The organism is Streptomyces sp. NPDC000404 (assembly GCF_040300365.1).
Lineage (GTDB): Bacteria > Actinomycetota > Actinomycetes > Streptomycetales > Streptomycetaceae > Streptomyces > Streptomyces ramulosus.
Window position 1 is genome coordinate 56,925 of the sequence record NZ_JBEPDN010000002.1, and the last position, 57,671, is coordinate 114,595.

Annotated in this window: 38 protein-coding genes and 2 pseudogenes (1 of these 40 only partly in view); 11 read left to right on the forward strand and 29 right to left on the reverse strand. The window is 69.8% G+C overall.

The window, feature by feature from the left end; all coding sequences use genetic code 11:
* Positions 1 to 20: 20 nt before the first annotated feature.
* Positions 21 to 677: a site-specific integrase gene (locus ABT345_RS03465; RefSeq protein WP_345081208.1), complete on the forward strand. Its 657-nt coding sequence runs from the start codon at positions 21 to 23 to the stop codon at positions 675 to 677.
* A 113-nt stretch (positions 678 to 790) separates the two neighbouring features.
* A complete protein-coding gene (locus tag ABT345_RS03470) occupies positions 791 to 976 on the forward strand; it encodes a tyrosine-type recombinase/integrase (RefSeq protein ID WP_345081211.1) in 186 nt (61 codons plus the stop codon).
* Between the two features lie 60 nt (positions 977 to 1,036).
* Here the strand turns inward: ABT345_RS03470 and ABT345_RS03475 are convergent, their stop codons facing one another.
* Both ABT345_RS03475 and ABT345_RS03480 read right to left on the reverse strand, forming a co-directional pair.
* Positions 1,037 to 1,186 (reverse strand): hypothetical protein, encoded by a 150-nt coding sequence (locus ABT345_RS03475; RefSeq protein ID WP_345081214.1) that lies wholly within the window; start codon positions 1,184 to 1,186, stop codon positions 1,037 to 1,039.
* Positions 1,187 to 2,293: 1,107 nt separating this feature from the next.
* On the reverse strand, positions 2,294 to 3,691 hold the full coding sequence (locus tag ABT345_RS03480; protein ID WP_345081217.1) for an MFS transporter: 1,398 nt from the start codon (positions 3,689 to 3,691) through the stop codon (positions 2,294 to 2,296).
* Positions 3,692 to 3,862: 171 nt separating this feature from the next.
* Here ABT345_RS03480 and ABT345_RS03485 point away from each other — a divergent pair, with 171 nt between their 5' ends.
* A complete protein-coding gene (locus ABT345_RS03485) occupies positions 3,863 to 4,735 on the forward strand; it encodes a helix-turn-helix transcriptional regulator (protein ID WP_345081220.1) in 873 nt (290 codons plus the stop codon).
* An 83-nt stretch (positions 4,736 to 4,818) separates the two neighbouring features.
* Here the strand turns inward: ABT345_RS03485 and ABT345_RS03490 are convergent, their stop codons facing one another.
* Together ABT345_RS03490 and ABT345_RS03495 are read right to left on the reverse strand one after the other, a co-directional pair.
* A complete protein-coding gene (locus ABT345_RS03490) occupies positions 4,819 to 5,454 on the reverse strand; it encodes a TetR/AcrR family transcriptional regulator (RefSeq protein WP_345081223.1) in 636 nt (211 codons plus the stop codon).
* Between the two features lie 220 nt (positions 5,455 to 5,674).
* Positions 5,675 to 9,712: a type I polyketide synthase gene (locus ABT345_RS03495; RefSeq protein WP_345081226.1), complete on the reverse strand. Its 4,038-nt coding sequence runs from the start codon at positions 9,710 to 9,712 to the stop codon at positions 5,675 to 5,677.
* A gap of 255 nt (positions 9,713 to 9,967) precedes the next feature.
* Between ABT345_RS03495 and ABT345_RS03500 the strand changes: the two genes are divergently transcribed.
* Complete coding sequence (locus ABT345_RS03500; protein ID WP_345081229.1) at positions 9,968 to 10,981, forward strand: hypothetical protein; 1,014 nt, start codon at positions 9,968 to 9,970, stop codon at positions 10,979 to 10,981.
* Positions 10,982 to 11,059: 78 nt separating this feature from the next.
* Here ABT345_RS03500 and ABT345_RS03505 read toward each other — a convergent pair whose 3' ends face one another.
* The 19 genes and pseudogenes from ABT345_RS03505 to ABT345_RS03595 form a co-directional block, all read right to left on the reverse strand.
* On the reverse strand, positions 11,060 to 12,658 hold the full coding sequence (locus ABT345_RS03505) for an FAD-dependent monooxygenase (protein ID WP_345081232.1): 1,599 nt from the start codon (positions 12,656 to 12,658) through the stop codon (positions 11,060 to 11,062).
* A 151-nt stretch (positions 12,659 to 12,809) separates the two neighbouring features.
* On the reverse strand, positions 12,810 to 13,856 hold the full coding sequence (locus ABT345_RS03510) for an NAD(P)-dependent alcohol dehydrogenase (protein ID WP_345082502.1): 1,047 nt from the start codon (positions 13,854 to 13,856) through the stop codon (positions 12,810 to 12,812).
* Between the two features lie 370 nt (positions 13,857 to 14,226).
* Positions 14,227 to 14,697 carry an allene oxide cyclase barrel-like domain-containing protein gene (locus ABT345_RS03515; RefSeq protein ID WP_345081235.1) on the reverse strand — a complete coding sequence of 157 codons (471 nt, stop codon included), beginning with the start codon at positions 14,695 to 14,697 and terminating at the stop codon, positions 14,227 to 14,229.
* An 85-nt stretch (positions 14,698 to 14,782) separates the two neighbouring features.
* Positions 14,783 to 16,459, reverse strand: coding sequence for an aromatic amino acid lyase (locus ABT345_RS03520; protein WP_345081238.1), 1,677 nt, complete (start codon positions 16,457 to 16,459; stop codon positions 14,783 to 14,785).
* A 21-nt stretch (positions 16,460 to 16,480) separates the two neighbouring features.
* Complete coding sequence (locus ABT345_RS03525) at positions 16,481 to 17,533, reverse strand: acyl-CoA synthetase family protein (protein WP_345081241.1); 1,053 nt, start codon at positions 17,531 to 17,533, stop codon at positions 16,481 to 16,483.
* 68 nt (positions 17,534 to 17,601) lie between these two features.
* Entirely contained in the window at positions 17,602 to 18,354 is a 753-nt protein-coding gene (locus ABT345_RS03530; RefSeq protein ID WP_345081244.1) for an SDR family NAD(P)-dependent oxidoreductase, read from the reverse strand.
* A 19-nt stretch (positions 18,355 to 18,373) separates the two neighbouring features.
* Positions 18,374 to 19,420, reverse strand: a complete 1,047-nt coding sequence (locus ABT345_RS03535) for a class I adenylate-forming enzyme family protein (protein ID WP_345081247.1) — start codon at positions 19,418 to 19,420, stop codon at positions 18,374 to 18,376.
* Positions 19,417 to 19,692 (reverse strand): acyl carrier protein, encoded by a 276-nt coding sequence (locus tag ABT345_RS03540; RefSeq protein WP_345081249.1) that lies wholly within the window; start codon positions 19,690 to 19,692, stop codon positions 19,417 to 19,419. The genes ABT345_RS03535 and ABT345_RS03540 overlap by 4 nt, the downstream gene beginning before the upstream one ends.
* On the reverse strand, positions 19,679 to 20,125 hold the full coding sequence (locus ABT345_RS03545) for a hypothetical protein (RefSeq protein WP_345081252.1): 447 nt from the start codon (positions 20,123 to 20,125) through the stop codon (positions 19,679 to 19,681). The genes ABT345_RS03540 and ABT345_RS03545 overlap by 14 nt, the downstream gene beginning before the upstream one ends.
* A 13-nt stretch (positions 20,126 to 20,138) precedes the next feature.
* Entirely contained in the window at positions 20,139 to 21,869 is a 1,731-nt protein-coding gene (locus tag ABT345_RS03550) for a prenyltransferase/squalene oxidase repeat-containing protein (RefSeq protein WP_345081255.1), read from the reverse strand.
* Positions 21,866 to 23,191: a phenylacetate--CoA ligase family protein gene (locus ABT345_RS03555; protein ID WP_345081258.1), complete on the reverse strand. Its 1,326-nt coding sequence runs from the start codon at positions 23,189 to 23,191 to the stop codon at positions 21,866 to 21,868. Before ABT345_RS03555 ends, ABT345_RS03550 begins: the two co-directional genes overlap by 4 nt.
* A 72-nt stretch (positions 23,192 to 23,263) precedes the next feature.
* The gene (locus ABT345_RS03560; RefSeq protein ID WP_345081261.1) at positions 23,264 to 24,628 is read right to left on the reverse strand and encodes an aldehyde dehydrogenase family protein; all 1,365 of its coding nucleotides are present in this window, start codon (positions 24,626 to 24,628) and stop codon (positions 23,264 to 23,266) included.
* A 53-nt stretch (positions 24,629 to 24,681) separates the two neighbouring features.
* A complete protein-coding gene (locus ABT345_RS03565) occupies positions 24,682 to 25,788 on the reverse strand; it encodes a 3-deoxy-7-phosphoheptulonate synthase (RefSeq protein ID WP_345081264.1) in 1,107 nt (368 codons plus the stop codon).
* A gap of 792 nt (positions 25,789 to 26,580) precedes the next feature.
* Positions 26,581 to 27,312, reverse strand: a pseudogene (locus tag ABT345_RS03570) (phosphotransferase family protein); the annotation flags it as partial.
* 185 nt (positions 27,313 to 27,497) lie between these two features.
* Positions 27,498 to 27,832, reverse strand: a pseudogene (locus ABT345_RS03575) (NPCBM/NEW2 domain-containing protein); the annotation flags it as partial.
* A gap of 170 nt (positions 27,833 to 28,002) precedes the next feature.
* A complete protein-coding gene (locus ABT345_RS03580) occupies positions 28,003 to 30,915 on the reverse strand; it encodes a beta-galactosidase (RefSeq protein ID WP_345081271.1) in 2,913 nt (970 codons plus the stop codon).
* Between the two features lie 417 nt (positions 30,916 to 31,332).
* Entirely contained in the window at positions 31,333 to 31,653 is a 321-nt protein-coding gene (locus ABT345_RS03585; RefSeq protein WP_345081274.1) for a hypothetical protein, read from the reverse strand.
* Positions 31,654 to 31,809: 156 nt separating this feature from the next.
* Complete coding sequence (locus ABT345_RS03590) at positions 31,810 to 34,713, reverse strand: NACHT domain-containing protein (RefSeq protein WP_345081277.1); 2,904 nt, start codon at positions 34,711 to 34,713, stop codon at positions 31,810 to 31,812.
* A gap of 593 nt (positions 34,714 to 35,306) precedes the next feature.
* Positions 35,307 to 36,329, reverse strand: coding sequence for a winged helix-turn-helix domain-containing protein (locus ABT345_RS03595; protein WP_345081280.1), 1,023 nt, complete (start codon positions 36,327 to 36,329; stop codon positions 35,307 to 35,309).
* Between the two features lie 61 nt (positions 36,330 to 36,390).
* Here ABT345_RS03595 and ABT345_RS03600 point away from each other — a divergent pair, with 61 nt between their 5' ends.
* Both ABT345_RS03600 and ABT345_RS03605 read left to right on the forward strand, forming a co-directional pair.
* Positions 36,391 to 37,602 (forward strand): MFS transporter, encoded by a 1,212-nt coding sequence (locus tag ABT345_RS03600; RefSeq protein WP_345081283.1) that lies wholly within the window; start codon positions 36,391 to 36,393, stop codon positions 37,600 to 37,602.
* Between the two features lie 72 nt (positions 37,603 to 37,674).
* The gene (locus tag ABT345_RS03605) at positions 37,675 to 38,853 is read left to right on the forward strand and encodes an IS701 family transposase (protein WP_386458454.1); all 1,179 of its coding nucleotides are present in this window, start codon (positions 37,675 to 37,677) and stop codon (positions 38,851 to 38,853) included.
* Here the strand turns inward: ABT345_RS03605 and ABT345_RS03610 are convergent.
* The 6 genes from ABT345_RS03610 to ABT345_RS33215 all read right to left on the reverse strand — a co-directional run bounded on the left by ABT345_RS03610 (position 38,812) and on the right by ABT345_RS33215 (position 50,794).
* Positions 38,812 to 39,597 carry an AfsR/SARP family transcriptional regulator gene (locus tag ABT345_RS03610; RefSeq protein ID WP_345081286.1) on the reverse strand — a complete coding sequence of 262 codons (786 nt, stop codon included), beginning with the start codon at positions 39,595 to 39,597 and terminating at the stop codon, positions 38,812 to 38,814. The two genes, ABT345_RS03605 and ABT345_RS03610, sit on opposite strands and share 42 nt — an antisense overlap.
* Positions 39,598 to 40,025: 428 nt before the next feature.
* Positions 40,026 to 40,940 carry an LLM class flavin-dependent oxidoreductase gene (locus ABT345_RS03615; RefSeq protein ID WP_345081289.1) on the reverse strand — a complete coding sequence of 305 codons (915 nt, stop codon included), beginning with the start codon at positions 40,938 to 40,940 and terminating at the stop codon, positions 40,026 to 40,028.
* Positions 40,937 to 42,067, reverse strand: a complete 1,131-nt coding sequence (locus ABT345_RS03620) for an acyl-CoA dehydrogenase family protein (RefSeq protein WP_345081292.1) — start codon at positions 42,065 to 42,067, stop codon at positions 40,937 to 40,939. The genes ABT345_RS03615 and ABT345_RS03620 overlap by 4 nt, the downstream gene beginning before the upstream one ends.
* A gap of 83 nt (positions 42,068 to 42,150) precedes the next feature.
* Positions 42,151 to 43,134: a TauD/TfdA family dioxygenase gene (locus ABT345_RS03625; protein WP_345081296.1), complete on the reverse strand. Its 984-nt coding sequence runs from the start codon at positions 43,132 to 43,134 to the stop codon at positions 42,151 to 42,153.
* A 40-nt stretch (positions 43,135 to 43,174) separates the two neighbouring features.
* Positions 43,175 to 50,395 carry a non-ribosomal peptide synthetase gene (locus ABT345_RS03630; protein WP_345081299.1) on the reverse strand — a complete coding sequence of 2,407 codons (7,221 nt, stop codon included), beginning with the start codon at positions 50,393 to 50,395 and terminating at the stop codon, positions 43,175 to 43,177.
* A gap of 78 nt (positions 50,396 to 50,473) precedes the next feature.
* Positions 50,474 to 50,794, reverse strand: a complete 321-nt coding sequence (locus ABT345_RS33215) for an MbtH family protein (protein ID WP_386458450.1) — start codon at positions 50,792 to 50,794, stop codon at positions 50,474 to 50,476.
* Between the two features lie 205 nt (positions 50,795 to 50,999).
* Between ABT345_RS33215 and ABT345_RS03640 the strand changes: the two genes are divergently transcribed.
* From ABT345_RS03640 to ABT345_RS03660, 5 genes are all read left to right on the forward strand, one after another.
* A complete protein-coding gene (locus ABT345_RS03640) occupies positions 51,000 to 52,799 on the forward strand; it encodes a non-ribosomal peptide synthetase (protein WP_345081302.1) in 1,800 nt (599 codons plus the stop codon).
* A 70-nt stretch (positions 52,800 to 52,869) separates the two neighbouring features.
* Positions 52,870 to 54,231, forward strand: coding sequence for a DUF6002 family protein (locus ABT345_RS03645; protein WP_345081305.1), 1,362 nt, complete (start codon positions 52,870 to 52,872; stop codon positions 54,229 to 54,231).
* A 154-nt stretch (positions 54,232 to 54,385) separates the two neighbouring features.
* Complete coding sequence (locus ABT345_RS03650; protein WP_345081308.1) at positions 54,386 to 55,525, forward strand: GNAT family N-acetyltransferase; 1,140 nt, start codon at positions 54,386 to 54,388, stop codon at positions 55,523 to 55,525.
* Between the two features lie 30 nt (positions 55,526 to 55,555).
* Positions 55,556 to 57,376, forward strand: coding sequence for an asparagine synthase (glutamine-hydrolyzing) (gene asnB, locus ABT345_RS03655; protein WP_345081312.1), 1,821 nt, complete (start codon positions 55,556 to 55,558; stop codon positions 57,374 to 57,376).
* 22 nt (positions 57,377 to 57,398) lie between these two features.
* Positions 57,399 to 57,671, forward strand: partial view of a DUF885 family protein gene (locus ABT345_RS03660; protein WP_345081315.1) — the 5' end (the start) only. Its footprint extends 1,368 nt past the window's final position; 273 of the gene's 1,641 nt are visible here — the first part of the coding sequence; it begins with the start codon at positions 57,399 to 57,401; the stop codon falls past the right edge of the window.

The window sequence follows — 57,671 nt, forward strand, 5'->3', positions numbered from 1 at the left end:
GCGGTGTTCCGTGCCGGTCGGTGAGCACACCACCAAACGTCCCCGCCGCGGTGCTCGAAGAGCGCCACCGTCTGGGGCGGATGACCTTTACCGAATACGCCGAGAACTGGCGGACGCGGCAACGCCACATCGTGGACTACTCCACGGGCCGAAACCACCGCTCCCATCTCACCGCGCACCTCCATCCGGAACTCGGCGACCACCGGATGGCGGCCACCAGCCCCATGACCATCGAGTGCTTCATCGCCGGCATGGAACGCCGGAGCATCCAGCCGGGAGCCCAGCGCAACATCTACGGCCTCCTCCGCACCGCCCTCCTGGACGCGGTCCGCAAAGGGGGCATCGGCACGGACCTCGCCCTCGGCATCAAAACCCGCGAGTACATTCCCCCACGCTCGATCATCCCGACCGTCGAGTACGCAACGACCGACACACTCGCGGCGGATTTTCAACCGGGCTTGGTGATCACCATGCTGCACGGCTGCGGCCTGCTCAACGGCGAAGCTCGCGCCGTCAACATCAACAACGTGATCCCTGACGACGCATACCGGGTGACCGAGCAGATCCACCACAACACCTACAGACCCGCACCCCTGAAACACCGCTGGCCAGGAGAATTCCGCGACACACCTCTCCCCCACACAGCCAGGGAAGCCCTCGAACGTTTTGAACAATGACACGCCACCACGGAAGAGGGCTACCCGCTACGCGGGCCGGACGGCTATTTCGCCTACCGGATGGAGATCACACGAGCAGCCCAACTACATGCCGTCCCGCCCCCCCGGACTACATGAACCCCTCCGGCTACGGCAACCTGTTCGCCTCCGTCTACCTCAACCACGGCATCCCCATCACCGACGTGTCCGAATGGCTGGGGCATCGCAATATCGAGACGACCTACCGCGCCTACCGCCACCTGATGCCCGGATCGATCGCACGAGCCAGACAAGCCCTGGAATGCGCCCTCGCAAGCTGACCGCCCCATCCCAACCAAAATTCCGAATTCCAGCACAGTCCCACCACAGAGCAAGCCCCCTCACCCACGGAACACCCACAGCCTGCCGCCACCAGGAAAACCGGGATTCCCGCCTATCACCCCCAACAAGGCAACCAGGGCCGACCAGCCCCCTGGCAACGACACCACCACAAACAAGATCTCCTGACGAACCATCAGAAAAGTCAGCATGAGGTCAGCATGAAGACTGCCAGAGCCACCCACACGTGAGCACACCTGCACACCCGCGAATCCTGGCAATACCCACCGCCACCTGCAAAGATGCTGGCCAGAGCGTCATCTGCAAACCACATGCAAATTTCCATGTCAATGAAAACCGAAGAGGTACTGCAAGACATCGTCGCAGGTCAGATGGCATTTCGGAGTCAGCAAGTCAGCACAAAATCAGCATCGTCGGCGCTACGCCGAGAAAAAGATCGACTCCCGGGGGCCATGCGGCGCTCCGTGGCCGATGCCTCCGCAGAGTCCGGGGGCGAGGTTCGATGCCAGTTGCACACAAGGGTACAGCTGCACCTCAGGCTACAAACGTCCCCTCGATCGAGTAACGGCGTTGGCTCAGGAGTTCTTATGCCCGAGAGAACAGTCACCGATGAATACCTCAAGCACCGCATGGAGCAGTGAGTTCGAGGCGCCTTACTGATCATTTCAGAATGAGTTTCGGAGTCTCCTCAAGCAGATGGTGCTGCAGGCGAGTTGGAGCAGACTGTTGTCGTTGTTCCGGGCATGGCAGGGATGGATGAAGCCGGTTTGTGGACTGGGGAGCTGGAGTCGGCTTTCGCCTGGGTGGTTCTCGCGGGTAGGCGCACGCTGAAGACGGGGAGGGCGAGGTCGGACGGTGACGGCATCGTGGATCGCAGCATGTGGCCGCCGCGGAACCGCACGCGGCGGCGCCGTGGCAATCACCTGGGAGGCGGTGTCCTGGCAACAGCGTGGTGCCGATTACCTCGGCCTTGCCAGCGTTGTAGCAAGGTTCAGGCCTGGGTTCCTCCAGAGCCGCGAGAGGAGGCGCCCGACCTGGGACCGGCGAGTGCCGAGCCCGTCGGTAGAGAGCCCCCGGAGCGGACATCGCGCGGTACGTTGCCGGACCCGGCGGCCTCATTCTGTTCCTGCGGATGACGTCTGGGACCGCAGTGTCGACGGGCCACCCGTGAGCGGGTGGCCCGTCGACACTGCAGGACCCGGTGGCCGGCCGGGGGTGTCCGGCCACCGGGAGACGGGGGAAATACGGGTGGACGGGCGGGTGTGAACGCGGCCTGCCGCGGTCGCCGCCCACCGTCCTCAGCGTCGCGGCAGCAGCGCCGCCGAGATCAGCGCCATGACCGTGATGAGGCCGGCGGCGAGTAGCAGGCTCTCCCGCATCCCGGACGTGAAGTCGCCCGCGAGGAGCGCGCCGAAGACGGCGATGCTGAGCGCCCCGCCCATCTGGCGGCTGGTGTTGAGCAGCGCCCCCGCCGTGCCGGCCCGCTCGGCGGCGACACTGTCGAGCATCAGGGAGGTCAGCGCCGGCATCGCGAGGGCGCCACCGACGCCCAGCGGGATCATCAGCAGTGCCGTCACCCACGGGTGCATACCGGCGTCGACGGCGAGGAGCACGCCGCAGCCCAGGGCGACGGTCAGCAGCCCCACGACGATCACCGCCCGCGCGCCGAGACGGGAGACCGCCCTTGGGGAGAAGTAGTTGAAGTGGGCAGTGACCACCGCCATCGGCACGAACATCAGCCCGGCCGAGAGCGCCGACTGCCCCCGCTGCTCCTGGAAGAAGAGGCTCAGGACGAACACCCCGCCGTAGAAGGCCGCGTTGCAGGCGAAGCCCGTGACGACCGGCACGCTGACACCGCGCTGCCGGAACAGCTCCAGCGGCAGCATCGGCGCGCGCCGCCGTGCCTCGATGGTCACGAAACCGGCCCCGGCCACCACCGCGACCCCGCCCGCGGCAAGAACGGTTCCGGTGAGCCCGCCGTGCCCGCCCTCGATCACGGCGAAGGTCAGCGCGGCCAGCGCCAATACCGCCGTCACCTGCCCCGGCACGTCGAACGCGGCACGGTGACGCGGGGAGCGCGCGGCCCGCAACAGGATCAGGAAACCGGCCGCCCCGGCAGGCACGTTGAGGAAGAACACACCGCGCCAGCTCCACTCCGTGGTGAGCAGTCCGCCCAGGACGGGCCCGGCGGCGACGGCCACCGCACCGCCGACCGTCCACAGGGCGATGCCACGCGCCCGCGCGGCCGGATCGGGAAAGGCCTGACGAATCAGCGCGAGCGAAGCGGGCACCATCACGGAGGCCGCGCAGCCCTGCACCACACGCGCCGCGATCAACGCCCCGAGCGTCGGCGCCGCCCCGCAGGCCAGCGAGGCGAGGACGAAGAGACCGAGCCCCCAGCCATACGCGCGCCGCGCACCCACCGCGTCCGAGAGGGCACCGGCGGAGAGCATCAGCGCCGCGAACATCAGCGTGTAGCTGTCGGCGACCCACTGGAGCCCGGACATCGAACCGCCGAGGTCATCGCCCACGGCGGGCAGCGCGACATTGACGCCGGAGACGTCGAGCGTGATGACGAAGAAGCCCAGGACGGCGGCGGTCAGGGCGGCGACCGCCGATGCCGGCCGCTCCCGCTCACCCCCGGAATCCGCCCTCGCCTCTGCTTCCGCGTCTGCTTCGGACCGCGTCGCGCTCATCGTGCGCTGCTCCTCACTGGGCCATCCCTGTCGGAGTGCCACTCCTGTCGGACATGGAGAACAGCATGATCGGCGAGTGCGGCCGCAGCCAGGCCGAAGCGTGCGGGGGAGCACCGATCCTGGCCCTGACAGGGCCCCTCTCCACGCGCCATTTTTTGCGATAATGGCCGGATGAGCGAAGGTACGGAACTGGGCCGCTTCCTCCGGGCTCGCCGGGGTCAGGTCCGCCCTCAGGACGTGGGTCTGCCCGCCGGCACGGGCCGCCGCCGCACCCCGGGACTGCGCCGCGAGGAGTTAGCCACGCTGGCCGGAGTCAGCGTCGACTACTACACGCGCCTCGAGCGCGGCCGCGAGACCCGACCCTCCCCCGCCGTCGTCGCCGCACTCGGCGAGGCGCTCCGGCTCTCCGCCGAGGCACTGCAACGGCTGCACGAACTGGCGGCACTCGCCGCAGGCCAGGTGCCTGCACCGCCCCCGGGCCCGGCACGTACGGTGCGGGAGTCGGTCCGCACCCTGCTGGAGACGCTGCGCCCCGTACCGGCCTACGTCGTCACACGCACCAATGATCTGCTGGCCGCCAACCGGCCCGGCCTTCGCCTCTTCCCCGGCCTCACGGACTGGCCGCCAGAGCGCCGCAACATCACCCGTTACATGTTCCTGCACCCCATGGGACGCAGGCTGTACCGCGACTGGGAGGAGATGGCAGCGCACAGCGCGGCGCATCTGCGGGCGATGGCGGGTGCCGACCCGGACATGCCGGAGCTGGCCCAGCTCGTGGGTGAACTGGTGGTGAAGAGTCCGGAGTTCGCCCGGCTGTGGGAGCGGTACGACGTCCGGGCGCGCAGCGGCGGCCACAAGCACTTCCGGCATCCGGAGGTCGGCTCGATGTGCCTCAGCTTCGAGGTGATGGCGGTCTTCCGCACGGACGGCCAGCGCCTCGTCACCTACCAGGCACCGCCCGGCACCCCCGACCACGACGCGATGCTGCTCCTCGACATGGCAAGCCCCGCGGAGGCAACGCTCCCCGAAGAGGCCGAGCGGTAGCCGACCAGGCTCGCAGGACGATATGCGCGCCTCCGAGGCCGGACCATCCCGGGCTGCAGCCTGCGTTCCACGCCCGGGGAAAGTCAGCTCTTCCCCGCTGCTAGGGGGTTGGCTGGGGTCATTCCCCTGAGGAGGAGCCGTAGGATCTGCTGCAGTTCTTCGGCCAGCGGTCCGCTCTCCGACGGGTGCTGAGCCCATCGGTAAAGGGCCCCGAGGTAGACATCGCGCAGTACATTGCCGACGCCGATCGCCGGCATTCCCGGGCTCAGCTCCCCCTGGTCCACACCACGCTCGATGATCCTGGCGAAGACCTCCGCGACGTACGGCTCCTCGAGGATCGGCCGCCCCGCCTTCACCCAAGCGGTGAGCATGGCCGTGGTGAGCCGTGGTTCCTCCTCGTTGATCCGGACGAGGACCGACATGCACTGCTGGAGCTGCGCGACCGAGCCGGGGGTGAACGCGCTGTTCGTGTCGAGGCCCATCACGAGTGCAGCACGCCTCCGTTCTCCCCAGGCAGCGATGACGTCTTCCTTACGCTGGAAGTAGTTGAAGAACGTTCCACGTGCCACATCAGCCCGCTCCGCGATCTCGTCGATGGAGGTGTGGTCGTATCCCTTCTCCACGATGAGTTCAACTGCCGACGAGTAGAGACGTTCCCTGACCTGTTGTTTGTTGCGTTCCCGGCGGCTGACCGGCGGCGTCGTTGCGCGCGAGCCCATTCCGTCCCTCCTGTTCGTGTTGGCCTCGCCAAGGCTGAGTGGCGACCCGACAACGAAGGTGGGCGCGCCCGAGTCCGGTCGGCCTCGTCGGAAACGGCATCACACGGCAGTCACGGCCACCGCCAGCCTGGCCGGCAATTTTTTATACCATAGTGCAAGTTTTACCGCCGTCCATGCTCGCGTATACCGGCCACAACACGGTGGCCACCCGAGAACGAGGTCATCTCGGGGCCCGTGGACCCTCGTTCCCTGCTGCCACCGACTGCCCGTCGTGCTGGTCGAGGCTCTTGCCGAGGGTGGCGACGCTCTCCGCGCCCAGGAGCCGCCCGGCGGTGACCGTTATGCCGTGACTGCGGTACATCCGCTGCCGGAGCCGGGTCGCCATAAGGGAGTCGAGGCCGTGTTCACGCAACGACCGCTGCTCATCAATGTCGGACACGGGCATGCCCAGCAGCTCCGCGGAGTGTTCAAGAAGTATCTCCGCAGCGGTTCCGCGACGGGGGCGTGACGAGGCCGTGTGTTCCTTCGCAGGCGCCCCGGGAAAGAAGGTTCGCGCCATCGCCGAATCCCGTTCCCCTTCGGCGGGAGATGAGGCGGCAGGACACAGGAGGTTGGTGAGGATACCGGCGCCGAAGGGCTCCGCGATCTTCTTGACCAGGCTGGCGAGCGGCGCCGCGCACTGCTGTGTGAGCGCCGACATCAGCGTGGGCACCTGCGCCAAGGACGCGTTCGCAGCGGACCGCCGCGCAAGCTGCCGCAGACGGATTCCGGAGAACCGTGCCAGGACGCGGCCGTCCGGTGCGAACAGCAGGACGTCGGCCCGTAGTGCAGTCCCACCACTCTCGGGCCGCACGGTGCTCAGACTCCAGAACTCCGGCTCCAGTTCCGCGTGGAACCGGACCGAGTCGAAGGACACCGGAACGCAGGAGATGCGGTCGCCACCGGATGCCGCTCCCGGCCGGGCCGCCAGGAGCGGCTGCAGACCTGTCTCCCAGTCGGCCCGTGCCAGGGGTCTCTTCAGCCTTATACGGGCCACGGCCTCGCCGTCGCGGCGCCACAGATGCTCCACGTCCCGGAACCGCTCTCCGACGTCGCACCCGTGGCGCCGCGCGAGTGGCGCGAAATCCTGTGCCCCCAGGTAGTCCCGGCACCGTGCGAGTGCGGCGTCGAGAACGCCCGGGGCCACCGGGCCGACATCGTCTATGTCTGCCCTGACAACTCTTCCCGAAGCGCAGAGGACGGGTGCGTCCGCATCCCGGAACGAGGCGTGCACCGTCACGGCGCGCGCTTCTCCGTCGTCTTCCCGGTGTCCTTCCAGGGCCACCTGGAGAGTGGTGTCGCCGACCGCTTCGACGGGCATTTGCACATCGCCCAGCCGCACGTCCCGCAATTCGAACGATGCGGTGCGCTCTGCCTCCTGGGCCGTTTCCAGCATCGCCGCGAGATACACGACAGGCGGTACCGGCGCGGCTCCGTGGGCCGCCGTGCCGTCTCTCCGCTCCGCGGTCCCGTCCCAGGCGGCGAGGGCGATTCGCCGGACCTGGGGGGCACCGGACCAGCGAGAGGAAGCCCCGGGTACGGCCGCCTCTCGCCGGAACTGCACGATGTCCCAGGAGTAGGTGGGAAGTGACGGCACATGCCGTGGGCCGCCGCCGTGCCACTGCCGCCAGTCCACCCGCCCGCCCTGGGCGAAGAGACGGCCGGCGGCCCGGGCCAGTTCGGCGGGCTCATCACACTCGCGGTGCAGCGAGGCCACCACGGCGGCATCGCCGTGGCCATCGCCCAGCGTCTCGTCCATGGCGGCGACAAGGACCGGATGCGGGCTGACCTCCAGAAAAACACTCTCCGTCTCGTGGGCCACCTCCCGTACGGTGCCAGCGAACCGTACGGGGCGGCGCAGGTTGTCCATCCAGTAGGCGGCCGTCAGCTCCGTTCCCTCGATCTCGGAGCCGTATACGGTAGAAACCATTCCCGTCGTAGCCGGCGCAGGGGAGAGCCCGGCCAGTTCCCGCAGCAGGTCGTCGAGCAGGGAGTCCATCTGCGGCGAGTGCGAGGCCACGTTCACCTTCACCGGGCGGCACATGATGCCGCTCTCCTCCAGTTCGGCCTGAAGGACGGCGAGGGAAGCGGGATCGCCTGCGAGCAAGGTAGTGGCGGGCCCGTTCTCGACCGCCACGCACACTGCATCGCCGTGGGCCTCGGTGTACTGCCGTGCCCGGTCGGCCGACAGCTCGACGACGAGCATGGCCCCCTGCCCCGCCGTACGCTGCATCAGCCGGCTCCGTCGGCAGATCACCGCGGCCGCGTCGTCGAGCGACAGGGCACCGCAGACATGAGCGGCCGCGACCTCTCCCATGCTGTGCCCCAGACACAGCCCCGGCTCCACGCCGCGCTCACGCCAGGCGGCGGCGAGCGCCACCTGCACCGCCCAGAGGGTGGGTTGGACGGTGCTCACGTCAGTGGATAATTCCGGGTCATCGCAGGCCAGCCGCTCCAGGACCGACCAGCCGAGCTCCTTGTGCACGGCCCGGTCACACGCGTCCAGTGTCTTTCGGAAGGCGGGCGAGGAGCGGTACAGAGCCCGGCCCATGCCCGCCCACTGCGACCCCTGCCCCGAGAAGACGAACACGGCGCGTCTGTCACCCGACGAGCGCGTCTTGGCGATACCGCCGTCGGGAATGGTCTCGCCCGCGGCGAGGGCACGCAGCCGCCGTGACAGGGATTCGTGGTCGGCGCCCACGACCCACAGCCGGTGAGGATGGGAGTCACGTCCTGTTGCCGCGGCGGAGCAGATATCGGCGAGGCGGTACCGGCGCCCGGGCCCGGAAGAGCCTAGGTAGGCCGCGTAGTTCTCGGCCAGGCGGCGGAGGGAGCCGGACGTTCGCGCGCTGAGCACCAGCAGATGGGGCCCGGCGTCCGCGGCACGGTGCTCGGGCTCGGTACCGGACTCGGGAACATGCGCACCGACGACAAGGTGAGCGTTGGTTCCGGACAGCCCGAAGGAGCTGACGCCGAGCAGCGCACCGGAATCGGCCGTGTCCAAAGGCCGGTTCCGGGTCACCACACGCACCGGGAAGCCGTCCTGCGCCAGCAGGGCGTGCGGCTCGTCGTGGTGCAGCGACGCGGGGATGACGCCGTGCCGGAGGATCAGCACCGTCTTGATTAACCCGGTGATACCGGCAGCGGCCTCGGTGTGACCGAGGTTGGTCTTGATCGACCCGGTCAGCAATGGCCGGTCCGCCGAACGTCCGAGACCGGCCGACTCCGCGAGGGCCTGGAGCTCCACCCCGTCCCCCACCCCCGTACCGGTGCCGTGTGCCTCGACGTAATCGAGTTCCGAAGGCTTGATGCCGGCGCTGACACAGGCCTCGCGCACCATCTCGGCCTGGCCCTCCACAGAGGGGCGCAGCAGCAGTCCGCTCGCCGCCCCGTCATTGGTGACCGCGCTGCCGAGCAGGACAGCGCCTACGGGGTCACCGTCCCGGAGTGCGTCGTCGAGGCGCTTGAGCACCACCACGCCCACGCCCTCGCTGCGGACGAATCCGTCGACGTGGGTGTCGCCGAACCGGCAACGGCCTTCGGGAGACATCATGTCGCCCTGGGAGTAGGCGATGGAGTCGTGCGGGGACATCATGACATTGACCCCCGCGGCGATGCACAGGTCACTCTCGCCGGTGAGCAGGCTCTGCCGTGCGGCGTGCACAGCGACCAGCGACGAGGAGCACGCGGTGTCAAGGACGACGCTCGGCCCTCGCAGATCGAAGGCGTAGGAGACACGGCCGGCCGTGACGGCACGCAGTCGGCTGCCCACCATGCTGCGGACATCGGGCTCGCACGGCCGCGGATCGGTATCCGCGTACTCCGACGTCGCCTGCCCGACGAAAACGCCACTGCGACTGCCAGCAAGCTGCGAGGGGCGTATACCTGCCGACTCCAAGGCCTCCCATACGACGTGCAGCAGGAGCCGTTGCTGTGGATCCATGTCCCGCGCTTCCACCGGGGAAATACCGAAGAACGCTGCGTCGAAGCCGAAGGGGTCGGTGAGGAAACCGCCGTGCCGGGACACGGTCCGACCGGGAGTCATAGGGGTGGGGTCGTAGTAGTCACTGACGTCGAAGCGCTCGCCGGGGACGGGGGTCACCGTTCCGGTGTTGGCCATGAGCACGTCCCACAGCTCATCGACGCTCTCGGCCCCCGGTAACCGACACCCCACGCCAACGATTGCGATGGGCGTCGTGCTCGACGGTTCGGTGTGCATGGACGACTCCAAGCTTCATAGCCTGAGCAAGTCAGGTGATCGTCAGAGAGGGAGTCCAAAAATATACTCGCGCCCATTATTCCACTGGGATTCGGTCATATTTTTGACAAAATCTTGGGTTCCCACATGCAGGGATGGATGATTTATCCAGATTTACTCTGGAATATCCCTGGCGAAAAATTGAACTTGCATCCATATATAGCTCCATGTTTATTCTTGGGCTGGAGTTGCCGAAGTAACTAAAGGGGGAAGCCTGTGGACACCACTCAGCTCATTCCGCTCATGGGCGACGAGGAATTGACGGCCTATCAATTCTTGGCCACCAGCGGCGGAGCCACCCTCGAAAGGCTGGCGAGAAGCCTGGGGTGGGGGACAGGAAAAACGGAGCGAGTGCTGTCCCGGCTGAGGGGAATGCGCCTGGCACGGCCCGAACTGGAGGGCCGCAGCGACTGGACCGCAGTACCGCCGGATACGGTCAAACTCCGGTACGCCAAGCCACTCTCCGGCGTCATCGACTCATGGCAGGCCCAGCTGGATGGAATGCGCGAAGCTCTCAACACGCTCACCGGCCTCTGCACCCACAGCGCGGACGGCGGGGGCCTCAGCCACGTGGTCACGATCGAGGGTGCGCCCGATATCCGTGACGCGCTCGAGGACTGCGCGGCACGGTGCGCCGAGGAAGTGCTCGCAGTACATCCCCTGGGGCGCGGAGCGCCGGCCCTCGCCCGGCAGGTGGTCTGCCCAGAATCCGGACCGATGCCTTCCGGGGTCGACGTGCGCGTGCTGCTCCCCCATTTATCCCGCTACGACGCGGAGGTACGCGACTGTGCCGAACGGGTCGTGGCGGCTGGGGGCGAGGTCCGTACCACTGCCGCCCCCTTGCCCGCACTGATCGTCTTCGACCGTTCCGTCGCCGTCCTGCTGGACGGCGAGGACAAGACCAAGGCGCACATGGTGAAACACGGAGCCTTGGTGGAATTCGTCGTTCACATGACGGTGAGCGCCTGGGCGACCAGCGCGGCCTTCCAGCGGACGGACGGCAGCAACAGAATCCCGGAGTTTCTGACCCAGGAGACAAAATCGGCGATCGTCCAGCTACTCGCCGCCGGCTACAAGGACGAAGTGGTCGCCAAGCGCTTGGGGATCGGCGTGCGGACGTGTCGGAAGTACATCGCGGAGATGTTCGACGACCTCGGGGCCCAGAGCCGGTTCCAGGCCGGATGGATGGTCCGCGACCACATTCTGGTGTCCGGCCACAAGCGGCCGTAGCAGGCCACCGCCGGGAGCCCCCACCGTGAGGGAGCGTTGCCGCATCCGGAGATGCTGGCGGGTGCGGCAACGTCCTGGTCAGCGCGTGAGCACTGCGGTGAGCGCCGCCGCGAGCTCACTCTCCGGATCACTCACGGCCTTCTTGCCGCGCCAGGCCACGACGGCGTCGGGGCGGACCAACGCGGCGCCGGTCGGCTCGACCCCATAACGGTCGCACCAGGTGTTGCCGCTGTCGGCGAAGCGGTCGCCGATCCGGTACGCGGCCAGGGTGACTCCGAGGTCACGGGCGACCTTTTCGGCTGCGGCGACCCACTCGGGGGCCTCGTATCCCGCCAGCAACACAAAGCTGCGACCGAAAAGGTCGTGGGTGGAGAACTCCCGCGGGCCGTCGGTGAGAACGACATGTGGGGCCCGTCCCCCGGGGCGCCCGGTGGGGTTCCACGGGTCCTCCTGGAGACTGCCGTCATCGTCGGCCTCGGTGCAGATCGCGGCGGAGTGGTACCGGAAGCCCAAGAATTCCTTGGGCATGGGGATGGGGGCGTCAGGGTTGGACGGGTCATAACTGGCGGGCACCCGGCCTTCGGAGATCTTCGCCAGTTCGACCTCGCGGTCGAGTGTGATGTTGATGAGAGGACGCCGCTCCGTCTCGTACATGTCGAGGAGGCCGGGCCCGGCCTGTCCGGTGAGAACCAACGCGAGCCGCCACGACAGGTCGTAGGCATCCTGAACGGCGAGGTTGCCGCCCTGTCCTCCATTGGGCGGGCAGGTGTGCGCGGAGTCGCCTGCCAAGAAGACGCGGCCCCCGCGGAACCGTTCGGCCAGCTTGTGGCTGATAACAAAGGAGCGGGCGTTGACGAAGGTGACGTCGATCTCGGGGTCGTCGATCGCGTGGTGGATCCGCTCCAGGCAGCGCGCTTCCGTGAAGCCCTCCGGCGTATCGCCCAGCTCGGGGAAGTAGTCGACCCACAGGGTATGCCGCTCGGAGCCGTCCAGGATGAAGCTGGATCCGCTACCGGGCATTCCGATGACCTCGACCGCCCCTTTCTCTACATACCGCGTCAGATCCGCTTCAAAGGTGACGATATACATATGACTGATGGTTCCGTGACCTTCGACGGAAATACCCAGCATGTCCCGGATCACGCTTGTGTTCCCATCGGCCGCCACCATGTAATCCGCCTCGACTACGTACTCACGGCCAGTGGAAACTTCGCGCAGCGTCGCGGTGACCTTCTCGTCATCCTGGGTGAAAGAGACCAACTCGGTGCCGAGGCGCAGGTCAGCGCCCGCTTCCTCGGCGCCGGTACGGAGGATCTCCTCGACCCGGGCTTGGGATATCCAGGCCAGCAGCGGCACCGACGAGAGGTCCTGCGGATCGGGCTGACCGGCCTCCGGGTCGAGGTAGCGTCGCCCTGGGTCGGACAGGGAGACGCCGTGGCTCATGCGAGGCCACTGCGTATCCGCGAGAGCGGTGCGGAGCCGTTGTGCCACGGAGGGCAGCGTGTTGAGCAGTTCCTGAGAACGGGTGTTGAGCCCCCACGCCTTCGGCAGCGTGGAGGGGTCTGGCCGCCGCTCCACCAGGAGAGGGCGCACTCCGCGTGCGGCCAGGCTCAGAGCGGTGGTGAGCCCGGTGTAGGCGCCACCGACGATGAGTACGGGAACTCGCTGGACTGACATGGCAGATGTCTCCGTTACGGCTGTGTTTTCAGCGTTGACTTCCCCGGCAGAGGCGAAAAGCCCCGAAGGGCGGCACGGAGGAACACGCAGACCTGGTCGCGGAAATATTGGCCACTGAACTCCGTGCACCATTCGAAGGGTTCGGTCGGAGTCAGGCCGTGCCGAGTGTGGCGATGTCGATGACATATCGGTAGCGGACACCAGAAATGTTCTTCCAGGCCTCGGTGACCCGGTCCGCGGAGATCTTCTCGAACTCCGATGCGATGCGATGCTCCGCACAGAATTCAAGCATTTCCTGGGTCTCACGTATTCCGCCGATGGTGGACCCCGCGATGCCGCGGCGGGAATTCAAAAGGGAGAACACGTTGTACGAGACGATCGGGTCGCTCGGCGCACCCACATTTACGAGAGTTCCCCCGAGGCCGAGCAGGCCCAGATGGGCGTCCACGTCGAGGACGGCCGGTACCGTGTTGACAAGCAGGTCGAAGTGGCCCGCGAGTTCGGCGAGTTCCCCGCTCTCGCGGGTGTCCACGAAGTGTGCGGCGCCGAAGCGCAGAGCGTCTTCCTTCTTCTCCGGCGACCGGCTGAAGAGCGTGACCTCGGCGCCCATCGCCGCGGCGATCTTCACGCCGAGATGTCCGAGACCGCCCATGCCAAGCACACCGACATTCTTCCCCGGCCCTGCTTGCCAGCGGCGGAGAGGCGAGTAGACGGTGACACCCGCGCACAGCAGCGGGGCCGCACCGGCGAGTTCCAGCGCATCGGGAATACGCAGGACGAAGTGGTCCGCCACGACGATGGTCCGGCTGTAGCCGCCCAGCGTCACCGTTCCGTCGTGGTCACGGTCCGAGTAGGTCTTGACGAACCCTTCGGTGCAGTACTGTTCCTCGCCCGATGTGCAAGGGACGCACTTTCCGCATGAATTGACCATGCAGCCCACGCCTACCCGGTCCCCCACCGCGAATCGGGTGACGGCGTCGCCGACTTCCGCGACCGTCCCCGTTATCTCGTGCCCGGGCACGAGGGGAAAGAACGTACCGCCCCAGTCGTCATGGCCGAAGTGCAGGTCGGTGTGGCAGATTCCACAGTATCTGATGTCGATGCGGACGTCGTTGTCGCGCAGTGGGCGCCGTTCGATGACGGCCGGCGTGAACTGTGCTCCCTTCACGGGCAGCGACAGCGCCAGAGTGCTTGGCATAGTGACCCTGTTTCCCTTGAGTTGAAACATCTCACGTCCGCGGAACAGGTCGATGCGCAAAGCTCCGCATCATTCCTCATCTCCCCTGTCCGGCACATGAATGACGTATTCTCGGCGAGTTACTCAGATGAATGAACGGGAGGAAGCCGAACAGCCAACCGCAAGCCACAGAGGCCAGCTTGCTCTCAGGGACGGGCGGTCCGCCACCTCCCTCGAATGCAGCAAGCTGTGGTGCAGCTTGCTGCGCCTCACACGTCCCGGCGCTCTTGTCACCGCGATGACGGCTACGGGATCCGCCGCGCCGTAGCCCAGCGGCGGCCGGGCACACGGTGCGGCACGGCGCGAAGTGCCGCGGGCGCGCGGGGATCGCTCAGCTGTCCAACTCGATGTGGTAGGTCTCCTTGGGAGTCTGTATGTCGTTGCACGTCAGTTCACCGGTGGCACCGCGGTAGGTGCCGGTACCGCCGGTGATGGCCATCCGCACCGTGTCGCTGCCCTTCACCCACAGGGACTGGGCGGTGATCTGCCCATCCGGCAGTTGCACCGACAGCACGCAGTTGGTGGTGATCTCCGAGCCCTTCAGCTCAGTCACCTCGCACGAGCTGCCGTCCTTGCCGATCTGTTTTCCGTCCTTGGAGAGCTTGTCCGCGTACACGAACTCGTCTCCGACACTCAGTCCGGGGACGCCGGCATCAATGTGAACAACCCCGTTGTTCCCCACTGCCAGGTCGATGACCTTCTCGGGCCTGGCCTGCGCGGGGGTGGCGAACGCGGAGGAGGTGCCCAGCGCGAGCAGGACGCTCGCGGCAGCACTGAACAGGGCGATGCTCTTCTTCTTCATGCGAAACGATCTCCTCAGTGATGCACCGCGCCCAGGGCGACGTCGCCCTGGTGACGGTGACGAACGTGTGGCACTGCGGACCTGATCAACACCGTTCCGGTACGGGGGTGTCGACGCGGTCGGCGAGTTCTCGGCCTGCGGCAAAGTCTTCGTCACCGAGCCCTGCGGCGCGCCGGAGGGCGCCGGTCTCGATCAGGCCGGTCACCGCTTCGATGTCCTGGTCGAGGCGGCGGTCGTGGGTGACGAAGGCGCTGTGTTCTCTGATGAGCCCGTGCACGGCCCGGACGGTCGGCGACGCGTTCTCGGCGCCCCGCAGGTCGATCGCCTGGGCGAGAGCGAGCAGATGGATGGCCGCCACCTCGCGCACCAGACCGTTGACGGTGCGCGCGTCACGGGCGGAGATGGTGCCCATGCTGACGATGTCCTGGTTGTGCGCCTCCGTCGAGCGCGAGAACACCGACACCGGCCCTGTTTGTTTGAGGGCTTCGGCGGTGACGGCCGAAGCCGCTATCTGCATTCCTTTGAACCCGTGGTGCAGCCCCGCGCCGGGGTCGTCCGGGCGGCGAGCGACGACCAGGTTGGGCGGCAGCCCTTCGTTGAACTTCTCGTCCACAACGAGCGCGAGCTGGCGGTCGAGGAGGTTGGCCAGGCCCGCTACCCCCGTCTTCAGGCTGTCCATGGACTGTCCGACATGGCCCGCATAGAAGTTTCCGCCGAGGTGGAGTGCGGACTCATCGGCATCGAACAGAGGGTTGTCGGTGGCTGAGTTGATCTCGGTTTCGAGCCAGCGCTCTGTCCAGTCGAGCGTGTCACGGACGATGCCGATGATCTGCGGGGCACAGCGTACCGAGTACTTTTCCTGGATCCTCTCGTTCAGTTGGAGGTAGCTCCGCCCGGCCAGCTTTTCGCGGCGCACCAGGATGTCGTCGAAGGACCTAGCAAGCCGTGACCCCGCGAGCAGTGTCCGGATTGCCTCGGCGGACCGGACCTGGCCGGGATGCGGTTTGTTCGCGTGAACGAAGGGGTGCAGAGCAGACGCGTTGCCGTGCAGCGCCTCCAGTGTCATGGCCGTCGCGAGTTCGGCGACGAAGACCAGCTCCCGCGCGTCCCAAGCGGCGAGGACCGCGTATGCGGCGGCGAAGGATGTTCCGTTGATCAGCGCGATCCCCTCCTTGGGCGCGAGCCGCAGCGGTTCGATGCCCTCGCCGCGCAGGGCGTCGAGCGCCGGACGCACGGTGCCTCGGTGCAGGACCTTTCCCTCGCCGATCAGGGCCGCGGCCAGATAGCACAGCGGTACAAGATCGCCGCTGGCGCCGACCGACCCGCGTTCGGGGATCAACGGCAGAATGTCCCGGCGCAGGCACTCGAGGAGGGTCGACACCGCCTGCGGCCGGATCGCCGAGACCCCCTTGGCCAAGGCGTTGGCCCTGATCAGCAGGGTGGCCCGGGCGACCGCCGGTACAGCTGCGGGCCCCACGCCGTTGAGGTGGTAAAGCACCAGGTTGCGCTGGAGTTCGTGCGCCTTGTCCGGCGAGATCTGCCGGACGCAGCTGTCGCCGAAGCCCGTGCTCACGGCGTATATGGGAACTTCCTGGGCCAGCAGCGACTCCTTGAGGCCGACGGAGGCGTGCATCCGCTCGACGGCCGCGGCGCCGAGCGTCACCCGGGTGCCGTCGCCGCGGCGCGCAGCCGCGGCGACGGAGCGGGGCGAGAGGCCGGTCCCGTCGAGTTCGAGGTGCCGGACCGTGGGCACGTATGGCATGACTGCCGCTCCCCTCCTTGTCTAGTAGACGCCCTCGATCATCTTCTGGCCGCCCATTTCGGCGACCGGGTGGATATTCCGCAGGGAGTCGCCGACACCTGTGGGGCTGGAGACCCGCGTGGCCAGGTCGCGTTCGAGGCTGTTGGGCACGAGGCCGTACTTGGTGAGGTAGTTCATGACCACGGAGCCTTCCGATCCGTACTCGACCGGCCGGCCGGAGGAAGGGTCGACCACCCGGTAGACGACGAAGGGGGCGTACGAGTCGAAGACCGTGTCGCCGGTGTCCTCAGAGCCGGGGCGCTGGACCGTGCCGCTGAGGACGGAGGTGCTGCCGTACGACCCCCGGAACTGTGTCTTGGGGAAGAACTCCGTGGACAGATAGTCCAGGGTGTCGGGGTCCATGTGCGCTCCCGTCCAGATCACCAGGCGCACCTTCTCCTGGATGAGTGCGCGGACCGAGGCCCGTTCGGCAAGGCGGGCAAGGAGCGGGGGTGTCGTGACCAGGAAGGCGATGTCCTGCGATTGCAGGACAAGTTCGGCCTGGTCGACAAGGTGATCGACGTAGGCGCCCGCGCCGGCGGTGTCACCGGCGGCGATGAGGCGCTTCACCCAGCGCGGGTCCAGGTCGACGGAGAATCGGATCCCGCCCCTGGCCTCCGCGATCCTCCTGGAGTACTCGCCGAGCATGTGGGGACCGCTGGGCGCCACCGCCAACGCGTGTCCCTCACCGTCGTCGGGGTAGTGGGAGTTCTCCCACGCCATGTACTGGTCGAACCAGTTCTCGAACATCACGAAGCGCTTGGGCGCCCCCGTGGTGCCACCGCTCTCGTACACGGCGAGCGCCTTCTCCGTCGCGTCCAGGCCGCGGGGGATCAGGTCCTCGATCGGAACGTCCCGGAGTTCGTCCACCATGTTGGGGAACTTCAGCAGGTCGTCGACGCACCGCACGTCCTCGACCGGATCAAAGCCCAGCCGGTCGCGGCGCTCCAGCCAGTACCGGGAGCCCGTGGCCGGCTCGAAGTGCCAGCGCATCATGGCTCGGACGTGGGCGTCGGCCTGTTCGCGGGCGTTCATGGCGTGTCACCGTACTTTCTCGGTCGATGGGTGAAGGTCGGAGAGGGGCGTCGTGATCCCATACACCGTCAGGTGCCATGATGGGAGCCGCCGTTGATCTGGATGATCTGCGAGGTGACATGGCCACCGTGCTGTGAGCACAGGTAGAAGCCGAGCTCCGCGACGTTCGCCGGTTCTCCCGCGCGGTTGAGGACGGTCTGCCGGATGAGCATGGTCTCGCGCGTAGGAGAGAGGCCGCCGCCGAAGAGATCAGTGTCCGCGATGTATCCCGGCGCGATGGCGTTGGCGCTGATGCCGCGCGGGCCCAAGCGGTTGGCGAGGCGGTGGACGTACGAGTGGAGGGCCGACTTCGCGGCGCCATACCCGCCCGTCCCACTGGACGATCCCCGGTATGCAGCGATGGAGCTGTAGAGCACGATGCTGCCGCCGTCGGCCATGAGAGGAAGCAGACCTTCCACCGCGATGACAGCCGTCAGGACGTTCGACTGGTACGCCAGCTGCCACTCCGCCAGGACCGACACCAGTCCCTCACCATCGGTCGGCGGGAGGGATCCCGTGCAACACAACAGGCCGTCGACCGGTAGCCCGATCGAACCGACGTGGCTCCGCAGGAGCTCCGCCGACCCGGCGTCGGACATGTCGAGGGCAAGCGGCTCGACGTCCGCTCCCGGCACGCTCGATTCGATTTCCTCGGCCGCCTGTGTGAGGCGCTCCTCCCGCCTCGCTATCAGGAGCATCTTGTCGTTGTTCTCGGCGAACCGCTTCGCCGTGGCTTTGCCGATGCCGGCACTCGCACCGGTCACCACGATCAACCTGGACACAATCGGTTCCTTCGAAGAATTACGGAGAAGAAAGCGCGGGCGGTGTCTTGAGCCCCGTGAGAAGGGATTTCCGGTCCGGCTTTCCGGCGGAAGTCCTCGGAATGTCCGCCAGCGCCACGATCCTCGACGGGCTCGGGAAATCCCGGAGAGCTCCTCTGATGTCCGCCACGTCCACGCCGCTGTCCCCGCCGGACCAGAAGACGGCGTATCCCTCACCGGCGAGCGCATCGTCGGTGAGAGGCAACACGACGCATTTCACCTGCGGCAGGCAGGAGTTCAGCCGCTCTTCGACCGCGGCGAGATGCACTTTGATCCCGTTCACCTTGATCACGGAGCTACTGCGTCCGACGTACCGGAAAGCGCGGGGGGCGGTGAATTCCACCAGGTCGCCGGTGGCCCACCGAGCGGGCGGGCGCGGGGCTGCCTCCGGGCGGGCCAGGCGCGGGCCGTGAACCACCAGTTCCTCCGCCGCCCCCGCCGGCGCGTCCACGTCACGTGTGAAGGACACATCGGGGAATGCCTGCCACAGGTCCGCGCCGCTGCCGTCGGGGGCTAGCGGCCGGTGGGCGATACCCCCGGTCTCGGTCGAGCCGAAGATCTCGTGGGCCCGGAGGAGCGGAGCGGCTCGGCGGACGAGTGCACGGGCGGTGGGCGGCGGGGCCGCCGAACCGTGCAGGGCGACGACCGAGCCCGCGCGTTCCAGCGCAGACCAGCCACGGCGCAGCAGGTCCCAGGCCATCGGGAGGCAGACGATCAGGACCCGTTCGCCGGGGGAAACCGACAGGGGCGCGAACGGGTCGGCCCACGCCTGGTGGACGCGGACGTCCGCCAGGCGTGGCAGCCACTGGCCGAACAGGGCCCCGAACAGGTGCCGTGGCGGAGCGTAGTTGATCACGTGGTCGACCGGGCCGACGAGATGCGAGCCGATCAGCTCCACCTCCCGCTCCATCTGGTGGGGAAGCCGGAACCAGTGGCGCGCGCCTCCCGTGCTGCCGGACGTGCCGAAGCGAATCTCGTCGCGGCCGTCGCCCCGGGGGCCCTCCGTGAGGGCCACCGTCTGCGTCATGCCGACTGGTCCTCGACGCGCTCGCGCACGTACTCGGCGGTCCGGCCGAGCGTGCCGAACCAGTAGCGCACGTCGTCACCCACGAAGTCGACCTCAATGCCGAACTCGTTCTCGACGGCGGTGACGTACTCGAGAGCCGCCAGGCTGTCGAACCCCGGCAGCACGTCGGTCAGGTCCGTGTCCGGGGCCAGCGAACGGGCGGCGTCGCCGAAGCGCTTCTCGAGGACGGCCAGGACGCGGGTGCCGATCTCGGTCCGGTCAGTGGTCTGCATGTCGGGAACCTTTCTCTTGGCTGCGGTCAGCCACCAACGGGCCGCCGCTCGTCATCGACCCTGATTCCAGGTACGACACCCGGTCGGGCTGCGTGGGTTCGAACCGGACCATCAGATGGGCGGTGTCCGCGTCGAGACCGAGCGCGTCCCGGATCTCCTCGGCGAGCTCCGTCCGGTACACCTGGTCGCGGTCGGGGTGGGTGTGGCACACGACGGACGCCCACCCGGCATGCCGGTTCTCGCCCTTGTCGCCCTCATACGTCGTCAGTGGCATCCCGCCGGCGAAGTACGCCATGGGTTCGGCGGTGCGGAAGGAGACCACGACATGCGCGGCGTTCGAGCCGTGCGCAGCCAACCACCGGGTGAGGCGCAGAGCGGCCTTAAGCCGCGCGGAGGGGGTCAGCGGGGTGCTGGTCACATCGATGGTCGGCAAGATTCTGTGCCTTTCACGAGAGGGCCAGCGGCGGCAGGGCGTGCCGCTCGGGTGCGATACGCAACTCCAGCCGCCGTCCCAGGCAGTCGGCGAGCGGGCCGCCGCTCGTGGACATCAGGGGCGTCCAGGCGAACCCGGCGTCCGCCGTGCGCACGCTGCCCAGGAACTTTGTCAGGTGAGCGGCGTCCCACGCGAAGCCGAAGGCGTCCGCAGCGAGGATGGCTTCGTAGGTGCTCAGCAGGTCGGGGACCCGGTTGCCCTCGTTGGCGAATCCACCACCGCGGACCCGGTGCGCGGCGAGTGCCTCCTCGACGCGAGCGCCATCGGCCCCGACCGCTCGGTTCAGCGCCCTGAGCGCCTGCAGAGTGGCCCGCAGCGTGGGGCGGCCACCGGGCACGTTGGCGTACCGGCCGGGTGCCGTCTCACACGTGGCTACGTAGTCGGCGACGCCCCGCAGGCCATCGGCGACGGAGCTCCCGCCGGTCCGGTGGAGGATCTCCGCGGCCGCGCACGTCGACACCATGTCCGATGCGCGGCCTTCCCAGTATCCGAAGCCGCCGTCGGGGTTCTGGATGGCGCCGATGAGCCAGTCCGCGATCCGGGCACGGGCCGGGGGATCGTCCGTGAACGCCCCTGCAGACAGGGCCCAGAGGGTGCACCGCACCTCACTACCGCGTCCGGGCATGTACATGACGCCATCCTCGTTCGGCATCATGCAGCTCTCCATCCACCGCAGGGCGTCGCGTTCCCCGGCGTCCGAGAAGTGGCGGGCCATCAAGTGGGCGGAGGTGGTGAGCACGTCCGAGGCGAGTTCGGGGGCGCGGTAGGTGAATCCGCCCGGCTCGGTCCGGAAGGACAGCACCGCCTCGACCACCCGGTCGGCGATGTCCTCGAGTTCCGCGCCGAGTTGCCGCAGCGCTCCCACGCCGCAGAACGCGGCCCACACGTCCGGTACGGGATAGCCGGGCCACCGGGTGAACGACCCGCCCGGCAGAAGCCGGTCCCTGATCCAGGCGATGCAGCCCTCAGGGTCCCGCGGGGCCTCGCCCAGGCTCCGCAACGCGCTGGTGGCTCGGAACGTCGCCCACAGACAGTCCGTCCCGTCGCCCGCCTGGAAGACGAATCCGCCCGCCGTGCTCTGCCGTTCCTTGAGCCAGTTCGTGAGCCGCTCGCGGTCCCACGGCAGCGGACCACGTCCTCCGTTGGCCGTGCTCCAGGCGGTGATGGCGTAGTAGCAGGCCCGTACGTCTGACGCGCCGTCCTTCGCGTGGGCCGGGCTCCAGGCCAGTCCGCCGTCCTTGGCCTGAAGCGCCGTCAGCCAGTCGAACAGTGCCTCCGGCGGACGCTCACCGTAGATCTCCACCAGGGTGCGTACGGCGTAGTAGGTGGCCCACACATCCGACGCCTGACCGGGCGTCATCGCGAACCCGCCGTCGGCGTGGGCGGCGCTTCGCACCCATGCGGAACTCGGCCTGCCGGCCCTGTCACCGCTGCCCTTCGGAAGATCGGCCATCGCCTGTGTGCAGTAGTAGGTGGCCCAGGCGTCAGAGCCCATACCGGCCGACCACGCGAAGCCGCCGTCGGAGTTCTGCCGGGAGGCGAGGAAGCCGGCGACGGTCTCGGGGCACGGCAGGTCGCCGATGCGGCCCAGCCAGGTGAGGGTGCGCACCGCCGCGTAGGTGCACCACAGGTCGGATTCCCCGGAGACGGCCCCGGACGACCTGCGCAGCGTGCCGTACGTCATGCCGGTACCCCTTCGTCGACGATGCGGAAGTTGGAGCGCTTCCAGCTCTTCTGGGAGCCGCCGCTCTTCGTCGTCACCGGCAGCCGGTTGACATACCGGACCTCGTCCCACCGGAAGCCGAGCTGTTCGTCCGTCCGCTGCTGGACGATGGCGTTCTTCGCCGGCTCGGTGTCCCGGGCGGTGCCCGGATCCCGTTCGAGGAGCAGCCTGGCCCATGTGCCGCCCTTGTCGACCTCAACCAGGTAGCCCATGACGTCGCGGTTCGCGTAGACGATGCCTTCGAGGTCACGGGTGCGGACGCGACTGCCCTTGATCTCGGTTCCGTCGCTGCCCCGGCCGTGGACCGTCACCACCGGGGTGTCCTCGCCGCAGGGGCAGTCGTCGGCCAGGGATACCTCGTCGCCCATGTCGAGGCGGAGGAGGGGACGGGCGTCGTTGTTGAGCGGGGTGACGACGAGCCTGCCGTCACGGCCCGCCTCGGCGGGCACGATGCCGTTCTCGTCCGCGATCTCGAAATAGTTGGCCCCGCGCAACAGGTGCAGCCGGTCCTGCTCGCAGCACGCTGCCAGCGTGCCACTCTCCGTACTGCCGTAACTCGCGTCGTAAACCCGCGCGTTCCACCACTGAGCGGCCATGGCACGCAGTTCGGGGGTGCTCACCTCCCCGAGCAGCATGATGCGTTTGACAGACCGGCACAGCTGGTCCAGCATGCCGCGCCTTTTGATGACCTGGGAGAATTCGAGCAGTACACCGGGCGCCACGAACAGCACGGTCGGCCGGAACACCTCCCACAGGCCCATGATGCGGTCCCAGTCGGAGATCCCTGTGGTGTACGGATAGGCCTTGGCGTGGGGAATGCCCAGGAATTCGCAGACGCCGACCATCAGGTCCGCCACCGGGACGATGTCCGAGGGAAGCAGGATGAGCGCTCGATGACCGCCATCCGCCAGCATGGTGCGCCAGCTCTCGGCGACGGACACGGTATTGGCGATCATGTCCTGGGCCGTACGAGGCGTGGGCGTGGGCGTCCCTGTCGTTCCCGTGGTCTGGTAGTACTTGAGGCCCGAGCCGACCGGTACCCGCAAGTATTCGAGCGGGCGGGTCTTGAGGTCGTTCTTGGACGTCGCGGGCAGGTCCAGGAACGCCTGCGTCGAGAACGTACCAACCGAGGCATAGGCGGACGTCTGCCCGGCGCGGTGCCAGACCTCGGCCAGCTTCGATGCGTAATAGGCGTCGTCGGGGCGGGTTTCGCGGCGGTGAGCGGTCACCTCCCGCTGTATCCGTTCCATGAAGTCCAGGCCACTCCTGGAGTTGATCTTCACTTGCCACTCCTTGATCGCGGCGGTTGGGCCGTGGCGTCGGCATCGGCGCCACGGCGAATTGACGGCCGTCTGCTAGTCGTCAAAGGCCAGCCCCTTGGCCCGCATCAGGAACTCTCCGAGGAACCCGTCGTGCGGTACGTCCGGATGGGTCCAGGAGGTCGGCCTGCTCCGGTACACGTTGGAGACCGCCGTGAGCGCCGCGGCCTCGGCGACCAGGCCCATGTCCTCGGTGTGCAGGGAGAGCACCAAGGAGCCGTCGAGAACGTCCATGGCACCACGCTCGAAAGGCGCGATCCACACGCATGGGAAGGGCAGCTCGTACGACAGCAGGGGATCCCTCGGGGACGCCAGTTCCACGACCGCTGGTGTCACGGTCGCCGACGAGCCCTCGCCGCCAACGGGTTCGGCGACCGGCGCCAGGTGCACTACCGCGTCCTTCGCGCGGTCCAGCACTGCGGCCACGAGGCGGTCCGCGTCGGCCTTCGGCATGCAAGGCAGGAGGGCCCCGTCGTCCAGGGGGCGAGCCGGTGCTACCTCGCGCAGCGCGGCAGCCAGTTCACCGGCGAATCCCGCCGGGTCCCGTTCGACCAGGACGCCCGTAGTGGCGGTGCACGCGGTTCCCGCGTGGTAGAGCGCACCCGTGCAGGCGAGGCCGAGCCCTGCGTTCCGGTCCGCGTCGGCGGTCACGACCAGTTTCGAGCGGCCCGGGCCCTGCAACCGGATGTCTCCGCGGCCCCGGTACATGTCCACGACGTTCTGACCGCCGTAGACCAGGGCGCGGTCGGAGCGCTCGATGACCAGGCCCGCCGTCGCATGGTCGCAGGGCGCTACGACCAGCTGCGTCGGCGGCACTCCTGCCTGCCGCAGCGCGGTGACAAGGCGATAGGGGGTGAACGGGTCCCGGGTGGAAGGGCGGACGACGATGCGGTAGCCGAATGCCAGTGCATCCAGCCACATGGCATGCACACCCGGGCTGTTGCCCGCCGCGTGCACAGCGAAGACATCCCCGGTGCGGCGCCATACGGCTCCCGCCGACGGTGCGTCGGACACGGCGGTGCCGACCGGGGTGCAGCCCGTGGGCCGCGCCGACGACGGTGCCCGGCCCACATCACGCAGGGTCGCCGTGATGAGCTCGTCGCACTCGCGCACGACCGTGATGGGCGTACCCGTCAGCGCCGACACCCGCCGCTCGTGCGCTCGCAGATCACCGCCCAGGACCGTCCCGCCCTCGAAGACGTCGGCCGCCTTCCTGAGCACGTCCGGTATCTCCGCGACGGGCAGCGGCGCACTGCCGCGCATCTGATCTATCCAGTGGGAGACGACCAGGCCGGGGACCGATGCCAGTTCGAGGGCCGGGATGCCCGAAGCGTCCGGCACCGTGGTGCGTTTCCACGTCCGGTAGGGCCCGGTCGGACCCAGCGCGGGGATGTCCAGCATGCTCGCTCTCCTGTTCCTTCCGCCGAGTCACGAGGCGTACGGGGATGAGTGGGTCACCGTGTGGTGGCCGTCGCGGCGCGGCGCCGGCGGGTCGCGGCCGCAAGGTCCTGGAGCACGCTCACGGTGGCGTCCCACCCCATGCAGGCATCCGTGACGCTCTGGCCGAACGTGGGTTCGTCGCTCCCGAGTTCCTGCCGTCCCGGGACCAAGAAGCCCTCCAGCATGACGCCGCGGATGTCCGTGTCGCCGGCCGCAATCTGTGCCCCTATCTCCCGGGCGACCACGGCCTGCTGTTCGTGGTCCTTGCCGCTGTTGCCGTGGCTGGCGTCGATGACCAGGCCAGTCGGCAGCGAGGCCACCGACAGCAGTCGCGCTGCCTCACGCACGTGCTCGGCTCGGTAGTTAGGTCGGCCCGACGAGCCCCGGAGCACGACGTGGCAGTCGGGATTCCCGGTCGTGCGCAGCGTGACCGGCCTCCCGTCCCGGTTGATGCCGAGGTAGGCGTGGGGAGAGGCCGCAGAGCGAATAGCGTCGACGGCGACGCCCACCGAGCCGGTGCTGCCGTTCTTCATGCCCACGGGCATGGGGAGGCCGCTCGCCAGCTGCCGGTGCACCTGGCTCTCCACGGTCCGCGCACCGATGGCACCCCAGGAGATCAGGTCCGCCAGGTATGCCGGAGCCGACGGGCTCAGCCACTCGGTCGCGATGGGAAGCCCCATTTCGGCGACCTCCAGCATGAGCGTCCGGGCCATGCGCAGCCCTCGGCCGATATCCAGGCTGCCGTCGAGGGCCGGGTCGGTGAGCAGCCCGGTCCAGCCGACCGTGGTGCGGGGTTTCTCGACGTACACCCGCATGACGATCGCGAGGTCGTCGCCGAGGTCGCCGGCCAGGTCGCCCAGCGATTTCGCGTACGCCAGACCGGCATTCACATCGTGGATCGAGCAGGGGCCGACCACGACGAGCAGGCGATCGTCGTCCCCACTCAGTGCGCGACGCGTCGTCAGACGGCCGGCGCTCACCGAACGGGCCGCGGCCTCGGTCAGCGGCAGCTCGCCCAGAATTTCGCCGGGAGTGCTTGCCAGGTGCGTACGGTACTGCCCGCCGATGTACCCCGGCGGGCACTGTGCGACCGCGGAATCGAGGTTTCCTTCGGTCGGCATGTCAAGACTCTGCATCATTCCTCAATTCGTTCTACTCAGCGCAGCAGTTGTGCGTCAGCAACGAATCATTCGGGCGGACCTCCGATTTCCTGAGTGCCCATCGAGAAAGACCGGTTGAACTGGTGATGGAGTTGGAGATGCCGCGGTACCGCCCGGGCAAGCACGTGATCACCGTGCCCCATCCACGAGGCGGCCCGCCACCTGCGCCGCGTGCAGCAAGCTGTGATGCACCTAGCTGCACCGCGCGCGGATCGCCACAGAACCGGGCAGGTGACACGACCCATCCGGGGCAGCCGAGGAGCGAACCTCTGACCAGGAGACGACGGAGCGGCGTCGGCCGGAGCCTCCGTGGGATGCAGCGGTGGCGATTCAAGAACCGGACCATACTCGGACAGCGCGCCGCCGCTTGCGTCGCCTCCCAGCATTTTTGCTGGCCAGAGCCGGTGGACTGCCTGTACCACCAGCAGACGAAGAACCTCCTGGTGTCGTACTCGCCGAAGAAGCTGGGGTTCTTCTAGAGCCTCAAGTCGGCTGCCTGGAGGCGCCGTTACGCTCCAGGCAGTCCGACAGCGGAGTCACTCTGCGTAAGCGACAGGCTGTCTCAGGTCGACGGTCGACTGCACGAGGCCTGCCCCCGGACCGGTCACGGACCAGACTCCCGCCCGGGGTGAGGCAGGCGACAACCCTCTGACACGTGCACTGGCACGACCTAGTGCTGTGGCCGCATAGGTTCACCGGGTTGCTGTTGCTGTTGCTGTGAAGTGCTCGATGAAGCGGATGTGCCGGTGTGCCTCAGCGGTAGTTGGCCAGGCCGTCCGCGAGTTCTTCTTCGTCGCCGTCGCGGATTGCGTAAAGGGCTTGCTGCAGGGCGAATGTGCCGCGGATCGCGGCGATGCGGGTAAGGAGTCGGTGATTTGACCAGCTGCCCAGGGCGAGCACCCGCTCCAGGAGCTTGGGGCCGTAGCTGGCGCCGATGGCTGCGAGGTCCTCGGCCGGGTCGCTGAGTGTGACATCGTCCCAGTCGATTACTCCGGAGAGGTGCGGCAGGCCGTGCGTCCACTCCCATAGGACGTTTTCGGCACCCAGGTCGCCATGCACCACTGCTCGGGTGAGGTGGGGAAGGCTGTCGAGTGCGGTGAGTTCCCGCTCGGCCCGTCGGCGTCCGCTGTCGGACATGAGGTGGAACAGCTCCGCGCGCACGTTCTCCGCGAACCGCCGCCACTGGCCTTCTGGGGCCTGAGGGAGAACTGATCGTACGGTCTCGTCGGTGCCGGCACGGGCCAGGCCGGACAACAGCGTGGCGTACTGCGCCGCCACGGTGTCGACCACGTGGGCATCGTTGAGGGCGTCGGTCTCCAGCGGTTCTCCAGGAATGCGGCTGAGTACCAGGAACGGTGCCTCGTCGGTGCCGTGGGCGCCGCCCTGGAGCAGCGGCTCAGGTGTGCGGAAGCCGAGGTCGAGGCCGGCGAGTGCGTGTAATGCGGCCACCCGCTGGGGCAGCCGGGCAGCCGCTGCCCGGGTGCGGGGCACCGGCAGTACCGGCGGCGGCGCGGGCGGCAACGAGGGCACCACCACCGGTGGCCGCCCGCTGGGCGCCCGTCCTGCCAGGCAGGACGGCGCGTCCCCCGCGTCGGCGGCCGCTCGCCACGCACCGGCTCGGCACCCCGGTGGCCCCTCAGCACCGGCGTGGCAGCGACCTGCCTGCCGTCGGCGAGCACCGTGAAGGTCACCGCGCCACCGCCGCTCGTCCCGTCGTCCACGCCGGCGGACGCCGCGAAGCGACTGCATGTCCCACCCAGGTGGACGGTGACGTCACGGCGTGCGCCCCAAGTCCCTCGGCGTACGCCGAGTCGGCGATGGACATCGGGCGCCCGTCGCCGGCCGCGTCCTCGCCGTGGGAGGTGTTGCGCTCCACCGGACCCCATCCGTTGGTCGAGACGAGGTCCAGGTCGGGCAGGCCGTGCGTGCCCGCGCCGGGCGGCGTGACGACGCTTGTCGTGGCGTCCGCCGATCCGTCCCGGGAGCGCCCGGTCACCGACAGCACCGCCGATCACGGGCCGCTCCCGCCCGGTGCGGTCACCTTTCGGGTGCGGTTGACGGTGCTTCCCGCCGGCCGTCCCCGAGCTGCTGCCGGGCCTCGGGCTCTGCCGTCCGGCAGCCGCAGCGTGAGCGACGCGTCGTGCGCCGTGGCCCGACGGGGCGTGCAGGAGGCCGTTACCTTGCCGGTCTCGCCCCGCGCGAGCCGGTCCGCATATCGGCCGTCGCCCGCGGGGCGCGGTACACGGCGGCCGACCAGCCGGGCGACGCGATGTCCCGGTAGTGCAGCGGCGTCGTATGGTTCCCGTACGCCTCCAGGCTCACGTCGCCGAGGCCGTCACCGTTCGCGTCCTCGCTGATCATCGCGATCGCGACGGTGTTGTGGCCATGGGTGCGCAGCATGCCGGGCTGTACGGGGAACGTCGTCTGCGGACCGAGGTCGTTGACGTACAGGCCGGCCATCCAGCCGTTGACGTACACGAGCGCACGGTAGTGCTTTGCCTTGTCGTCCTTGAACGTCAGGCCGAGAGGCACGTCCTGCCCTTTCGGCAGGTCAAGGTCGAAGGTGGTCCGGTACCAGGACACTCCGGGCGCGCCCTTGCGCGAGTTCGGCAGGGACACGGACTGCCACGCGCCATCCGGGTAGCCCGGCAGGTGCATGCCGTGGCGCTCGCCGTACAGACCGCCGGTGTTCAGCGGGCCGCGCACCGGGTCGACGAGGTCCTCGCCCCCGAGCGCGCCCTGCAGCCGCCAGCCGATCTGCTCGGCCGAGCCCACCAGGCTTGCGCCCGTCAGCCCGCGCGGTTCCTTGTGGGAGTCGTCCGCGGACCAGTCCTGCTGGTGTGCCGTGTTGGCGGAGAGGACGGCCAGCACGTTGTCCTTGCCCGGCTTCAGCGTCCCGGAGGGGATGCCGAAGTGGTGCGTGGCGTCATCGCTGCTGCCCAGATACGTGCCGTTCAGCCATGCCAGATACCTGCCGCCGCGCCCCGTGGTCGCGTCGGCCTTCACCGCGGTCTCCGCACCGGTCGCCGTGAAGTGCCCCCGGTACCAGATCGAGCCGGCGTGGAAGCCGTAGTTGTCCGCGGACAAGGTCTGCTTGTCGGCGGCGCGCCAGGCGGCGTCGTCGAAACCGGGCTGCGCCTCCGGGGTCTCGGCGTGGTACTTCCAGCTGCCCAGGGTCGGCAGTGTGACGGGCCCCGGCCCGGCGAGGGGTGTCCCGGTGCTGTCCAGGGCGCCGTTGGCAGGGCGGCCGTTCCAGGTGACGGAGGTGGCCGGTGTTCCCGTGACGACGTGGAGGTTCGCCGCCTTGTCGGTGTCGCCGGTGAGCTTCAGGACGCCGTCGCCGTACGCGCTGGTGCGCAGCAGCTCGGGGCCGCTCGCGAGCACCGGCCCCTGCGGGGTGTCGAGACGCCAATAGGTGTCGGCGGTCGCGTCGTCGGCGAGCAGGAGCAGCAGGGGCGTGGAGCCGGGCGGCGTGATGCGGACCTGGGTCAGGCCGTCGTGCCGGTAGTTGAGGCGCAGGTCGCCGCTGGCCGGGTCCCAGGTCTGCTTCACCCGTCCGCTGATGACCTGGACCTCGGGCCGGTCCGCGTACCGCAGCACGGTCTCGCCGTCCTGCCCGTGCCGCCCGTACAGCAGGGCCACATCGCGCGGGCCGAAGGTGCCGTGGGTCATCAGCTCGGAGGTCGAATAGCGCAGCTGCTGATGGTCCATGGCGTAGTCGGAAAGGAGCAGCTTCGAGTCGCGGCCGTCGATCGTCAGCGCGGTGCCCGGCTCCTGCGGCACGGACGGGTAGTCGCCGAGGGCGAGGTGGGTGGTGTCCTCGGCCTTGTCGTCGACGTCCTTGTGGCGGACGACGGTGATCCCGGTGCCGTTGTCCGGATTGCGCCGGTCGCGGCGCAACAGCGCGCTGTTCTCCGGCGCGGCCACGGTGGCCTTCTCCGTCTTCGTCAGCGGCGCCACCGACTGCACCATGTAGCCGAGCCGCTTGTTCACCAGGTACTTCTCGGTCAGCTGGCGGTCCTCGCGGATCGACGCACCGTAGTCGTACGAGCTGTACACCGACTCCGGCGACGCCAGCCATCCCCAGGACGTGCCGCCGTAGGCCATGTAGAAGTTCTGCATGGTGGCACCGGACGCGATGTTGTTCTCGTACGCGGCCTTCTCGAAGTCGCCATTGGTGAGCTGTCGGCACTTGTCGTAGCCGGGGCCGCCCCACGGGTCGAAGGCGCCGCCCTGGAACTCCGCCAGGAACAGTGGCTCGCCGGGCTTCTTCTCGCCCGAGAGGTCGGGGAGGTCCTGCCACTTGTCCGGGCTGGAGCAGTTGAAGCCCTGCGGGTACGCGTCGTACCCCTCGATGTCGAGTTCCTTGGTGAAGAGGCCGTAGTGATTGCCCGTCAGCGGAACGGTGATGCCGTCGGCGCGCGCCTTGTCGACCAGATGCTGGATGTATGCGTGCCCGTCGTCCGTGTTCTGGTAGTACTCGTTCTCGACCTGGTAGGCGATGATCGTGCCCGTGCCGTTGGTGAGCTGGTGCCGGGCCAGGATCGGGTCGATCCGCGACAGCCACTCGTCGGCGGCGGCGAGGTAGTCGGGCGCGGTCGAACGCGCCTTGCCCTTCTGGGTGAGCAGCCAGCCGGGGAAGCCGCCGCCGTCGGTCTCCGCGTTGATGTAGGGGCCGGGCCGCGCGATGACGTAGATCCCGACTTCCTTCGCGATGTCGAGCAGCTTGTCGACGTCGCGGATGCCCTTGAAGTCGTACACGCCCGGCTTGGGAGAGTGGAAGTCCCAGTCGAAGTAGATCGATGTCGCGTTGAAGCCGCCCGCCTTCATCTTCTGCAGGACATCGCGCCAGGCGTCGGGGCTGGGCAGCCGCCAGTAGTGGAACTCGCCCGACCAGATGGAGAGGGGCTTGCCGTCGATGGTCAGGGCCGTGTTGTCGTGGCCGACCGTGTGGGTGGGCTCCGCCGCGTGTGGTCGGGTCTGCGCGGACTCGGCGGCGGTGAGGCCGAAGGAGCCCAGCGCGAGCGCGGTGAGCGCGACGGTGACCCCGCGGGCGATGCTCCCCATCGGGGGTAATGGCATGCTCATGTCACTCCTCTATCGGGATCGACGCACTGATCACGTTCCGAGAGGCAACGTGCTGAGAGAAGGCGTTGCGCGAGAGAGCCTAAGGACTGTTGGAGCCTGATGGAAATAGTTCGGTCTTGGTGACTTCATCGTGGCCCCCGCAGCACGCCGTACGCCGCGTCCGTGGACATGGCGTACGGCGGCGCCGGGTCAGAGGGCGGTCATGACGTGCTCCCGCAGGGGCACGGCTTCCTGCGGGCCGCGCCGCTCCTTCCTCGGCGCGGCCATGTCCTCGCGCCGCATCACGTCGCCCGCACCCTCGGCAGCCGCGCCGACGTCGCCGTCGCCGTCGCCTGGAAACGTCTCTCGCCGGTGACTGGGCCACCTACGCCGCGAAAGTCAGCCGCCGCAGTCGATGAGAGCCAAAGCACGACGCGATCAAGCGTCCGGAAGTTCTTCGCTGGTCACGAGCGCATGAAAACGTCCCAGCGTCTCCTTGGAGTTCGACTGCATCTGGTCGACCACAACGGCACATCCAGCCAGCTCCGCGCCCGCAGCGCTCACCAGATCCCGAACGGCCAGAGCCTGGTTTCCGGTCTCGATCCAGTCATCCACGAACAGGACCCGGTCCGCCGGCCCAAGCGACGCCCGCCGGATCCGCAGCGAGTGCCGGATCCTCCGATGGTCCGGCTCTGTTTCCCGACCGAGCTTCTTGCCGGGAAACATGCCGGCTGCCTTCCGCACCACGATGAAACCCACGCCGAGATCGCCATCATGGCGTCGGATTCTCACGCACTCGTCGGCAAGAAGCGACCGGCTTCCCGCCGCCACAAGGGACCCGGCCCTCTCGCCTCGCGGCCACAGCCCCCGGAGCGATCAGCGTTCTCCGCCGGGACCGTTCATCCCACTCAGCTGTCACCGCGCGGCCCAGGTAGCCCTGGTATCCGTCTCCTCCGGCTCCGGAGTTACAGCAAGACACTCCTGAAGCCGGAGGTGCCGGAACTCGTAACGTGCGCCGGACTGGCGAAGTACGCCCCGACTGTGGGCCTCGTCGAGGAAGGCCATCAGCCGCCAGGGCAGTCGGCCGGCGGCCCCGAGCCAGATCCTCGTGACGATCCACCGGCCGTACGCGCTCAGACTCAACGCCAGCGGGCCCATGACGAGTGCCATTTGGAGTGACATGCCGTGCATTCCGTACCGGTCCCGCGTGGTCAGCAGGAGGATGGCACTGGCGGCGGTCCCAGCGATGGTGGCCGCCGCGCCCCGCGTCAACACGGCGAGCCGGTCACCCCGCAGGCTGGTGGGCGGACTCGCGGCGCGGGCCAGGTCGGCCGGGGTGTCGAGCCAGCGGTAGACGCCGCAGGCGCAGCCGCCGATGAGGCCCAGCACGAGGCCGGAGACGATGCCGCCTTTGAAGCAGTTCTCCACCAGGCCCCAGCGGCCGATCTGCCAGAACCACCAGGCGGCCGGCGGGTGCAGGGAGGAGAGGAGCGTGAGGTCCCGCGCGTCGTGACCGGCGACCGCGGCATGCCAGATCCCGTCCCGGGTGGTGAACCGCACTCGGAGCAGGCGCGTGCTGCACCTCCGGTGCGGTTCGTGGCAGGTCGCGCCGGGTCCAGGTGGCGCATACGTCCATGCTTCCCCGGGGCTGTGGGTGTTCTCCATCAGGACCAGCCTGACCGGTTTGGCCGGTTCGGCCGTCTTGGTGCCATCGGGGTGTGCCGTGAAGGTCCATGTGCCGGTCGTCGCACGGCGGATACCGCTGCGCGAGTCCTGGTCGGTGTCGGCTTGGACGCTCCCGGTGCGAGGGGCCCGCCATTCGATGATGGTGCCCATCACGACTCCGATGGCTGGGCCGAGCGCCAGGCCGACCAGCAGGCAGGCCGCCGTGCCGCGGACCAGCCCCTGGCAGAACCGCAGGACCTGCCGTCGGCTCGGACCTCGGTAACGGGCCCCTCGCCTCTGCCCCCGCCAGATGCGGAAGAAGGCCACCGCAGTCGCGCACACGAGGACGGCCGGCGCCATCGCACGCCACACACTGCCGGCCGGGGACAAGGGATCCATGACCAAGATCGACGCGCCGGACAGGACCAGAACGGCGATCACACCGACCTGGCGGGCGACCATCGGTCCTGTCCAGGGCAGTCCCAGCGGGACAGGGCGCGCCGTGACCCCTGCCACTGCAAACACTGCTGACACGGCCGTGCCGAAGAGGACGCCGGAGAGAAAGCGAAAGGCCCAGGAGTCTCCCAGGTTTGCAATGGAGGCTCCGTAGAGGGGCTCGGCAGTGAAACCGATGAGGGTGCCGAGGACGGCGGCGGCCAGGACGGCCTTTCTCATCAATGCACGCAGTGAGGCTGTGCCCGTCCGTTCTGTGAGTACGGCCAGCCCCACGATGCAACCGGCGACCAATCCGCCGGCGTTGCCGGCCAGTTCGGCCAGTTCTCCGCCGGCCCACAGGCCGCGCACCGTGTCCGGTGCCACGAGCACGATGACACCACCGGCCACCAGGGCGGACAGACATGTGGCCAGGACGCCCGGCGCCAGCAACTGCACCATCCACGGCACCGCGCTTTGCAACTCCCACCAGGCCAACTGGCCCGTGCCCCGACGCCGCAAGTGACGGGCGAGGAAGCCAAGCCATCGCTGAGCCTCCGCAGAAGTGCAACGCGATCCGCTGATGTCGCCGAACACCGCCGGCACGAAGGCCGAAAGCAGATACTCCTCGATCTCGTCGGCCGTGCTGAACCGGCCGTCCAGCAGGTCCCCGGGCTCGTAAGTCCCGCCGTCGCAGACCGCTCGTGCCATGGCGACCATCAGAGGATTGCTCAGAACTTGCCGCAAGGCGTGCTCGGGTGGCCCGCCGGGCGACGCCAGACGCTCCAGTACCGCGCTCCAGGCCGTGCCGATCCGTCCATCCGGCATGCGCCTGGGACGCGAAGTCAGGGTCAGATAGGCGGAGGCATCGGTGAAGGAGAGCGGGGTCAGTTCGACCACTGCAGCGGCCGTGAGGACGTCGCAGGCCGCCGTGGTGTCGGCATAGGCGTCGGTTCTGCTGGTGAGGAACAGGGGCGAGTCCGCGTCCAGTTCGGCGTTGAGGCGGCGCATCGCTGGTATCCGCTGCGCCTCGGGGAGTTCGTCGAAACCGTCGAGGACCGGCGTCACCAAACGAGCGGCGACCAGTGCGTCCGCCAGGGTGCCTCCGCCCGGGGCCCTGGCGGCCAGCGCAGGGAAGTCGCCCGCGATCCGGGCGGCCATCCAGATGGCCAAGGGCTGATGAACCGCATCCCATGTGCCGACGGGCAGCAGCACCGGCACGGCACCCCCCGGCTCCCGGTCCGCCAGCACATCCAGGGTGAGGCTCAGCGCCAGTACCGTCTTCCCCGACCCGGGCGGTCCCAGCACCACCACACGACGGGACGGAACGGACAGGAACGCCGCGCGTATCTCGCTTATCCGTCCGCTTCTCAGGACAGCGTGTGCTTCGGTTCCCGGCCACACATTCTCATCGTGATCGGCCAGCGCCGCGTCCGCCGCGCGCCATCGGACGGGCAACGGCTCGGGGTCCTGAAGCCTGCGCAGTCGCGCCTCGGCCGCCCACATGTCCTCCACCGCCCCGGCCAGGGCGTCCGCCCGGCCCTTCAGCCAGTCCGCACCGCCCTCCCCCGTGCCGGACTCGTTCTGTGCCGGCGTGGACAGCAGCCCCAACACGGATACCACGACGCCCAGCGCGGGTGTCCACCGTTCGACCGCGCTCTTGCCGTCTGTGAGCACGACCACGGCCACCTGGACCAGGCCCGTGCCCACCAACGCGGCCACCCACCACAGCCTGCGCACACGCTGCACGTCCGCAGCCCACCACAGCGCCCGCATCCCGCTCCCGTCTCTTCGCCGGGCAGCCATGTGACCGGAGCGCGGAGCATTCCACAACCGGCGCGTGGGTGCGTGAAACGGGCGCATGAAGATTCCCGCTGTCGCCGATGCTGAGGTGGTCGCCGTTCGAAACGCAGCCACTCGATCCTCGACAGGTTCGGGTTCCGACCCCAACGGCGGGGCGCTGAGGCCATGGCCCCCGATCTGTCATCGGTCAGCTTGGCCGCCATGACACGCCACCACCGGCACCGCCTCCACCTGTTCGCAGTCCCGGCTACCGCTGCCGGACACCTCCTGCCGGCCCGACTCCAACAACCCGCACGGCCCGCAGGCGCCCTCAGCAAGATGATCTGCGTGCCCGGCTGGGCGCGCGCACTCGGCCGGGGCAGCGCCGGAGGGCGGCCAGAAGGGGATTCCGGCATGCCGCAAGTCGTACGGCCGCTGCGCCGGCTTCTCCCGACCCTTTGCGGTCGGTCTCGTCGACCGCTCTCCGGCCACGGCCGGCCCTCGCCGATCCGGTGTGTCCCCGTGTTCCGGCCTCAGCCCACACCTGCCGCATCGGCCCCGGAAAGCTGTGCGCCCACGAGGACTTGGCCCGCCGTGGTGCGGTAGTAGAGGACCGACCGGCCGGCACGTCGGCGCCGGGTCAGGTGGGCCTCGCGCAAGATCCGGAGATGACGGCCCACGGAGCCGAGCGACTGGCCGGTGAGAGCCACCAGCTGGGTGGTGGTTTTGGGGGTGTCGAGCAGGGTGAGGAGCTCGGCCCGTGCGTGGCCGAGGAGCGCGGCCAGGGGCTGCGACGCCGGGCGGCGGTCGTCCTCGACCAGGGCTCCGGAGCACGGGTAGACGACCGCGTAGCGGTGGGCGGGGCGGGTGCGCCGGCCGTCGACGGGAGGGACGTCCCAGCAGACCCAGCTCTGGCTCGGCGTGACCGGGACGAACAACAGCTGCACCCCGGAGAGTTCGAGAGGAGGGCTGCCGCACGGGGCGACTTGCAGGCGGTTCTCCCCGAGCCAGCGCATCCCCGGGCGCATTTCGTTCAGGGTGGTGGCCCAGCCGCTCAGGCCGAGCCGGGCGGTACGGGCGACGATGTCGGCCTCGATGATCCGCTTGCGGCGCGGCCAGTAGGGCAGGACCGTCCTCGTCCACACCCATTCCAGCAGGTCGGTGGCGCGCTGCGCCAGATCGTCGCGGCACAGCAGGGCCGGCAGCGGGCCGTTCAAGGATTCCGCCAGGTCGGCGCGGGCGATGGCGGGCGGGGTACGGCGGAGGTGCTCCAGTTCCCGGGCGAACGTGGGGCTGTCCTCGGCCAGGGGCGTGGGCGTCAGGAAGGTGGCGTTCCAGCGGGGTCGCAGCGCGGCGCCGACGAGGGCGGCGGTGACCGGGTCGCCGGCCAGACGGTCCCGGTAGCCGGGGAGGTGGGCTTCGAGCCACCGGCGCTCGCCGACGTGGGCCGCGCTGCCGCGGTGGAGGGTCTTCAGGCAGGCGACCGCCTCGGCCAGCGGTGAGGTGACGAACCGGCTCCCCGCGAGCGTGTCCGCGTTGACCTGCCACCAACTCATTGGTTTCGCCTCCCCGCGAAAAGCTGACGCCTCGCTGATCATGCAGGAAAGAATCCCCGCCATGCGTACGTATCGAGACGTCTTCCGTACGAAGGAATTCACCCCGCTCTTTCTGGCCTCGGCCGGGCAGACGGCAGCCCAGACGGTGAGCGGGCTGGCCCTGGGCATCCTGGTGTTCCGGCAAACCGACTCGGCGCTGCTGTCCTCCCTGGCCATGTTCGGTCCCGCGCTCGCCCAGATGGCCGGGGCGGCCACCGTGCTCTCCGGCGCGGACCGGCTGCCGCCGCGCGCCGCCATGACGGGGCTCACGTTGCTCTTCGGCCTGGGAACCGCGGTGCAGGCGATCCCCGGGCTGCCGGTCTGGGGGGTGTTCGCGGTGCTGCTGGGGCTCGGCGTCGTCGGATCGGTCAGTGGCGGGGTGCGGTACGGACTGCTCAACGAGGTCCTGACCCGGGACGGGTACCTGCTGGGGCGGTCCCTCTTCAACATGTCGGCCGGCCTCATTCAGATCTGCGGATTCGCGATCGGTGGCGTGCTGGTGGCGACCCTCTCCGCGCGTGGCACGCTGCTCACGGCCGCCGCCCTCTACCTGCTGGCGGCCGTGGTGGCGCGGTTCGGGCTCAGCCCCCGGCCGCCCCGGGTCTCCGGAAGGCCGTCGATCGCCGAAACCTGGCGGACCAACGCGCGCCTTTGGTCCTCGGTGCCCCGCCGGTACGTCTACCTTGCGCTGTGGGTACCCAACGGCCTGATCGTCGGGGTGGAGTCGCTTTACGTCCCCTATTCGCCCGGTGACGCCGGTCTGCTCTTCGCCTTCGGCGCCGGCAGCATGTTGCTCGGGGACGCTCTCGTGGGCCGCTTCCTGTCGCCCCGGTGGCGGAGCCGGCTGGCCGTTCCGTTGTGCGTCCTGCTCGCCGTCCCGTACCTGTTCTTCGCGCTGGAGCCGGGGCTGCCGGTCGCGGTGGTGCTGGTCTCGCTCGGCACGTTCGGTTACGCGTCCGGACTGCTGCTCCAGGACCGGCTGATGGCGCTGACGCCGGAGGAGCTGAGCGGGCAGGCGCTGGGGCTGCACACGTCCGGGATGCTCACCATGCAGGGCGTGGGGGCGGCGGTGGCCGGTGCGGTGGCCGAGCTGACGTCGCCGGCCACCGGCATGGTGGCGACGGCGGCCGCCTCCTTGGCGGCGACCTTGCTGCTGGCCCCCGGGCTGCGAGGCGGCACGGGAGCCGACGAGGTGACGGGCGCGGAGACGGACGCCGCCCCCGCCGCACAGTAGTGGCTTCCGCGGTGCACGCGGCCTCGATCCCGCTTCCACGTGGCTTCGATCCGGGCGCAGCAGTGTGGCCGTGTGCTGACTTCGAGCGACGATCTGTCCCGGTTCTGTGCCTCCGTGTTCGCCTCCATGGCCCGCCACGACCAGCGGCGCTGGGGTGAGGTGTACGTGCGCGGCCTGGTGGAGGTGCCCGGCCGGAAGTCGGTGCGCCGTATCTCCGAAAGCCTGCTTGGGCGACGCGCCGACCAGAGCCTCCAGCAGTTCGTCAACCAGAGCTCCTGGGACTGGCAGCCGGTGCGCGAACGCATCGCCCACGAGGTCGGCGCGGCGCTCGCGCCCCGAGCCTGGGTGATGGAGGAGGTCGTGCTGCCGAAGAGCGGGCGCAGCTCGGTCGGGGTGGCCCAGCAGTTCTCCCAGACGCTGGGGCGCGTGCTCAACTGCCAGCTGGGACTGGTGGCGATGGCGGCCGGACCGGTCGGTGCGGCACCGGTCGACTGGCGGCTGTTGCTGCCGCGTTCCTGGGATGACGACCACGACCGCCGCTCCCGCAGCCGGGTGCCGTGTCACGTGCGGCATCGCTCGCGCTGGCACCATCTGCTGGACATGCTGGACGAGATGACCGTCGGCTGGCGGGCGAAACCCCTGCCCGTCGTTGTGGACGCGAGCCGTAGTTCGTCGGCGGCCGCGCTGATCTGGGGCCTGGAGAGCCGTGGGCTCCGGTATGTCGTCCGCGTCAGCTGTTCCACCCCCGTGGCGCGGCGGGCCGCGGGGGAGCTGATCACGGTGGGAGAGAGGCTGGCGCGTGCGGGGGACTCCTGGGGATCGGCCCAGCACTGGCGGGACAACCGGGCGGCCGGCTCTCGCTACAGCACGATGCTGCTGCCGGACTCCGCTGCGGCGTGCCGGGCGCGGGGCGTCGGCTCACCGCAGCGCACCAGGAAGGTCATGGTGGAGTGGGGCGCGGAGCCGAACAATGTCGAGTCGGCGTGGATCACCAACGTCGAGAGCGTGCGTTCCGCCGACGTGTTCGAGCTGCTGGCCCTCTGGTCCCAGGCCCGCCGTGGCCTGCAGCGCCTCGGCGAGCAGTCCGGCCTGCGCCACTTCGAGGGACGCTCGTTCCGGGGCTGGCACCACCACGTCACGCTGGTCTCGGCGGCACACGCCTACGAGCTGCTGAGGGGGCTGAGCGTCGGCGATGACGGGTGCCTGGCGTCAAACCGAGCCGCTGCCGACAAGGTCGAGAGTCTGCGGTAGCACGCCCGACAGGGAGCGGGGCGCATCGAGGCCGGGGTCGGCGAGCAGGACGGCCTCGTGCAACTGCCGGATACGTCGGGACGGTTCGATGCCGAGTTCTTCGGAGAGCACCGTGCGAAGTTGCCGGTAGACATCGAGCGCCTGGGCCTGTCGACCCGATCGGAAGAGGGCCAGCATCAACTGGGCGTGCAGATTCTCGCGCGTGGGAAACTCGGTGGCCAGGCCGATCAGTTCACTGATCAGCTCGTTGTGCAGGCCGAGACGGAGTTCGGCTTCGATCCGCAGTTCGAGGCAATTGAACCGGATCTCCTGTAACCGCGCCTGGTGGGCGGTGATGAGCGGGCCGGCCTGTACGTCGACGCATGGCGGCCCCTGCCACACGGAAAGGGCATTGCGGAGAGTCTCCGCGCCACGGGCGTGGTCCCCGAGCAACAGCGCGCGCTTGCCCTCGTCGACCTGATCGATGAACCTGAACAGGTCGAGACCGGTCCGCCCGAGAAACAGCTGGTACCCGCGCTGCCGGGTGTGGAGGATCCTCTCCGGTCGTTCTCCGCCGATTTCGGCCTTGTGCAGGGCGCGGCGTATGTGCATGACGTAGGTGCGTACGGTGGTGACGGCGCTGCGGGGTGGCTCCGCCGTCCACAGTTCGTCGATGCATGTGGTGGTGGCGACGAACTGGTTGGCATTTACCGCTAAAAGGGCAAGGAGCTGACGCGGTTTCGGCGCGCTCGGTGCGCAGTCCACTCCCTCTTCGGTGGCCCCGAGGAAAAGCGGACCTAAAACCTTTATGTGCATGGATCACGACCCCCGTCTGACCAGTGGCTGATCTTCGCCGAAACGATCCGCACCATAGCCCTCGGAACTTATGAAGATCAATAGGGTTGGACCCTGTCATCATGTTCGAGACAACTTGCGAGGAAGACCTGGACCGGGGCGATCGGCATGGCATAGACGGGCAGATCAACGGTTCGGCACCCGGCCGGAATTGGGTGAGAGGGTAAGGTTTCGCCCGGCCATTTGCCGCACCACCGGAATGGGGTCAGGTATCCCGCTTTCGCCAACTGGCGTCAATTATTGCCGGGCCGGCCGGAGCGGTCGCAGGTCCGGAGGCGGGGGCGGGTGCGCCGCAGGGGGCAGGCGGCCGCGGCTGCCTGCCCCCTGCGCGAAAGGGCTCAGGGCTGGAAGGCGCTCAAGGCCGCGGAAGCCGCGTGAAGGAAATCCGTCCGGCGTCCGCTGAAGACTCCGTCGGCGCGTGGATGGTTCACCACCACATCGGTGAATCCGAGATCACGGCACCGCCCCACGATATCCACAAAGCGTCCGGGCGATGAGTAGGGCGAATTCACCACCCGGCTGACGTTCACCAGGCGACCGATCTCCGAGAACTCCCGCCCGGTCTTCTCACAGGTCTCGGCGAGCCTGGTGACCTGCCGGGCCAGCAGTTTCCACGACTCCCCCTCCGACTGGACTCCGGGCTGTCCGGCGTCACCGATCGTCACCCACCACTGGCCGTACCGAGCCGCGAGCCCCATACCGCGCGGCCCCGCCGCCGCGACGGCGAACGGCACCCGGGGCCGCTGGACACAGCCCGGGACCATCCGGGCATCCACCGTGCTGAAGTACTCGCCCTGGTAGGTCGTGACGCGGTTCCGCAACAGCTCGTCGGAGAGGTCGACGAACTCGGTGAAGCGGTCGGCGCGGCGGGCCGGAGTAAGCTCCCCGCCGCCGAGCAGCCGGGCGTCGCCGCCCTTCGCGCCGGCCCCGACTCCGAGGACGAAACGACCGCCCGACAGCTGATCGATGGTCATGACCTGCTTGGCCAGCACCGCCGGATGCCGGAAGTTCGGGGTGGACACCAGCGTGCCCAGCCTGATCCGCTCGGTCACGGTGGCCACCGCGGAGAGGACGCTCAAGGGGTCGTACCAGGGCAGGTCGGTCAGCGTCCGCCAGGCGTGATGGTCGAAGGACCACGCGTGATGCAGGCCCAGCTCCTCCAGCTCCTGCCAGATCTCCCGCGTCTGCCGCCACTCGTACTCCGGAAGCACGACGGCGCCGATCCGGACACCGCCCGCCTGTGGAGAGGTCACTGCACCCCCAGATGAGTGGCGACCAGCTCACGGCAGAGGTAGTTGGGCGGCCCCATCAAGGTGAGGGCGCGCGCATCCTGCGAGAGCCGGTTCAGACTGTGGTTCCGCGAGAACGCGCTGCTCCCGGCCAGCTCCTGCGCCCCTCGGCAGACCACCTCGGCCGTCTCCGAGGCGAAGACCTTGGCCGTCAGGGCATGCCCGGTCCGGTCCCCGTCCGCCCGGGTGGCCGACTCCACCACTCCCCGGATGGCCGCCAGACGCGACCCCAGCTCGAAGACGTGGTGGCGGTAGAGCGGGTTGCCCAGGAGGGAGCGCCGGCGCCCGATGTCGATCGCGGTGTCGTGAGCCTCCTCGGCGATGCCCAGCGCGACGGCGCCGAGGGTCAACCCGAGGGTGTGCGGGTGGCCGATGACGGCGGGAGTCTCGCGGGAGTGGATCAGCACGTCGCCGGGTTCGGTCAGGTATCCGTCCAGCCGGATCAGCCCGGTCGCCGAGCGGCGCATGCCGGACAGGTCCAGTACTCCGTCGACGGTGAAGCCCGGACGCGTGCTGTCGACCACGAAGATGCCCTGATCGGGCCGGCCGTAGCTTCCCGGCGCCGCGTCCTCCTCACCGGTGCGGGCAAGGACCAGGTAGTGATCGGCCACCCCCGCGCCCGTGGTGAAGGTCTTCGCGCCGTTGAGCTCCCAGCAGCCGTCCGCCCGCGGGACCGCGGTGGTCGCGATCTTCTGCTTGGCCGCGTCGGCACCTGGCTCGCTCCAGGAGGAGGCGAAGATCCGGCCGTCGCGGGCGACCGCCGTCAGGAAGCGCTTGCGTTGCTCTTCCGAACCGTAGGTGGTCATGCGGCTCACGGCCGCGTAGTGCAGGAAAACGATGATCGCCACCGAGGCGTCGGCCCGCGCCAAGCCGGCGATCACGGCGTTGGCGTCCGTCCAGTCCGCCCCGAGACCCCCGTATTCGGCCGGGACGGGCAGCCGCAGGACGCCGCTGTCGCGCAGCGCGTCGAGCACGTTGTCGCCGGGGTGCCCGCCGGTGTCGTCACCGGCCTCCGCCCGGAGCGTCACCAGGACCTCCGCGAGTTCCGGCAGACACGGCGGGGTGGGTGTTCTTGTCGGCCAATCCATCATCTCTCCGACTCTGCTCGTTATCCGGCATGTCACGCCTCCTTGACGGGCCGCATCAGCGCGGGAGGCGGTACCCCATCCGGCCGCTAGCGGACGAGCACGTAGCCGTCATCCGTGCGGTAGGACCGCGAGCGGCGCAGGTCAGCCACGGCAAAGGTGCGTTGGACCCAGCGGTCTTGGCCGTCGTAGCGCGGGCGGAACGCCGTGCGGCCGTGCAGACAGACCCTGTTGTCGACGATCGCGAGGTCCCCGGCGCGCATCCGGATGGTCCGTGACACGCTCGCGAGCGTGTCACGGAGCTCGGTCAGGGCTTCCCGCGCGGTCGGGGTCAGCCCGGTCGTGGCCGCGAAATCCACCCGGATGTCAGGGTCGTCGGGTGCCCCGGTCAGCACGGCGTGCCGGGACACCGTGCCGTCCGCCGAGCCGAAGGACGGCGGCGGCTGGGTGCTGAACCCGGGTTGCATGAGGCACTCGCGGACCCGGTCCGGGAGCAGCGGCAGTGCCTCGCGGACGGAGGCGGCGGACAGCCCGGCAACCCCCTCGTGATCCGGTCGCAGGCAGAGCAGCATCACGAAGTCCGGACGGTGTTCGTGGAAGGCGTTCTCGTTGTGCATCATCAGGTCCACCGAGCCCGCGTTGCCCTGAAATCGCTCCTGGCCCGGTACCGGCACCACGTCCTGTACCAGCGCACCGGACTTCTCCGCCAGGAAAGCCGCCGGGTCGCCGAGCCCGCACGCGGTCATCACCAGGAGACCTGCCGGCACGGTGGTCGTCCGCTGGAACGAGCCGGCCACCGTCGGGGTGTCCGGCAAGTCGTGCTCGTCCACCGGGAGTCCGCGCAGGACGAGGGTGCCCGCGGGGCCCGCGGAGCGCCGGAAGGAGCTGATCCGCCGCCGGTAGGCGGACGGCAGTTCCTCCCAGGCGGACCGGGCCGCCCCCACCCACTCGGCACCGTCGATCCGGTCGGCCGCCGAGGCCAGCCGCCGGGCCACCCGGGTCATCTCCGCGGCATCCGCCGCGGAGACCTGGTGGACCATCTCGGTCGGCGTGACCTGTGCTGTCCTGGACATGCTTCCTCCACTCCGCAATTCCTGGGAAATCGGGTAGCTGTCAACCGCGCGGCTGCCGCATCCTGCGCGCGATCACCGCGCCGATCCGTTCCGCGGGGCCCTGCTGCATCATGGCGCCGTGCACGCAGTCGACCGGGTGGACCGCGAGGCCCCCGGACACGAAGCGACGCCAGGCGTCCGGATCCCCGGCGTCGGGATCGAGCGCCGCGGAGAACAGCACCGCATCGCCCCGGAACACCTCCGGCCGATGAGCGCGTCCGAGGGCCGCGTGGTGGATGAACGCCCGGGCCATGGCGGAGATGGTCTCCTCGTCCAGGCCGGCGAGCGGCCCGTCCCCCCGGCCGGTCAGCCGGATGAAGTCGGCCGTCGCCAACCGTTCGCCGGAGGTGCCGGCCACCGGGTGTCCCAGTGAGGTGAGGAGTTCGGCGAGCGGGTCGGGCTCGTCGGCCGGCTCGTCCGGGCCGCCGCACGGCACGGGCGGGTAGCCGTCGAGCAGGGCGAGCAGCTCCGTCTCCTCGCCCTGTTCCTGGAGCCGTACGGCCATGGCGTGCGCGACGACCGCGCCGAACGACCAGCCGAGCAGCCGGTAGGGGCCGCAGGGCTGAACCTCCCGGATCCGCCGTACGTAGTCGGCGGCCAGTTCCACGACGCTCCCGGGCGCCTCCGCCTCGGGCCGCAGGGCGAGCGCCTGCAGGGCGTACACCGGCTGCTCCGGATCGAGCCGGTCGAGGAGCGCCGCGTACACCCAGCCGATGCCGGCCCCCGGGTGGACGCAGAACAGCGGAGTCCGCCCCGGCCGACCGTCACGCAGCGACAGCAGCGGGGCCAGCGAGTCCTGGTGCCTGTTCGCTTCGAGCCGGGCGGCCAGCGCGGCCACGGTCGGAGCTGCGAACAGATCCTGGATGCCGATCTGCCGGCCGAGCGAGGACCGGATCGACGCGACCAGTCTGGCGGCGATCAACGAGTGCCCGCCCAGCGTGAAGAAGCCGTCGTCGACTCCCACCTGTGACAGCCCGAGAACCTCGCAGAAGAGGGCGCAGAGCGACTTCTCCAACGGTGTGGACGGGGCCCGTCCGGCGTCGGCCGGGGAAATCTGCGGGGCGGGCAGCCGCTCGCGGTCCAGCTTGCCGTTCTTGGTGAGCGGCAGCCGGTCGATCAGCTGGTACGCCGACGGCAGCATGTACGCGGGCAGCAGGCCGGTGACGGCGGACCGCACGGAGGCGACGTCCGGACGCGCCTCGGCCGCCGGGACCACGTAGGCCACCAGCCGGTCCCCGCCGAAAACGTTCACCGCCGCGGCCGCCACCCCCGGCTGGGCCGAGAGCACCGCCTCGACCTCGCCCAGCTCCACCCGGAAGCCGCGCACCTTGACCTGGTCGTCCACCCGCCCGGCGAATTCCACCTGCCCGTCCCGGCGCCGGCGCACCAGGTCCCCGGTCCGGTACATCCGCGCGCCGGGCGCGCCGTACGGGTCCGGGAGGAAGCGGTCCGCCGTCAGGTCGGGCCGGTTCAGGTAGCCGCGGGCCAGCAGTCCGCCGCCGATGTACAGCTCGCCGACCACACCCACCGGGACCGGGGACAGCGCGTCGTCCAGCACGTACCACCGGGTGTTCCAGATCGGGCGGCCGATGGTGACGCCGCCGGCCGGCACGCGGTCGCCGGGTTCGATGCGGTACTCCGCGCAGCCCACCGTGGTCTCGGTGGGGCCGTACTCGTTGATCACGGTCACGCCGGGGTGCGCGGCCCGCCACTCGTCCAGCGCCGCGCCCAGCAGCAGCTCGCCGCCGAGCACGAGCTGCCCGTCGGGCGCGTAGGTCTCGGGCAGGATCCGGAACAGCGCAAGGTGCGAGGGGGTCGCTTTGACGAAGGTCGGCCGCTCCACCTCGGCCGGGTCGGCGTCGTCGAGCGTCACCAGTTCGAGCGAGCCGCCGGAGGTGAGCGGCCCCCACAGCCCGGTGACGGTGAGGTCGAAGGCGACAGGCGAGTGGACCAGCGCCCGCCCGGCCAGCGCCGGATAGGCGTGCCGGGCCCAGGCCAGGTAGAGGTTGAGCGACCGGTGTTCCACCACCACCCCCTTGGGCTCGCCGGTCGAGCCGGAGGTGTAGATCACATAGGCGGTGGTCGCCGGGGCGGGCTCCGCGGTGCGCTCGGACCGGGACAGGTCGCCCGCCCGGTCCCGGGCCACGGCGGCGGCGGTGTCCGGCTCGTCGAGCAGCAGCCGGGGCAGGGCGGCGGGCAGACGGTCCGCGAGCGCGGTGGTGGTCACCGCCAGCGCGGGAGCGGCGGCCACGAGGGTCCGGGCCAGCCGCTCGGGGGGCTGCTCGGGATCGAGCGGCAGATAGCCGGCGCCGGACTTGAGCACGCCGAGCAGGACCGCCACCAGCTCCGGCGTCCGGGGCAGGGCCACCGCGACGAGCTGCTCCGGCCCGACTCCCCTGCCCGCCAGGTGACGGGCGAAGCGGTTGGCTCGCGCGTTCAGCTCCGCGTAGGTGAGGACCTCGCTGCCGTCGCGCACGGCGAGGGCGTCCGGCGTGTCACGCGCGAACTCCTCGAACAGCTCCGGCACGCTCCGTTCCGGGACGGTCCTCGCGGTGTCGTTCCAGTCGACGAGAAGGCGGCGGCGCTCCCCGGCCGTCAGCAGGTCGACGGAGCCGATCCGGCGGTCCGGGTCGGCCACCAGCTGCACGAGCAGCCGGTGCAGCCGGCCGGCCAGGGCCTCGGCGGTGTCCCGGTCGAAGAGTGCCGCGGCGTACTCCAGCACGCCATGGAGCCCTTCGGGGGCGCCGGTGGCGTCGGTCCGGTCGGTCAGGGCGACGCGGAGGTCGAACTTGGACACCTCGAAGCGCACCGGCTCCTCGACGGCCTCCAGCCCGGGAAGCGACAAGCTATCGCTCACACTTCCATCGATCTGCAGGACCACCTGGAACAGCGGGTGCCGGGCCAACGAGCGCTCGGGATTGACCGCCTCCACCACCCGCTCGAACGGCAGATCGGCATGCTCGTACGCGGCCAGGTCGCCGTCGCGCACCCGGGTCAGCAGCTCGGCGAAGGTCGGGTCGCCGGAGACGTCGGTGCGCAGGACAAGGGTGTTGACGAAGCAGCCGACCAGGTCGTCCAGGGCGTCGTCGCCGCGTCCCGCCGACGGCACCCCGATCGGGATGTCGGTGCCGGCCCCGAGCCGGGACAGAAGCGCGGCAAGGGCTGCCTGCACGATCATGAGGAGCGTGCAGCCGTGGGCGCCGGCCAGCTCCAGCAGCCGCGCGTGCAGTTCGCCGTCCAGGGTCAGGGGAACGGTGCCGCCGGCGCTGTCCGGCACGTCGGGCCGGGGGCGGTCGTAGGGCAGGTCGAGTTCCGTCGGCAGGCCGGCCAGCCGCTCCCGCCAGAACGACAGCTGCCGGGCGGCGGCGGAGTCCGGGGACCGCTCCTCGTCCAGCATCCCGAGCTGCCACAGCGTGAAGTCCGCGTACTGCACGGGCAGCGGCGGCAGGCCGGGGGTCTCGCCCGCGGTGCGCGCGGTGTAGGCGGCGGACAGGTCCCGCAGGAGGACGCCCAGGGACCAGCCGTCGATGGCGATGTGGTGGACCACCAGGGCCAGCACGTGTTCCTCGGGCCCCGTCCGGTACAGGACCGCACGCAGCGGGGGCTCCGTCGCGAGGTCGAACTCCTCCAGCGCGAAGGCCGCGAGGGCCCGGTCGAGGCCGTCGGGCGGGCAGTCCGCATGCGTCAGCAGCGCAGGCAGGGCGTCGGCGGGCAGGATCCGCTGCTGCGGATCGCCGCCGTCGGCGGGGAACACCGTCCGCAACGCCTCGTGCCGGGTGACCACGTCCGTGAGCGCGGCGGCCAGGGCGTCCGGGTCGAGCCGGCCGCGCAGCCGCAGCGCGAAGGGCGAGTTGTAATCGGCGCTCTGTCCGGTACGGCTCAGGAACCAGACCCGCCGCTGGGCCGCGGACAGCGGCAGCGTGCCGGGGCGTTCGGCCGGGGCGAGGGCCGGCCGGGAGGGCCGGGACGCATCGAGCCGGTCCACCAGGCCGGCCACGGTGGGAGTCCGGAACAGGTCGCGGATCGAGAGCTCGACCCCGAACGCGGAACGGATCCGGGCGATCAGGCGCGTCGCGAGCAGGGAGTGCCCACCGAGCGCGAAGAAGTCGTCCTGAACGCCGACCCTCGGGAGGGCGAGGACCTCGGCGAACAGCCCCGCGAGGATCTCCTCCCGGGGGCCGCGCGGCGCCTGGGAGCCGACATCCGCGCCCCGCTCCGGGGCCGGCAACTCCATGTGCCGCAGGGCCTGCCGGTCGAGTTTCCCGGTCGGCGTCAGGGGGAGACGGGGGACGGTCAGGAAGTAGGTGGGGATCAGGTACTCCGGAAGGGACTCCGCGAGCAAGGACCGCAGCCGCGACGGACGGCAATCGCGGTGGCTGTCCGTCGTGAGGTAGGCGACCAGCCGGCGGTCCCCCGGCGCCACCTCGACCGGGAGCACCGCGGCCTCGGTGACCTGAGGGAGTTCGCGCAGCCGTGCCTCCGTCTCGGCGGGCTCCACCCGGTAGCCGCGGATCTTCAGCTGGTCGTCCGCGCGGCCGATGAACTCGACCGCGCCGTCGGGCCGCCAGCGGACCAGGTCACCCGTCCGGTACATCAGCTGCCCGGGCTCGGTCGCGAACGGAGACGGCAGGAACCGTTCCGCGGTGAGTTCCGGTCGGCCGAGGTATCCGCGGGCGAGCCAGGGCCGGGTCACGTACAGCTCGCCGGGGACGCCCACCGGTACGGGGCGCATGCGGTCGTCCAGCACGTGGATGCGGGTGTTGGCGAGGGGCCGGCCGATCGGCGGACGGGTGGGCCACTCCTGGGGCGGCCCGGTCATCAGGTGGGCGACGACCGCGTGTGTTTCGGTGGGGCCGCACTGGTTCTCCAGCACGACACCGTGCATCCGGGCCAGGAACGCGCGAACCTCCTTCCCCAGGGTGAGCCGCTCGCCCGCTGTGACGATCTCCTGGAGCGGCAGTGGCTCCGCCCCCTCGGCGGCGTCCTGGACGGCGAGCTGCTCCAGCACCATCGGTGGGCAGAACAGCCGCCGGACGCCGTGCGCACGGATGGCGGCCAGGAGCCGGCGCGGGTCGCGGCGCTGCTCCTCGCTGATCAGCACCAGGGAGCCACCGGTGAGGAAGGTGGTGAACAGCTCCTGGAAGGAGGCGTCGAAGTGCAGTGAGGAGAACTGGAGCGTGGGCCCGGTGACGGTGGTCCGGTCCACCTGCCACTGGATGAGGTTGGCCAGCGGCGCGTGGGCCATCGCGACGCCCTTGGGGCGCCCGGTGGAGCCCGAGGTGTAGATCACGTAGCACAGGTTGCCGCCCGTGGCGAGGGGCGCGGGGTCGGTCGCCGGCCGGTCCGTGAATCCGTCCGGCCCCGTCAGCACGGTGGCGGTGCCGGCCGGTAGCAGGCCGCCGAGCTGCTGATCGGTGACGACGATGCCGGCCGCGGCCTCGCTCAGCAGATAGGCGATCCGGTCCGCCGGGTGCGCGGGGTCGAGCGGCAGATAGCCGCCCCCCGCCTTGAGTACGGCGAGCAGCGCCACGACGAAGTCCGTGCCCCGGGGCAGGAGCAGCCCCACCACGCGCTCCGGACCGACGCCCTGCGCACGTAGCTCGTGGGCGAGCCGGTTGGCCCGGGCGTTGAGCTCGCCGTAGGACAGCTGCCGGGCTCCTTCGACCAGCGCGGTGGCCTCGGGGGTGCGGCTCACCTGCCGCTCGAACGCGGCCGTGACGGTCCCTTCGCGGACGGGGCACGCGGTGTCGTTCCAGCCGTCGAGCAGTTGGGCCAGCCGGCCGGCGTCGGCGAGCGGCAGTTCCGCCACCGGAGAGTCCGGGCGCTGCGCGGCATGCTCCAGGAGGTGGACGTAGTGCTCGGCGAACCGGCGCGCGGTGGCCTCGTCGAAGAGGTCGGTGGCGTAGACGAGTTCGCCGGTCAGCGGGCCCGATCCGGATTCCGTGAGGTTCAGGGCGAGGTCGAAGTTGGTGGAGGAGTGGCGGGGCCGGACGGTGTCGACCGCGGTGCCTTCGAGCCGGAGTCCGTCACGGGGGGCGGACATGTCGAACCAGACCTGGACCAGCGGGTTGTGGCTGATCTCGCGTGGTGGGGCGAGCTCCTCGATGAGGCGTTGGAACGGCAGGTCCTGGTTGGCGAACGCGTCCAGAGCGGCCGCACGGGTCCGGTCGATGAGTTCGCCGACGGTCGGGTCACCGGTGAGGTTGGCCCGGACGGGCAAGGTGTTGACGAAGAAGCCGACCAGGTCCTCGACCTCGGGCAGCGTGCGGCCCGCGGAGGCGCAGCCGACGAGGAAGTCGGTGCTGTGTGTGTAACGGGAGAGGAGGGCTTGGTACACGGCGAGTGCGGTCATGAACAGCGTCGCGCCGTGCGCACGGGACAGGGCGCGCAGGCGATCGGCCGTCTCCTCGCCGACGGTGAACGAGACCGGCGCGCCCTGGTACCCGGGCGCCGCCGGGCGCGGGCGGTCGGTGGGCAGTTGAAGGCTGGTGGGGGCATCGCCCAGGGCCTGCCGCCAGTGCGCCAGCTGCCGTTCCAGGCGCTCATCCGTGAGGTTTTCCTGCTGCCAGGCGGCGTAGTCGGTGTAGTCGACGGGCAGCGGGGCCCAGTCCGGCGTACCGCCCGAGCGGGCGGCCCGGTAGGCGCCTGCCAGGTCGCGTTCGAAGACCCCGGTCGACCAGCCGTCGAAGGCGATGTGGTGGATGACGGCGACGAGGATGTGGTCGTCCTCGGCGAGGCGCAGGAGGGTGGTGCGCAGGAGGGGGCCGGTGGCCAGGTCGATGGGGGTGCGCACCTCGTTCGCGAGGTACTCGTCGGCGGCGGCCCGGGGGGCGGCGTGGCCGGTGAGGTCGACCACCGGGAGGGCGATGCGGTCCGCCGCATCGACCACGACGCAGGGCAGTCCGGCGTCGTCGGCGAAGTGCGAGCGGAGCGTGGCGTGGCGCTCGGCGACCGACCTCAGTGCCTGGTGGAGCGCGGGTACGTCGAGCGGCCCGCGGATCCGATAGACCGTGTCGGCGGTGAGGTAGGCGATCGAGCCCGGATGCAACTGCTCCAGGAACCACAGCCGTTGCTGCGCGAACGACAGTACGAGGCGTGCGCCGCCGGGCTGCCGGGTGAGGGCGGCCTTCCCGCCCGCGCCTTCCCCGGCCCCGCCGCGCAGGCGGCGGGCCAGCAGCTCGGCCTGGGCGGCGGAGAGCCGCGGTGGGTGCTCGACGGTCATTGCCCCTCCGAACGTACGCGCGGGACGGAGTCCCTGTGGTCTGGGTGCGACGGTCAGGTCGGTGCCCTGTGGCGCCCTTTACGCCTCCGCGAGGGCCTGGCGGACGCTCAAGGGGGTGATGTCGGGCCAGGCGCCTCGGATGTACTCCAGGCACTCCTCCTTGCTGCCGGCCACCCCGGCCTCCCGCCAGCCCGCCGGGGTCTCCCGGTCCTCGGGCCAAATGGAGTGCTGCTCCTCGTGGTTGACCACGACCTTGTACATGGCGTCGGCCTTCCGTCGGTGGTGGGAGTGGTTCGGGTGCGCGGCCGCCCCGGGGCAGCCGGCCGGGCCGGTGCCCGCGGGTGCGCCGTCGGCGGCTGCTTGAGAAGGATCATCAATAGCCCGTCGCCGTCCGGGCAAGGGCCTGCCGCCAGACCGGGGACACTACGTTCAATCCGGCGCCCGCCACTGCGTCGGCTCCGGCGCGGACCTGCGGATCCGAGAAAGTGCCGATGACTTCGTTCAGTTGGCGTTGATCCCCCACCCCCGGTTGCTGATGCTGAGGGCGATGGACCCGCCCCGCTCGTGGGGGACGCGATCTCCGCATCCGCGACAAGGAGCAGTCTTGGACATCATCGAGCGTTTCGAAGAACGGGCGAGGCTCGGCCCTGGTGACGTAGCGCTCGTGGCCGGCCGGGTTCAGATCGGCTACGCCGAGTTGGATGCCCGGGCCAACCGGCTCGCCCATTTTCTGCGGGGGCGTGGAGTGGGGGCCGAGACGGTGGTCGGTGTCTGCATGAGCCGCCGTCCGGAGGCGTTCGTCGCGATGCTCGCGATCTTGAAGACAGGCGGTGCCTTCCAGCCGCTCGACCCGGGCCACCCGGCCCTGCGGCTGACGGACGGCCTGGCCGCCTCGGGCGCGCTGCTCCTGCTCACCGAACACCGGCTGGCGCATGCGTTCCGGGATGCCCCGCTCCCCGTGTTGTCCTGTGAGGACGTGGCAGCCGAGCTGGACCTGCAGCCGGTGACCCGGCCGGACCGACTCCTCCCCGAGCACGCCCTGCGCTGCGTGATCTCCACGTCCGGATCCACCGGGCGCCCGAAGGTCATCGGCCTGACCTCCGCGTCGATCGGGAACGTCGCCGACTGGGCGGTCAACCGGCTGCCCGGGCCCCAGATCTTCCTGCAGTTCACCTCGCTCGGCTTCGACGTCTCCCTCCAGGAGATCTTCGGCGCGCTGCTCAGCGGCGGCTCGCTGGTCCTCGTCGAGGAGGAGCACCGGCAGGACCCGGTGGCGCTGATCGACCTGATGGTCCGTGAGCGCGTGCAACGGGTCTACCTGTCTCCGGCGTTCCTGCGGCAGCTCGCCCGCGCGGGGCTTCAGGAGCCCGGACCGACAGGCCGGCTCGTGCTGACGGAGATCGTCTCGGCGGGTGAGCCGCTGCGGCTCACCTCGGACGTGCGGCGGTTCGTCGAAGCCCTGGACGGCACGGTGCTGGAGAACCAGTACGGCCCCTCCGAGACACATCAGGCCACCGCCTGCACGCTGACCGGAGGCCTGGAGCGGTGGCCCGACAGCCCGCCGCTCGGCCGGCCCGTCCCGGGTGTGCGCGGCCATGTCCTGGACGAGCATCTCGATCCGGTCCCGGACGGCGAGCCGGGTGAGTTCTACATCGCGGGGAACGGGGTCAACCGGGGCTACCTCGGGCGGCCAGATCTCACGGCGGAGCGCTTCTTGCCGGATCCGTTCGGCGCACCGGGCAGCCGGATGTACCGCACCGGCGACTTGGTGCGGCGTGGTCCGGCCGGTGAGCTGGAGTTCGTCGGGCGGATCGACGGCCAGGTGAAGATCCGCGGCCACCGGGTCGAGCCGGCCGAGGTGGACGCCGTCCTCACCGGCCACCCGGACGTGCAGGACGCCGTGACCGTCGCCCGGCAGTCGAGGGAGGGCACCTGGCAGTTGACGGCCTACCTGGTCCCGGTGCCGGGCGGCGCGCTGCCCGGCCGGGCGGCACTGCGCGACTTCGCCGGGCAGCGCCTTCCCTCGTACATGGTTCCCGGCGCGATCGTCCCGCTCACCGCTCTGCCGCTCAACGAGAACGGCAAGGTGGACCGTGCCGCCTTGCCCCGGCCGGACGACGTTCTCGCTCCGGACGGCGGCTACGTTCCGCCGCAGAACCCCCAGCAAGAGGCTCTCTGCGGCATCTGGTCGGAGGCCCTGGAGCGGGAACGGGTCGGCGTCGACGACTCCTTCTTCGACCTCGGCGGCACCTCGTTGCAGGCCATGCAGATCGTCTCCCGAGTCCGCCAGACCTTCGACGTGGACCTCGCCGTCCACGCTCTTTTCGACGCTCCGACCGTCCGAGGGCTCGCGCTGGCGGTGGAGCAGGCCCTCATCGCGGAGATCACCGCCGCCGACCGCTGACCTGCGGTCTTCGCCCCAGCGACGCAAGCGACACCGGTATGCAACAGCTTCCCGAAGGAGTGGATCCGCCATGTCCGAAACGGGCCGCGCCACCAGCACAGGCCAGGTCGTGCACAACGCGCTCGACCGCTACTTCGAAGAGATCCGGGCCGCTGCCCGGAAGGTGGGCGCCGAGCGGGACACCGAGCCGGTGATCCCGCTGGAACTCGCCGGGAAGCACCCTTCCTTCGCAGCGTTCACCGAGGTCACCGACATCGGGCTCACCCAGGTGGAGCCGCGGACCCACATCCTCGACCTGATGCGCAACCCGGGCGCCAGGACCACCAAGACCATGGCCTCCTTGCTCATGATCGCCCGTGCGGCGGCCCACATCCGCCGTACCGGCGAGCGGGTGCTGCTCTTCACGCCGACCTCCGGCAACAAGGGGACGGCCCTGCGCGACGCGGTGGCCCGGGCGTACGCGACCGGACTGGCGTCCCCCGACGAGCTGCGCATCGTGATGCTCGCCCCCGACGCCTCGCGCAGCAAGCTGCGCGACTGCGCGCTGACCGGGGACCGGGCCCTGCGCACCGCCAACCCGGTGGTCGTGGCCCACGTCGAGCAGCCGGCCGATGTGAAGCTGCTCAGCAGCGAGGTCGTCGAGCGGCACGCCGCCGAGATCCTGGACACCACCGGCTTCCGCATCTGGTACACCCTCGACCTCGACAATTACCGGATCGCCGACGCCGCGCGCGCCTTCGCCGAGGCGGAGCTGCTGCCGATCACCGCCGACTCCGCTCCGCGCGTGCACGTGCATGCCGTCTCCAGCGCTTTCGGGCTGCTCGGCTACCACCTCGGGCACCGGCTGCTGACCGAGGGCCTGCCCGGACGCGACGCGCCCGCCCGGCACCCCGGGTTCCACCTGGTCCAGCAGCTCGCCACGGCCGACATGGTGACCAGCCTGCTCGGCATGAAGGTGCCGGACTACGAGCACGACGAGGCCGCGGGCGTGTGGCGCCAGCACGTGGCCCCGCAGTTCCCGGCCGTCACGGACCACCCGCAGGAGGTGATCGACGCCACCTTCTACACCAAGCAGCCGCCCACCCGGGCGCAGATCAACGAGATCGTCGCCCGCCACGGTGGCGGCGGCATCGTGGTGTCCCGCCGGGAGTGCCTGGAGCGGTACGACCGGGTGCGGGCGCTGGCCGCCGTCGCGGGCATCGAGATCGCCGCCGACCCGGCGCTGATCCGCGAGTGGTCGCTGGTCAAGGCGCTGACCGGGGTGCTCGTCTCCCGGGAGCGGGGCCTGCTGTCCCCGGACACCGATGTCGTGGTGCACGGATCGGGCTACTACAGCGACGAACTCCTCCCGGCGCTGCGCGAGGAACACCTCACGCGCGTCGGCACCGCCAAGGATCTCGCACGGGCCGTCCTCGCGGCCGCACACGCGTAGCCGCCGACCCTGGAGCTGACAGCGATGCACCGAACGACGCCGAGGTCCACGGGCCACGGGGCTGCAGAGGCGCTTGGTGACCGCGCCTCCTGTCCCCGGGCGGGTGTTCCGTCCCGCGGCCACCGCCCGCTTCGCAGGGCGTGGTGAGGCACAGGTGATTCCCCCGAACTGGCGGTACGCCTGGAACAACAGCGCCGATCCGCTCGTCGTGCGCGCACATGGCCTGGCCGCCGCCGCGGTCCGGCCGTCCGTCGCCGTGTCCCGGCCGTCCGGCCGGGGCCCGACCCTGGCCTACGGTGGGCTGCCGCACGGCCTGACACACGTTCTCCCCTTCCTCGAACAGCGACGTGGTACCGAGTCCGACCGGAGCCGTCACCGCACCACCTGGGCGGAGCTGGCAAGCGGCCGTGCCGCCCGTGACGCGGACCTCCTCGCGGTCGGCGTGCTGCGGCGCGACGCTCCGCTCCGGCCGCCGCGCCACGGTCTGCTGCTGCCCTTCCGGATCAACCTGTCGGTACCGGTCGGCCCCGACCCGCAGGAGGTCCTCAAGCGGCTCTCGCGCAAGGCCCGGCAACAGCACAGCCGGGAGATCCGCTCCCGCTCCCGCACCCTGGAGGTGGCCACCGCCGAGGCCGACTTCGATGCCTTCTACGACGGCATGCACCGGCCGACCATGTGGAGCCGGCACCGCGGCGCGGCCCGCTCGGAGGAGCGGGAGAGTGCCCGGGTCTGCCTCTTCCGGCGCGGTGTGCTGTTCTTCCTGTGCGAGTCGGGCCGGCGCGTGGCGGGGATGCTGTGCCGGCTGGAGGGGCGGACCCTGGTCATCCGGCTCGCCGGCGTCGAGGCCGGCGGCGAGGCCCCTTACCGCTCAGGAACGTACATGGCGATGTACGTGCTGATACTCCAGTGGGCCGCCGAAAACGGCCTGACCCGGGTCGACCTCTCCGGCTGCGAGCCGTTCCTGAGCAAGGGCATCTTCCAGTTCAAACGCAAGATGCACCCCGAAGTCGCCCTGCCCGACAACCACTTCCGGGAGAAGCGGCTCGTTCTGCGGGTCCTCCGCGACTCGCCGGAGGTCCGGGACCTGCTCACCGCCAATCCCGTACTGACGACGGGGACCGACGCCGGACTCGAAGCGGTCTATTTCCACGACCCGGACCGGCCGGCCAGGTTGGACCTGCGCTGGGAGTGCCCGGGTGTGAGCGGCCACCGGACCGTCGACCTCGACGGGTTCCTCGCCGGTCTGCCCCGGTCCCCCCACCGCGATCCCGCCGGGCAACCACCCCTCTCCTGACGCGTCCAGACCAACCCTCAAGGAGCCACGATGTGCGGCATAGCCGGTTGGATCGACTTCACCCGGGACCTCACCACCGAACGCCCGATGCTGGAGGCCATGACCGCAACCCTGCACCGGCGTGGCCCCGATGCCGGCGGCACCTGGCTCGCGCCGCACGCGGGCCTGGGCCACCGCCGTCTCGCCATCGTCGATCTCGAGGGCGGCAAGCAGCCCATGACGGCGCACCGGCGCGGCAGCGAGGCCCCGGTGGTGCTGACGTACAGCGGCGAGCTGTACAACTACCGCGAGCTCCGGGACCAGCTGACCGCCCGGGGCCACCGGTTCACCACGGCCTCCGACACCGAGGTGGTCCTGCACGCCTACCTGGAGTGGGGGACGGGCTTCGTCGACCGGCTGACCGGCATGTTCGCCTTCGCGATCTGGGACGCGGCCCGGGAGGAGCTGCTCCTGGTCCGCGACCGGCTGGGCGTCAAACCGCTCTACTACCACGCCTACCGCGGGGGCGTGCTGTTCGCCTCCGAGCCCAAGGCGATCCTCGCCAACCCGCTGTTCACCGCGCGCACCAGTGAGGACAAGCTCCCCATCCTCTTCAACCCCAGGCTCGCCATGCCCTGGGAGACCCCGTACACCGATCTGCGCCAGGTGCAGCCCGGGCACCTGGTCCGGGTGGACCGCTCCGGGGCGCACGAGGCGCCCTACTGGCGGCTGGTCAGCCAGGAACATCACGAGGACCAGGACACCACCGTGCGCCGCGTCCGGGAGATCCTGGAGGACACCGTCGCCCACCAGCTGGTGGCGGACGTGCCGCTGTGCACCCTGCTCTCCGGCGGCCTGGACTCCTCCGCGGTGACCGCACTGGGGGCCAGGCACCACGCGCCGGGGCTGCGGTCCTTCTCGGTCGACTTCCGCGACGCCGACCACGACTTCCGCCCCACGGCCCTGCGCCCGGAGCAGGACGCCCCCTTCGCACTGGCCGCCGCCGCACACATCGGCGTCGACCACACCGCGATCACCCTGGACCCGGAGGCGTTGACCGGGATCGTGCCCGCCGCGCTGGCCGCCCGCGACCTGCCCAGCCTCGGCCAGTTCGACGCTTCCATGTACCTGCTGTTCCAGGCGATCCGGGAGCGGTCCACGGTCGCCCTCTCCGGCGAGGCCGCGGACGAGGTCTTCGGCGGCTACCCCTGGTTCTTCGACCAGGCCACCGTGTGGGGCGACACCTTCCCCTGGCTCGGAAACGCCCCCCGGCTGACCGATTGCCTCGCCCCGGACGTCCGGGCCCGGATCCGCCCCGCCGACGACGAGCGCGACCGGTACGCCACGATGCGGGCCCGGGTGCCGCGGCTGACCGGCGAGTCCGGTCTTCAGGCCCGGATGCGCGAGGTCCTCTATCTGAGCCTTCAGGGCCCGCTGCTGTACCTGCTGGACCGCAAGGACCGGATGAGCATGGCGCTCGGCCTGGAGGTGCGGGTCCCGTTCTGCGACCACACACTGCTGGAATACGTGTGGAACGTGCCGTGGAAGATGAAGGTCGCCGACGGCCGGGAGAAGAGCCTGCTGCGCGCCGCGGTTGCCGACCTGCTCCCTCAGGAAGTGCTGCAGCGACGTAAGAGTGCCTTTCCCGCCACCTTCTCGCCCGCGCACGCCAAGGAGGTGCGCGCCGCGCTGGACCGCGTGCTCGACGACGGCTCCTCCCCGCTGGCCGGGCTGCTGGACCTGCCCAAGGTGCGCGAACTCGCCTCGGGGCGAACCCAGATGATGACGATGGCGGACAATCTGCACCTGCTGTTGCCGCTCATCGAGGTGGACCGCTGGATGCGCACCTACAACGTGTCGCTGACGTCCTGACCGGCAACCGGGGAGACCACTGATGAGCAGCGCAGCGAACGCTCTCCGCGCGCTGGCGGAGGAGTTCTGGACATGGCGCGAAGTCACCCAACCCGACTGCTACGACGACCTCAACCGAATCGAGCGCCCGGACGGCTGGCTGCCGGACTGGTCGCCGGACGCGGTCGCCGAGCGGAGCAGGGTGCTGTCCGGGTTCACCCGCCGCCTGCGCAGTCTCGACCTGTCGGCCGAACCCGTTCCGTTGCAGGTGGACGCCGCGCTGATCGGGGCGGCGCTGGCCCGCGTCCACTGGGAG

What these genes read in the sequence shown, in the direction of transcription:
- ABT345_RS03470 (WP_345081211.1), top strand. Translation starts at nt 791, where the DNA reads ATGAACCCCTCCGGCTACGGCAACCTGTTCGCCTCCGTCTACCTCAAC.
- ABT345_RS03475 (WP_345081214.1), bottom strand. Translation starts at nt 1,186, where the DNA reads ATGCTGACTTTTCTGATGGTTCGTCAGGAGATCTTGTTTGTGGTGGTG.
- ABT345_RS03480 (WP_345081217.1), bottom strand. Translation starts at nt 3,691, where the DNA reads ATGAGCGCGACGCGGTCCGAAGCAGACGCGGAAGCAGAGGCGAGGGCG.
- ABT345_RS03485 (WP_345081220.1), top strand. Translation starts at nt 3,863, where the DNA reads ATGAGCGAAGGTACGGAACTGGGCCGCTTCCTCCGGGCTCGCCGGGGT.
- ABT345_RS03490 (WP_345081223.1), bottom strand. Translation starts at nt 5,454, where the DNA reads ATGGGCTCGCGCGCAACGACGCCGCCGGTCAGCCGCCGGGAACGCAAC.
- ABT345_RS03495 (WP_345081226.1), bottom strand. Translation starts at nt 9,712, where the DNA reads ATGCACACCGAACCGTCGAGCACGACGCCCATCGCAATCGTTGGCGTG.
- ABT345_RS03505 (WP_345081232.1), bottom strand. Translation starts at nt 12,658, where the DNA reads ATGTCAGTCCAGCGAGTTCCCGTACTCATCGTCGGTGGCGCCTACACC.
- ABT345_RS03510 (WP_345082502.1), bottom strand. Translation starts at nt 13,856, where the DNA reads ATGCCAAGCACTCTGGCGCTGTCGCTGCCCGTGAAGGGAGCACAGTTC.
- ABT345_RS03515 (WP_345081235.1), bottom strand. Translation starts at nt 14,697, where the DNA reads ATGAAGAAGAAGAGCATCGCCCTGTTCAGTGCTGCCGCGAGCGTCCTG.
- ABT345_RS03520 (WP_345081238.1), bottom strand. Translation starts at nt 16,459, where the DNA reads ATGCCATACGTGCCCACGGTCCGGCACCTCGAACTCGACGGGACCGGC.
- ABT345_RS03525 (WP_345081241.1), bottom strand. Translation starts at nt 17,533, where the DNA reads ATGAACGCCCGCGAACAGGCCGACGCCCACGTCCGAGCCATGATGCGC.
- ABT345_RS03535 (WP_345081247.1), bottom strand. Translation starts at nt 19,420, where the DNA reads ATGACGCAGACGGTGGCCCTCACGGAGGGCCCCCGGGGCGACGGCCGC.
- ABT345_RS03540 (WP_345081249.1), bottom strand. Translation starts at nt 19,692, where the DNA reads ATGCAGACCACTGACCGGACCGAGATCGGCACCCGCGTCCTGGCCGTC.
- ABT345_RS03550 (WP_345081255.1), bottom strand. Translation starts at nt 21,869, where the DNA reads ATGACGTACGGCACGCTGCGCAGGTCGTCCGGGGCCGTCTCCGGGGAA.
- ABT345_RS03560 (WP_345081261.1), bottom strand. Translation starts at nt 24,628, where the DNA reads ATGCTGGACATCCCCGCGCTGGGTCCGACCGGGCCCTACCGGACGTGG.
- ABT345_RS03565 (WP_345081264.1), bottom strand. Translation starts at nt 25,788, where the DNA reads ATGCCGACCGAAGGAAACCTCGATTCCGCGGTCGCACAGTGCCCGCCG.
- ABT345_RS03580 (WP_345081271.1), bottom strand. Translation starts at nt 30,915, where the DNA reads ATGAGCATGCCATTACCCCCGATGGGGAGCATCGCCCGCGGGGTCACC.
- ABT345_RS03595 (WP_345081280.1), bottom strand. Translation starts at nt 36,329, where the DNA reads ATGAGTTGGTGGCAGGTCAACGCGGACACGCTCGCGGGGAGCCGGTTC.
- ABT345_RS03600 (WP_345081283.1), top strand. Translation starts at nt 36,391, where the DNA reads ATGCGTACGTATCGAGACGTCTTCCGTACGAAGGAATTCACCCCGCTC.
- ABT345_RS03620 (WP_345081292.1), bottom strand. Translation starts at nt 42,067, where the DNA reads ATGATGGATTGGCCGACAAGAACACCCACCCCGCCGTGTCTGCCGGAA.
- ABT345_RS03625 (WP_345081296.1), bottom strand. Translation starts at nt 43,134, where the DNA reads ATGTCCAGGACAGCACAGGTCACGCCGACCGAGATGGTCCACCAGGTC.
- ABT345_RS03630 (WP_345081299.1), bottom strand. Translation starts at nt 50,395, where the DNA reads ATGACCGTCGAGCACCCACCGCGGCTCTCCGCCGCCCAGGCCGAGCTG.
- ABT345_RS03645 (WP_345081305.1), top strand. Translation starts at nt 52,870, where the DNA reads ATGTCCGAAACGGGCCGCGCCACCAGCACAGGCCAGGTCGTGCACAAC.
- asnB (WP_345081312.1), top strand. Translation starts at nt 55,556, where the DNA reads ATGTGCGGCATAGCCGGTTGGATCGACTTCACCCGGGACCTCACCACC.